A 52,556-nucleotide genomic window follows, 5' to 3' on the forward strand; every position below is an offset into this window, starting at 1 on the left:
TTCGCCAAAGAGCGCAATGACCTGGCCGCAACCGTCGGCCGCATGGAAGGGAAGATCGAAGCCCTGACCAGTCAGGTCGCCAGCCTCACAGAGCGGGTGACGCTGCAAAGCGACGAGATCGCCCGCCTGCGCATCAAGCTCGGAGGGACTACCTGATGGACAAGTGCGCAATCCAATTCATGGCTCGCCATTGGTGGCGTCGGGTGGAGGTGTGGTTCATCGCGATGCTGCTGGTCACCGGCGGGGTGTTCTTCGGCTTCCAGCTCGGGCAGTGGGCGCTGGCAGATTCCTACCGCCAGCAGGTCGCCGAGATCCGTGCCGCCTACGACGAGGCCACACTGCAGCGTGACCATCGCCTGGATGAGCTGACCCGGAAGACCAGCACGGCAGCCGAGAAGGCCACCAAGGCGGCGACTACCGCGACCAAGGCAGCCGACAAGGCTGATGAGGCCCTCAATCGGGTATCGCCGTAACCTTGCCGTTCTGACCATTCCTGCGAGCGCGGCACTCGGTCACGGCGAGCATGATCGCTGCAGTCAATCCCGGCATGAGGAAGGTGAATAGGATCGTGAGATCCCAGCTCATTGCCGCGCTGCATGGGAAGGCCCAGAAAGTGGCGACAATGACTGACGCGATAACTCGCCAGTCACGTGGGTGCCTGGGCTTGCTCGCCATTGCGGCTGCATAGGATTTCCAGCACCCCCATAGGCTCGGTACAGAGATGGCGATTATCGTCACTGGCAAGGCAATCTTATCCGTATAGACGATGGCTATGACCAAATAGATTAGTCCCCATATGAAGATCAGTGTCACAGGAGCGATTCCTACGATCGCACCGAGCGTGAGGGCAATACGAATCTTGGTTAGCTTGGTCATCCCGATCCCTGTGGGGTAATTCATTCGCGGATAGGATAAGTCCACCGCACCACGAAATCGACATGCGCCGTTTTGTGGCGCGGGAGTGAACATGGGTGAAGTAGTAGACATCGAGAGCAAGCAGCCGCATTTGGTTGTGCATGCCAGTGACGCCGCTCACGTCATTCCCCTATCCCTGCTGGATGATGTCGCGAAGGGCGCCAAGCCATCCGCCATCCTGACCGAGCCAGTGGTGCGGCGGATCATTGAAGAGTGGCTACAGCAGGTGACTGCATGAGCATGAAGATTGTTGAGCTCAAGCGCGAGGGGTGGCGCGACACCGCCAAGACACTGCGCAAGATTGCTGATGACCTGGACGCTGGCGAGCATCCCGAATGCACCGTAGGCGCCTTGACGCTGATCGGAGCGAAGGGAGAGGTGACCGTGTTCGGTCTTGGCCCGAAATGCGATGACCTGCAGTGCTTGGGCGCAATGCGCCTGGGCGAGCAGAAGCTGATTGATGTGTTGCTGGACGGCGGGGAAGGGTAGGTGTGCCGCAGGTTAGCGCGGCACTGGCGGGTCACTTCAATTTCAGGGCTTCTTGGATCATGTCTGCATAGTCAGAGAGCTTGCTCATCTGGTCTCTCATGCTGAATTTAGGATTCCCGCTGCTTGCATATAGCGCAATGACCTCAAGTGCCGCCGCTACAGCGTAAGCCCTAGCGGTTTTGGGTGTTTTATCGGTGTCATTTTTGCTTGCGCCGATTACTGATTCGGTAACGCTACTCATGGGTGTTCCCTCACTTTTTGGGATTTTACAAATACCGGCAATCAGCCATCAATGCAATGAGAGAAAGCTGAATGACAACCAAGCAACCCGACTGGGAGGCGATCGAAAGCGCCAACCAATCAGGTTCGACTGTTTGCCTATTGGACGATCTGCTGGAATAGGCATGGCCCTACAGGCTGTCCGTAGGCCGCGCACCCTGCGTAGATGTCTGCTAACCCTTGAACAAAGCTACCAGCAATAAGACCCAGCACTGCGGCAATGACGACATATGCCCAAACGCGGTCAGAAGGCATTGGCTGACGCTTCATCCACAAGTCCATGCATCGCGCCCCGTAGAAGAGGAAGTAGAGAGCGATCATTGCAGCTACGCCGGCAGCGGAGTAGGCGCCAAAAGTAAAAATACTCAGGGGTTTCAAAAATTCCATGCACATCTCCTTTTGTTAAGTGCCTGTCGATTGAATCACCACGCGCACGCAGGCGCTATTCAACATGGTGCAGTTACTACTTGCACCGGTGGAGACCAGCAGGATGAACAGGCCATTACCGACGATAGATTTGCTCGACTCAGTGTGGCTCACGCTCCAGCCAGCATCTGATGTATGGGGGTGGATACAGCGCGAGATCCTGGCCGAGACCGGCAGCATCCACAACGAAGACCACGCTCACCTGATCGACGCCAACATCGGCGTGCTTTGGGCATCCTCTGGATTCACCAAGAAGGGAAGGGTGGTGCTAGGCCAGGCCGAGCAGGTCATGTTCCGCGCCGGTGGCTGGCAGAAGGCTCGCCAAGAGCAGCAGATTCGGGACTGGTTCGGCGATGTGCCGGAATACCTGATCACCCTTGCCGCTGACTACTGCGCACAATGCACCGACGCGGAGTTCTGCGCCCTGGTCGAGCACGAGCTTTACCACATAGCCCAGGCGACCGATCAGTACGGCGCGCCCAAGTTCACCCAAGAAGGTCTCCCTAAGTTACAGATGCGCGGGCACGACGTTGAAGAGTTCGTCGGTGTGGTTCGCCGCTATGGAGCAGGGGAAGACGTTCAGCAGCTGATTGAAGCTGCAAGCCGGCCGCCTGAGGTGGCCAAGATCAACATTTCGAGGGCCTGCGGAACCTGTCTGCTCAAGTCTGCCTGACCTTTGACAGACCTAAGACGGAATTGAACCTATGGCGGCCCTGAGCAACGAGGTGAAAGCCTTTATCGTTCAGGCCCTGGCCTGTTTCGATACCCCAGCACAGGTGGCGACCTCTGTCCGAGAAGAATTCGGCATAGAGGTGAGCCGCCAGCAGTGCGAGTCCCATGACCCGACCAAGAGTGCAGGTCGAGACTTGGCCAAGCGCTGGCGGATCCTGTTCGAAGACACGCGCAAGCGGTTCCGTGAAGAGACATCTGAGATCCCGATTGCCAACCGGGCATTCCGGCTCCGAGCGCTGGGAAGGATGGCCGAGAAGGCTGAGTCCATGAAGAATATGGCCCTGACTGCCCAATTGCTGGAGCAGGCGGCCAAAGAGGTCGGCGATGTTTACGTGAATCGCCAGACCAAGAACGAAAACCCCCACGACAACGTGCCGCCCACTCGGGTGCAGGTAGACGTGGTGGATGCGAGGAAGCCTGATGCCGTCACTTAACGTGCCCCAGGCTAACTTCCTCCGGATGGAGAACAAGTTCCGTGGCTTCGTGGCTGGGTTTGGCTCGGGCAAGACCTGGGTAGGCTGCGCCGCGCTGTGCAAGCACGTGTGGGAGTGGCCTCGGATCGACTCCGGCTACTTCGCCCCTACCTACCCGCAGATCCGCGACATCTTCTTCCCGACGATCGAGGAGGTCGCCTTCGACTGGGGCCTGAAGGTCAAGACGAAGGAGAGCGACAAAGAGGTCGAGTTCTACAGCGGCGGTCAGTACCGCAGCACGACCATCTGCCGCTCGATGGAGAAGCCGCAAACCATCGTGGGTTTCAAGATCGGGCACGCTCTGGTCGACGAGCTCGATGTTCTGCCAGCGCTGAAGGCCGAGCACGCCTGGCGCAAGATCATTGCCCGGATGCGCTACAACGTGCCCGGGCTGAAGAACGGCGTTGATGTGACCACCACCCCCGAGGGATTCAAGTTCGTCTATCAGCAGTTCGTGAAGCAGCTGCGCGAGAAGCCAGCCCTACAGGGCATGTACGGCTTGGTACAGGCCAGCACGTTCGACAACGAGCTGAACCTGCCCCCGGACTACATCCCGTCGCTGATGGAGTCATACCCGGCCCAGCTGATCCTGGCGTACCTGAATGGCCAGTTCGTCAACCTGAACGCGGGCTCGATCTACCACGCCTACGACCGGAAGCTGAATTCCTGTTTCGACACGGTCGAGCCGGGCGAGCCCTTGTTCATCGGCATGGACTTCAACGTCGGCAAGATGGCTGCGATCACGCACGTGAAGCGCGCAGACGGCAAACCCAGGGCGGTTGATGAGTTGATCGATGGCTTTGATACCCCTGACATGATCCGGCGCATCAAGGAGCGCTACTGGCGGCACAACGGCAAGGACTTCGAGAAAACCTGCGAAATCAGGATCTACCCGGATGCCTCGGGCGGCTCCCGTAAGTCGGTCAATGCCAGCGAGACCGATATCGCAATCCTTCGCCAGGCCGGCTTCGGCGTGATCGCTCCCGACGCCAACCCGCCAGTGAAAGACCGCATCAACGCCATGAACGCGATGTTCTGCAACGCGAATGGCGAGCGCCGCTACCTGATCAATCCGCTGCGCTGCCCGACCTATGCGGATGGCTTGGAGCAGCAGGTGTGGGCAGCCAACGGCGAGCCCGACAAGAAATCCGGCGTGGACCACGCGAACGACGCTGGCGGCTACTTCATCCACCACGACTACCCGATCAGCAGGCCGGTCACTCACGTGCCGATCTCGTTCACTTTCTGAGGCCATCCATGCCTAATTTCCTCCCCCGGGCAGAGTACTCGGAGGCCTTGCCCGGCTGGCAGCTGGTCAAGCGCTGCGTGGCTGGCGCCCGAGAGGTGCGCAAGCACGATATCTATCTGCCGATGCCGGACCCGGAGAACAAATCACCGGAGAACCATGCGCGGTACAAGCAGTACAAGAAGCGGGCGATGTTCCTGAACATTACCGGGCGCACGCGCACCGGCCTGCTGGGTGCGGTGTTCCGCAAGACTGCCGAGCTACAGTTGCCTGCTGGGGTCGAGTACCTCAAGGAAAACGCCAGCGGCGACGGCACGAGCTTGGAACAGCTTTCGAAGGAAGCGGTAGGCGAATGCCTGGATGCCGGCCGTGGTGGGTTCCTGGTGGACTTCCCGGCAGTTGAGGGCGTTTCCTCGATGGCCGACATGAAAGGCCGAAGCGCGCTGATTCACCACTACGGTGCCGAGTCGATCATCGACTGGAACGAGCAGGTGATTGATGGCGTGAAGCGTCTTGTCTATGTCTGCTTGCTGGAGAGCGTGTCCGAGTTCAGTGCAGAGAGCCTGGAGCGGACCATGGGCACCCAGTTCCGAGTGCTGCTGCTGGTTGATGGCCGCTACGTCCAGCGCGTTTATACCGAAGACGGCAATTCCTACACCGAGGTCGCGCCTCTCGACAAGAACGGCCGCCCCTTTGATCACATCCTGTTCAGCTTCTACGGCGCCCAGAACAACGACGCCAGCGTCGACAAGTCGCCCCTGGAAGACCTGGCCGACGTCAACATCCTGCACTACGGTAACAGCGCCACGGTGGAGGAGAGCGGGTTTATCAGCAGCCAGCCTACCCTGTTCATTACGACCGACATCAGCGCAGATGAGTTCGCCAAGCTGAACCCGAACGGCATGCATATCGGCTCGACTCGCGGCTACAACCTCGGGAAGAGCGGTACCGCAAACCTAGTCCAGGCAACCGAGAGCCAGCTGGCTCGGACGCTGCTGAAGGACAAGGAAGAGCAGATGCTGATGATCGGCGCTCGCATCGTCCAGAAGGCGGGCGGCGCTGAGACTGCTGAGGCCGTGCGCATCCGCTACAGCTCCGACAACAGCGTGCTGGGAACTATCGCCGGCAACGTTTCTGAGGCCCTGAAGCGGGCCATCCTTGACGCTGAGCGCTTCATGATTGGCGATCCGGACGAGGCCGGGACGGTCTTCTGGCTCAACCAATCGTTCTTCGACGAGACCATGACCGCCCAGGACATCCTGGCTCAGATCCAGTTGTGGCAGCAGGGCTTCATCGCCAAGAAGGACGTGCGGGTCAACCTGCGCCAAGGCGGTGTGCTCGAGGCAGACCGCAGCGACGAGAAGATCGACGAAGAGATCGCCCAGCAGCCGCCGGTGACCGGCAACGATAACCCTGAGGAGCAGTAGCGATGTACCTGAAGCGCTTCTACCGAAACAGCGACGGATCGAGCGGATGGCGTATCACCGATGTAGGTGCCGAGGTGATCATCAAATCCACTCGATGCGAGGTCCTGAACGAGGAATCGGTCGTCGTGGCGAACGTGCCTTTCGATGACACCGAGATCGTGGTTCTGGCAGATGGCGGGGGTCGAGTAATCCACCACATCAAAGGCCCGCGGCAGTGAGCAGTGACGGCTACTTGTCCGACGCAGCGACTCGCCACCAGGTGCACGTGCAGCGCTACGCCGGCGGCAGCCTCAAGCGCCTGGCCAAGTTCATCACCAAGGCCATTGGCACCGCCAAATCGCGCGTATCGGAAGGGTTGAGCCGATACGGAACCCAACGGTACGAGAAGCAGATCCAAGAGCTGCAGGGCGATCTGTCGGGCGTCTACGGCGAGATGAAACAGCAGGCTGTGCTCGACCTTGCCGAATTTGGAGGCTATGAGGCCGAATTCAACATGACCCTGCTGGGCAAGGTCGTGAAGGCGGTCGTGCAACTGAACAGACCGAGCATCGTGCAGGTTGCCGCGGCGGCGCTGGCTGACCCTTTCGACTTGGAGGTCGGCAAGAGCCGGCAGCGCATCAGCATCAATGGTGCGCTCGACCAGTACGGCACCAAGAAGAGCGCTGAGATCATCAGCGAGATCCGAATGGGTTCCGCGCTGGGTGAGACGTCCGACCAGATCGCACGCCGCCTGACCTCTTTGGGGATCCAGCAGCGCGATCAGGCTCAGGCCCTGGTCAACACCATGACCAACCACATCGCTACCACTGCGCGCGTCGAAGTGCTCAAGGAAAACGACGACATCCTCAAGGGGATGCGCCGGATCGCCACCCTGGACAGTCGGACCACGCTGTTCTGCATGAGCATCGACCAGACAGTTATCCCACTGGACGGGCCGAAGCCGCCGTATCACTGGCGGTGCCGGACCACGCTCATCCCGGTGCTGAAAGACGAGTTCGCCCGTGAGATTCCCGGATCAACCCGGCCTTCTATCGGTCCCGATGGTGTCGAGCAGGTGAGCAGCAAGACCAGCTACAGCGAGTGGCTGGCCAGGCAGCCGGCGGCGTTCCAGTCGGATGTGCTCGGCCCCGAGCGCTACAAGCTGTTCAGCAAGGGCGAGCTGTCCATCGACCGGTTCGTGGACGACGACGGCAAGACCCTGACTCTCAAGCAGCTGCGCGAACGTGAGCCGATGGCTTTCGAGAGGGCCGGAATGTGACGCCACCAATGTTCATCCTACCGTTATCACTGCTTTGGCCTGAGAGGACCAGCATGGAAGAGAAACCCGAATTGGCGCGCCTTCAGCCGCTTCCAGCATTCACTGTTGACCCATTGGAGTCAGCCATTCGGGAGACGGTCGGCCTTCTGAGTGACCATGCCTTGTTCCTCGCGGAGAACAATTTCAGTGATGTGCAGCGCGCCCAACTGAAGTTCCTCGCGGAAAAATTGAATAGCCACCTCAACCACCTATTGAGCCTTCAGCTTTCCAGGCTGTCGGCCGGGAGCAATCCATGAATCAGCGCTACATCGGTACCAAGATCATCCTGGCATTGGCAATGACCCGCCTGGCATACAACGAATACCGTGGCTGGGATTTGCCAGCAGACGAGAACGGCGCCGATGAAGGCTACCTGGTCGAGTACACCGATGGCGGTGCGCCCAACCATCCGTCCCATGATGGCTACATCAGCTGGTCGCCTAAGGCTCAGTTTGATGCTGCGTACCTACCGATCGGTGATGTCGAGGGTTACCAGCCCCATCAGGTGCGCGTGGTTGCCGAGAAGGCGCAGCTCGACGACAAGATCGCCAAGCTCGACGCATTCACCAAAACGCAAGCCTTCAAGAGCCTTACCGCGCTGGATGACGAGCTTCTCACCGCGCAGCTGTCGTGCATGCGCGAGTACTCCTCGATTCTGGCGCGGCGAATTCACGGGTTCTGATTCGCTCCACAAATCAGGTAACCGCCATTTTGTGGCGCGCAATTCCAAGCCCTGGCTGAGCCGGGGCTTTTTTGTATCCGCAGGCTGGGCCTGCACCAAGTCTCTGGGAGACAGCAATGACCTTGAAATTCCAACTGGACAGCCTCGAAGGCGTAGATGAATCGGTAGCAGCCCTGTACGTCGAGAAGGACGGCAAGTTCGTCCTCGGCATCGACGGGCTCCCGCAGCAGGAAGACGTCAGCGGCCTGAAGGCCAAGGTTGACGAACTGCTCGGTGAGAAGAAGGCGGCCGAGAAGGCGCGCAAGGAGGCCGAGGAAACCGCTCGCCTTGAGCGCGAAGAGGCGGCCCGCAAGTCGGGCAACGTCGAGGAGCTAGAAAAGTCCTGGTCCGAGAAGTACGCACGCCGCGAGGCTGAACTGACCGGCCAGCTCGAAAGCACCAACAGCACCCTGCAAGGCCAGATCCGGGATCTGACCGTGGGCCGCACCGCCACCGAGATCGCGACCACCCTGGCTGTCCCAGGCAGCGCCAAGGCATTGCTTCCCCACATCGAACGCCGGCTGAGCGTCGAGCAGCGCGACGGTAAACCCACCGTCGTCGTGCTCGACGCCGCCGGCAAGCTCTCGGCGGCAACGCTGGACGAGCTGAAAGCAGAATTCACCAACGATCCGGCCTTTGGCCCGCTGATCGCTGGCAGCAAGGCATCTGGCGGCGGGGCCGGGGGTGCTGGAAAAGGCGGCGGGGCCGCAAGAGGCAACATTGGCGGCACCAAAGAGGAACGCACGGCGGCACTGGCCAGCCGGTTCCCAGACCTTCCATTGAAATAAGGAAATACACTCATGTCCCTGTCGCAAATGCAGGTTTTCAACGAATACATCATGCCGGCGACCATCGAGACGCTGGATCAGATGCTCGTTGCGTTCAACGCCGCCAGCCGCGGCGCCATCGTGCTGTCCCCGGACGGCTTCACCGGCGACTTCCTCCAGGAGTCGTTCTTCCAGACCCTGGCCGCCGCCCAGCGCCGCGTGGACCGCTACGCAGCCAACGGCACCGCGCCGATCACCGACCTGACCGAGCTGAAAAATACCTCGGTGAAGGTTGCTGGTGGCTTCGGCCCGATCCGCTACGAACCGTCGCAGATGACCTGGCTGGAGCGCCCGACCGCCCAAGGCATCGAGGTCGCATCCCGCGCGTTCGCCGAGATCCTGCTGAAGGACCAGTTGAACACCGCAATCGCCGCCTTGGTCGCCGCGATCACTGCCCAGGCCGCCGCCGTCAACGACGTGTCGGCCACCGCCGGCATCACCTACGCCGGCCTGAACAACGCTCACGCGAAGTTCGGCGATGCGAGCCAGAACCTGGTCACCCAGGTGATGCAGGGCACCACGTACCACAAGCTGGTCGGTCAGAACCTGGCCAACCAGCAGCAGCTGTTCCAGGCCGGCAACGTCCGCGTGATCGACATTTTGGGCAAGGTCTCGGTTGTGACCGATGCCCCGGCGCTGATGCAGGACGGCACCCCGGACAAGGAAATCATCCTGTCCCTGGTCCAGGGTGCGGCTCTGGTGCACGACGGTCGCGACATCATCAGCAACGTCCAGACCACCAACGGCAAAGAGCGGATCGAGACCACGCTGCAGACCGACTACACCTTCGGCCTGGGCCTCAAGGGCTACACCTGGGATGTGACCGCCGGCGGCAAGTCCCCGACCGATGCCGAACTGGCTACCGGTACCAACTGGGACAAGACCGCTACCAGCATCAAGCACACCGCTGGTGTGGCTCTGATCGGTGACGCTTCCAAGTAACCCTGATGGTGGGCTGGGCCTACGGCCTGGCCCGCTGAGGACGTGAGCATGAGCAAGAACAACATCTGGTACCTGGCCGGCCCGTTCCACCAGTACCAGGAGGATGTGAAGGCCCTGGCCAAAGAGCATGGCCTGGTCATCGTCGACGCAAACGCCGCTGCCAGCCGCCATGGTGAGGCCAAGGACGTGCCGCAGGTGACCATTCGGCCCGAGCTGAAAGCCGTGGCCGTGGTTGTCGAGGCTGGCGGACTGAGCCAGGACGTGGTCGATCAACTGACGGCTGAGCTGGCCGCCATTGGCGTGATCGTCGAATCGTTTGCCGAGCAGAGCCTGGATCGTCCAGAGGGCGAGCTGGGCGAAACCGCAGGCCGCCTGCTTCAGGTGCTGGAAGCGGTCAATGCCGGCATCGCCAGCCTGCAGCGCGAGCGCGACGGCGAAGTCCAGAAGGTAATCGACCTGGAGCAAGAGAAGGCCGACTTGCTGAAGCAGATCGAGACCCTCAAAGCTGCTGCCGCCGACCCTGAGGTCGAGGCGCTGAAGGCTGCCCTGGACAAGGCCGGCGTGACTTACCGCGCCAACGCCTCGAAAGAGTCGCTGCAGAAGCTGGTCGACGACCTGCCCAAGTAATACCGGGGCTTCGGCCCCACTCATTCAAGCGGAGGCCTGATGGCTACCTACATCACTGTGGCCGACGTGGATAGCATCCTCGGGGCTGGCTGGGCGGCTGACGAGCACAAGGAAGAGGCGGCGTTCGAGGCGAATGCCTACCTGACTGCACTCAACCTGGTCGGCATAGACATGGATGACATACCTGACGATGTGAAGCAGTCCGGCGCCCGACTGGCTAAGTGCGCGTCCCAGGGCAAGCTGTACCAGCAGCAGACCGAGGGATCGCTCGAATCGAAGAGCGTTAAGGCTGGTTCGGTATCTACCAGCAAGACCTTCGGAACGATCGACAAGACCACCGCGGCCGCGCAGCCTGCCTGCGTGCAGCTGGCTCTGGCCCTGCTCACGCCTTGGCGCAGCAACCCGTTCGCCTTCGCTGTGAAGAGGGGGTAGAGATGGGTCTTCGCGACGATATCCAGGCCGACCTGGCCGAAGCCTTCGATGATGATCTGGCTGATGCTGTGGTTCCATTCACCGGCTCCTACCTGGTGCCTGGCGTGCGGGATCCGATCAGCGAAACGACTACTGCCCAGCCGGTCACATACACCGGGCGCGGCGTGCTCGACAGCTACGACAGCCGACGCATCGATGGCGTGAACATCCTGGTGGGCGATGTGCTGCTGATCTGCCTGGCCAACGAGGTCACGGATAAGCCGGCGGTTGGACACCAAGTCACGGTCGAAGACCTGCTCACCGGCCGCCAGGCCAAGTACCGAATCATCAGCCCCGGCATTGACCCGGCAAAGGCCCATTACGAGATCCAGCTGAGGAAGTGACAATGGCCAAGGGGAGAGGGTGGAGTACGCCGCCAAGTGCTTTTGCCGATGTGGTGGAGAGCGCGCTTACCCAGCGCTCCAGGGCGATCGCCATGGCCATGCTTGGAGAGATCGTCTACAAGTCACCGGTCGGCAACCCGAAGCTCTGGAAGAAGCCGCCGCCACCTGGGTACACAGGTGGCCGCTTTCGTGGAAGCCACATCGTCAGTGTCGGTGCTCCCGTCTACACGCAGACGACCAAGATCGACAAGAACGGCGCAGAAACGATAGCAGAGGGCAATCGCCAGCTATCAGGCCTCGAGCCTTTCACCGTAATTTACATCCAAACGAACCTACCCTACGCCGAAAAAATAGAGGAAGGCCACTCGACCCAGGCGCCGGGTGGCGTCTACGAAGTGGCATTTCACGGCGTCTCGCAGGCTTACTCATGACCTTCGAACAGATCCGCGCCATCGTCATCGGGCGAATGCAGCAGTGGGCTGGAATCCCGCCTGAGGATGTTGACCTTGAGCCAAATGGCGATGCGCCTTTCGATCCTGCCGGAAGGGACATCTGGGCCCGCCTGGCGGACGTACCCGGCCTGAGCAGCACGTCAGAGGTCGGTATCGGCCCCTGCGTGCGCCGGACCGGCATCATCATCATTCAACTGTTCGTGCCCAGCTACAAGGGTACCCTGGCCATCACCAAGGCCGCCGACACGCTGGTGCAGCACTTCGAGTTCTACAGCGACCCGACCGGGCCATTCGACTGCTACGCGGCCTCGGCCAGTACTGTGGGCGATGACGGCCACGGCTGGTATCAGGTGAACATCAGCGTGCCGTACCGTGCCTACTGAGCCCAGACCATCCACCGCCACATGGCGGTTTTTTTACGCCTATCGATAGGAGAAACACCCCATGTCCAGTGGTGCCAAGGTTGCAACAGCGTACATCCGAGAGGTCACGCCTGGCGTGACGCCGCCGGGCCCCTGGAGCGTGCTGACGCGGACCAGCTTCGGGGTTGGGCCCACCTACAACACCGCCGAGAACAACGAGATCGGCGAAGACCGCATGTCGCAGGGCACGGCACAGACCACCGTGGAGGTGGCCGGCGACGTCGGTACAAAGATGCGCTTCGGCGCGCTGGACGAGTTCATGGCATCCTGCTTCGGCAAGGATTGGGACAGCAACGTCCTGACCATGGGCAACGATCGCATCAGCTTCAGCCTGGGCTACTACGCCGCGGATGTCGGCATCGCCGGCAAGGCCACCGGCGCCCAGGTCGCCACCATGAACATCCAGGTGCCGAACGACGGCGAGATCGAGGTGACCACCACCTTCGCCGCGACCGGCTGGCAGGACAAGGACGACGACACCAACTTCGTCCTCACGCCAGTGGCTGAGGCGTTCCAGCGCCGATACGGCTTCAAAGACGTCTCAGGCCTCAAGCTCAACGGTGTCCAGGTCGGCGACAACAACGTCTGCGTCGACACCTTCAACCTGCAATTCGACAACGCCGTCCAGACCCAGCGCTGCATCGGCAACGGCAACCCATTCGCCGGCAACATCATCCCAACCATCTTCACCCCGTCGGGCAGCATCACCCTGAGCTGGTCGAAGACGGCCTACGAGCTGTGGAAGAAGCAGCAGACTGGTGACGCGATCAGCTTCGAGTTCACGCTGGGCAATGCCGATGGCGCCTATGACTTCCTGATCCCTGAGATGGAGATCAGCGGGTCCTGGCCGGATGGCGGCGCCACCGACATCATCCAAGTTGAGCTGACCTACACCGCCCGCCGCGTGTCGCCGACCATCACCCGCCGCCCGGCACCACCTGCGCCAAGCGGAGTGACCGTGGCCCCGGCGACTGCCAGCGTGGCAGAAGGCTCGACCACCAATCTGGCCGCTACCGTGGCTCCGGCCGGCGCGACCCAGACTGTCACCTGGTCCAGCTCTGATACGGGCAAGGCCACCGTTAGCGCCTCCGGCGTCGTGACTGGTGTGGCCGCCGGCGCCGCGACCATCACGGCCACCAGCACCGTGGATGGCACCAAGAAAGGCACCGCGGCGATCACCGTCACGGCGTAACCCTTCGCTCGGCGCACCCTGCGGGGTGTGTCGGGCCTTTTACCGCAGAGGAAGAACATGGGATTCACCATTGCTCGCAAGCCCGAGCTGGACCTCCACGGCCAGCGCTGGGTCGAGTTCGCCCCGGGCGCCAAGATCCTGGTTGGCTCCGTCGCCGACCCCGTATACCGATCCCACCGCGCACTGATCAACCGACACCTGGCGGCAGTCGACTCCCAGGCCGGCGTCGGCACCAAGCAGTTCAACGTCGCACAGATCCCCCAGGCCGAGATCGAGGTAGACGACGAGCTCTACATGGACCTGGTGGCACACCACTTGATCAAGGGCTGGGAGGGCGTCGACGTGGACGAGCGCCCGGGCGAGCCGGTGCCGTACACCCCGGAACTGGGCAAGGCCCTGATCGAGCAGATGCCAAGTGTCTACTTCCTGGCCCTGCGCACCGGCGTCGACATCGCCAACCGCGTCGAGGAGCGCATCAAGGAGTCGGTGGGAAAGCTCTCGCCGTCTACCGATGGGGCCGCGACTGGGCGGGCGAAGAGAACGAGAAAAAGCGCTGGAAACGCGAGCGCCTGAGCGGTGTAGGCGCGGTTCCGCCGGCCCCGGAGATTGATCCGGTCACAGACCAACTGCTCTACGCCTACAACGTGATCAGCAGGTCACGGCAGTACGTCGGCATGATGGCCGCGCCCGCGCCGATCACGGGGGGCATGGTCAGCGAGTACCTATCCAGAAACCCGACCGTCATCGATCACGACGAGCTCGAGGCCGTGGTGTTCGCCCTGGACGAAGAATTCCGCGCCAACTGGGCGGAGCAGAACAGCAACGACTGACGCGGCCAGGCCGCAGGAGATACGCATGGGTGAGAATGTTGATCTACAAGAGAAAGCCGACCTGTTTGAGCGCCGGCTGTTTAATCTTGAGTCCGCAGTTGAAGGATTTCATCGCGCCGACGAAGAGATCGCGGCTCAGGCAGACAAGCTGCAAAAGCTCATCGGCGAACTTTCGGTTGCTCAGTGAGAATCAGGCATGACGACTTTGCCGTTTCGATGACTTGGTTGTAGGTTTTGTTTTTTCCGCTTTCGTCCTCCTGACGGCCTTCGCGTAACTTTTCCAGCAGTTCGTTGAACAACGTTAAGTCGAGTGCGTCCTTTTTTCGAACTGCTGCGATCAATGACGCAATGATGTCGTCATGTGCTATTACCATCTCTCTAAGCGCATCGTTTGACACATTGACCTCCAGGTCATAAGCGCCGACATTGGCGCAGCCCCGGCCCATGGGCTTTCCGGCAACGGACCGGGGCGGTTCATTGGGAGGCACAACGCTACTACGCCCCGGCCCAGCCCGCGTACTGGCTTTCCGTCCAGGGTGGATGGGTGGACAGGGGTAGAGTGAGCGCCGGCGGCTGCCAGGCTGTGGTAGATTGACCTCATCAACAAGGAGGGCTCATGGAACTGTTTATCATCTGGCTGGCATTGGCTGGCGTGACTGCCTATTTCGCGAAGCAGAAAGGCAGAGATCCTGTTGGCTGGTTCATCCTTGGGTTTATCTTCCCAGCAATTGGACTTATCGCTGTATGGCTGGTAAATCCGCTGGGAGTGGACAAACAGAAGAGCATTGAGATCGCCAGGAAGTTTGGGGTCTCTTCGCTTTACCGGAAGTGCCCATTCTGCGCAGAGGTGGTGCAAAAGGAAGCCGTCAAGTGCAAGCACTGCCAATCAGACCTCGAGCCGGTCAAAGAGTGACCTGAGACCCAATGAAAATGAACCCGCAAAGCGCGGGTTTTTTTATGCCTGGAGATATTGCATGGACCAAGAATCGCGGCTAGCCGTAACGATTGACTCGCGCGGCGCGCAGCGTGACGCAGCGTCCATGAGAAGAGAGCTCGAGGCTCTTGAGTCATCTGGTAATAGTGTAGCGCCGGCAATGGACAAGGCTGGCGCATCTATCGAAGGGGCCGGGCGACGTTCTGATGCCAGTTCAAGAAAGGTCGGCGGCCTGGCTGCCGAGACTGATAAGTTACTCGGCGTCGTGGGAGGACTGGCTGCACCCTTTGCGGCCGCGTTCAGCGTTACGAAAATTGCTCAGTATTCAGAGCAGTACACCAACCTCACAAACCGCCTGAGGCTCGTGACCGAAGGAGCTGAGCAACTGGCATATGCTCAGCAATCAGTGTACGAGGTCGCCCAGAACGCCAGGCAGCCACTTGAGGCAATCGCTCAGGTTTATCAGCGCATTGCTCAGAACGGGCGCCAGCTTGGGCTTAGCTTTGCCGACGTTGCAAGTGTTACCGAGACCGTAGCCAAAACCGTTGCCCTGAGCGGGGCCAGCACGCAGGCAGCAGATGCCGCCATGGTTCAGTTCGGCCAAGCCCTAGCGTCTGGGACACTGCGGGGGGATGAGCTGAACTCCATCCTTGAGCAAACCCCTGCACTCGCACAGGCCATCGCGCGCGGCCTTGGCGTGACTATTGGTCAGCTCCGAGCCCTTGGATCAGAAGGAAAATTGACATCCGAGGCCATCGTAAAGGCCCTGCAGGACCAGAAAGAACAGGTTGATCAGCTCAGTTCCAGCTTGAACATTACAGTTAGCCAGGCGATCACTGCCTTCAACAATTCGCTCGTCGCCACCGTGGGACGCCTGGATGAAGCCGCTGGCGCAAGTAGCCGACTAGCAACTGGTATCGCGTCCCTGGCAAGAGCCATGGATGGATTCAACTCCGGCGAGTTCCTCGACTTCTTCCGGGCTGACAAACAGACCGTCGCGGGCCTCAACAACGAGTTGAGCGTCACGTTGTCCGGTATTCGAGATCTGCACGACGTTCGGTCCCGACTGGCAAAGGACGATCCGAGCGATACTGTTTTCTTCAAGTTCAAGTTCTACGACCGCAAGGAAATCGATGCGCAGATCGCCGAACTGGAGGGTAAGGCCGGAACCATTCGGACGATAGTGTCCAAAATGGAGAAGGCAGCGGCCGGTACCGGGTCGCAAAAGCCGCAGGGCGAGAACCCGGTGTCGCCAGTCAACGCGGAGTACGAAAAGCTCCTCGCCAACCTCAAGAAACAGGCCGCCTTACAGGGGGAAAATAGCGAGGCTGCCAAGGTTCGCTATGCCATTGAGACGGGCGAAATAGGGAAGTTGCTTCCGGAACAGGAAAAGCTGCTCCTCAAGTACGCCGAGGAAAAAGACGCAAAGGTTGCAGCTGATAAGGCCTCGAAAGCGGCAGCCGCGGCAGCCGCCAAAGCCAATTCCGCTGCCTTGAAGGGCGTACCGGAGGCTATGAACACCTTCGCCAAGCTCTACGCTCAGTACGATCCAGCGGCAGAGGCGGCGCGGGCACTGTCCAAGGAGCAAACCCAGCTTCAGCTTGCCCTCGACAGGGGCAAGATCAGCCAGGAGGAATACGGCAAGGCGCTGGCCCAGGCCTCGATCAACTACGCGGCCGCGATCAAAGGCGCACAAGGCCTGACCCAGGCGGAGCAGTACCGGGCGCAGATGGAGCGCAGGCTGGCTACTGAACGGATGGAGTATGCCGCCAAGGCTGACGCCGTAGGCATGGGGCAGAAGGATGCTGCGCGGATGCAAGAGCGCCTGCACCTTGAGCAGGAGACCAACAACCGCATCCTCCAGTTGCAGACTGAGCTGGCGAACGCCAAGGGCGAGAAGCAGCGTCAGGACCTGCAGGCTCAGATTGACCTCGAGCGTGACTACTTGGGCAAGCGCGTGGCGGTGCAGCGAGAAGGGTGGGCACAGCTTGACCAGGCCCAATCGAGCTGGAGCGCCGGCGCGCGCGGTGCATTCCAGGACTACCTGGACAGTGCCAGAGACGTTGCTGGCCAGTCGCGCGCGTTCTTCACCAACGCCTTCAGTTCCATGGAGGACGCGGTGGCGAACTTCGCCATCTCGGGCAAGCTCTCGTTCTCGGACTTCACAAAGTCGATTCTTGCTGATATGGCCAGGATCGCCACGCGGCAGGCGGCTACTGGCATTTTTGCCAGTATCGCAGGGAGTGCGATCGGGGGATGGTTCAGTGGCGGGGCAAACGGGCTTGCATCCGGGAGCGCGGGTGAAGTTTCGTCCAAGCTAGGAGCGTCTGCCGCAGGGTACTCTACCAAGTTCGGCTTCTCGGCTGGCGGCTACACCGGCGACGGCGGCAAGTTTGAGCCGAAGGGCGTTGTCCATGGCGGCGAGTTCGTCGTGCGCAAGGAAGTCGTCAGCCAGCCCGGCATGCGCGACCACCTGGATCGGCTGAACAGGAAGGGCTATGCGTCTGGCGGCTATGTGTCTGATGCGCCATCGGTCAGCACAGGCTCAAGCGGAGCGCCCGTAGTGGTGAACATCAACATCAGTAAAGACGGGGATACGGCTGTCGAATCGAAGGCGCCGATGATGGATCAATTTGGTAAGGAAATTGGGGCATTCGTAGAGGCGAAGTACCGAAAACTGTTGAGCATGGACCTGCGTCCTGACGGCGCCATTGGCAGGACCATGCAGAGGCGATAGAGCTACTTCAGCTCATTCCGGACTCGCTCAAGCAAAAGGCGCTCAAGCTCATTGAACGTGAGTTCGCGAGCGCCTTCGCACTCGAAGGAGATGCTGACAATCGAGCCGCCTTGTCCGTCTGGCATTTCAAAGACCATGTCAATGTCCCCGGCAATACTGGTCTTGCCCATATCCGGGACATTATCAAGCACCGTCACGCTTTTTACTGTCAGCTTCATTTCCATCTCATCCATTGATGTAAATCCTAAGTTTATCGGTAACTCCATGGCCATTGAAACCTTCACCTGGTGCGTGCATGCGCAGTCAGCCGGGGCGACGAGCTATGCCACCAGGTCGAGCAGGTTCGGCGATGGCTACGAGCAAATCACCGCTGACGGCCTGAACAACGTGTCCGAGGAATGGAGCATTTCCATCAGTGGACGTGGCGCCATCATCAAGCAGATCAAAGCGTTCCTCGATCTGCACGCTGGCGCCAAATCCTTCCTCTGGACGCCGCCCCTTGGCGAGCTGGGCCTGTACTTGGGCGGCGCGCCAAATGTCAGTGGCGGCGAGGGTGACTACTACACCCTGACCTCTACCTTCAGACAATCCTTCCATCCATGAGGCCCGCATGAGCCTGATCAAAGACATCCAGCTGCTCCAGCCGGGTAGCGAGGTGCTGCTGTTCGAGCTTGACGGCTCGGACTGGGGCGCCGACATCCTACGTTTCCACGGGCATGCGATACCGCACTCGCCAGCGGAACTGGCGGCGGCCGGCGTCAACGCAGACCAACTGCCGGCCAAGTCGATCTGGTGGCAGGGCAATGAGTACGGTGCGTGGCCCATTCAGGTCGAGGGCATCGAAGCGAACTCGGACGGGACCGCAGTGCGCCCGACGATCTCGGTCGGCAACGTCAACGGGCGGATCACAGCCTTGTGCCTGGCCTTCGACAACCTGCTGGAGTTCAAGCTGACGATTCGGCAGACGATGAAGCGGTACCTGGACCCGATCAACTTCCCGGGAGGCAACCCAGAGGCAGACCCGACGGAGGAGAGTACCGAGGTCTGGTACATCGATCAGAAGGTATCCGAGAACGGCACCACCGTGTCGTGGGAGCTGGCCAGCCCCGGCGATGTCGGCGGCGAGAGCATTGGCCGCCAGATGACGCAGCTTTGCCACTGGGCCATGACGAACGGCTACCGGGGGCCGAACTGCGGATACACCGGGCCGTACTTCGACTTCGACGGCAACCGCACGGATGACCCGGCCAAGGATCAGTGCAACGGTTGTCTCGACACTGGCTGCGTGGTGCGCTTCGGCCAAGGCAACCAACTGCCCTTCGGCGGCTTCCCTGCCGTCTCCCTGATCGCCAGGAGCTGATCATGCTGAAACACATCCTTGCTGCCGTGCAGAAGCACGCTGCGGCGGAGTACCCGCGCGAGTGTTGCGGGCTAATCTTGGCCGTGGGCCGGAGGCAGGTGTACTTCCCCTGCGCGAACGTGGCAACCGAGCCGACCGAGGAGTTCCGCATTGCGCCGGAGCAGTACGCCGGCGCGGAGGACCAGGGGCAGGTGATCGGCGTCGTTCACTCTCACCCGGACGCCACCAGCAGGCCTTCGCCGCGTGACCTGGCCATGTGCGAGGCCACGGGACTGCCCTGGCACATCCTGTCCTGGCCGGAAGGTGACCTGCGGACGATCACACCCACCGGCGAAACCCCGTTGCTGGGCCGGCCATTTGTGCATGGCGCCTGGGATTGCTGGCAAGTGTGCGCCGACTGGTACCAGCGGGAATGGGGCGTGGAGTTTCCGGCCTACGCCCGAGAGGACGGATGGTGGGAGAAGGCCGGCGGGCCAAGCCTGTATGAGCAGACCTATGAGGCCGCAGGATTCTACCGGGTGGACCAACCAGAGCGCGGCGACATGATCGTCATGTCCGTAGGGCGCACGGTGCACCCGAACCATGCCGGTATCTACCTCGCTGGCGACCCGAAATTGCCGGGTGAGCAGGCCGAACTGTACGGCCCCGGGCCATTTCTGCTGCACCACCTGTACGGCCGGCCATCCGAGATCATCATCTACGGCGGCCCCTGGCATGACCGCGCCCGCCTGATTCTGCGGCACAAGGAGGCCCGATGAGCACCATCGTCTATGCACCCATGACCATCATCAAGCTATCCGGATCGCTGGCCCAGAAGTTCGGGCGCACCCACCGCCGACAGATCGATAGCGGCGAGGTGTGGGAGGTATTCAAGGCCCTGAAGGCAACGCTGGAGGGGTTTGAGGCCGAGATCCAGCGCCTGGATGGAATGGGTTTGCGGTTCGCCGTGTTCCGCAACCGCAAGAACGTGGGCGCCGAAGACTTCGGCCGTGGCGGCACGCGCGAGGTGCGCATCGTTCCGGTGATCGGCGGCAGCAAGCGCGGCGGCCTTCTCCAGACTATCGTCGGCGTGGCCATGGTGGTAGCTGGCGCTGTTACAGGGCAGGCATGGGCTATGCAAATCGGCGCGGCCATGGCGCTCGGCGGTGTAATCCAAATGCTGAGTCCGCAGGCGAAGGGACTGTCTCAGAGCGCAGCGCCCGAGAACAGACCTTCATACGCCTTCGGCAGTGCGAACAACACCACCGCCAGCGGAAACCCCGTGCCAATCTGCATCGGCGAACGCCGGTGGGGTGGGGCGATCATTTCCGCGTCCATCTACGCCGAAGACAAGGCGTAGCCTTAGAACAGACGACAAGCCGCCCTCGGGCGGTTTTTTATTGCCCGGAGGAAAGCATGGGCGCAGCACTCCCACCTGACGTCACTGGCGCCAAAGGCGGCAGCAAGAAGCCCAAGGCTCCCTACGAGGCGCCCGACAGCCTGCGGTCAACCAACATCGCCAAGATACTTCTGGCGGTGGGCGAGGGCGAATTCGACGGAACGCCGACAGCGCGCGATATCTACCTCGACAACACACCAATCCAAGATGCCAGCGGCAATATGAACTTCCCGGGCGTGAAATGGGAGTTCCGTCGCGGCACTGTGGAGCAAAGCTACATCAAGGGTATTCCTACGATCGAGAGCGAGACCTCGGTTGGCGTTGAACTGCGCAGCGAACAGCCATGGACGCGTGCGCTGAGCAACACTCAGTTGTCGGCAATACGCCTGCGTTTCAATTGGCCACGCCTGCTCAGCCAAGACACCAGCTCTGGCGACACCAACGGCTACACCATCGAGTATGCGATCGACATCGCCACCGATGGTGGCGCATTCGTTCAAGCACACCGCAACTCGGTAAGCGGCAAGACCAGCAATGGCTACCAACGGTCAGTGCGCGTGGATTTGCCGGCCGCGACCACAGGATGGGTTGTTCGCGTTCGCCGCCTCACACCCAATCGGAACGCTGGCAACATCGCCGACACCATGATGATTGCGGCTTACACCGAGATCATCGACCAGAAGCTGCGCTATCCGAACACTGCGCTGCTCTACATCGAGTTCGACGCTGAGCAGTTCCAGAACATCCCGTCTGTGACGGTGAAGTGCAAGGCGCGCCGCTGGCCTGTGCCGACCAACTACGACCCGATTGCCCGCACCTATACCGGTACATGGGACGGTACCTTCAAGCAGGCCTGGACCAACAACCCTGCGTTCGTCACCTATGGCCTGTGCGTGGAAGGCCGGTTCGGCCTGGGCAAGCGGATCAAGTCGTGGATGGTCGACAAGTGGGAGATGTACCGCATTGCCCAGTACTGCGACCAGCGGGTGCCAAACGGCGTCGGAGGGCAGGAACCGCGCTTCCTGTGCGACCTGAACCTGCAAGGCAAGGCCGAGGCCTGGACGCTGCTGCGTGATCTCTCTGCCATCTACCGAGGCATGGTGTACTGGGCGCAGGGCGCGCTGTTCATGCAGGCCGACATGCCACGCGCACAGGACTTCGACTATGTGTTCACTCGAGCGAACGTCATCGATGGCGAGTTCACCTACGGCGGCGCCGAGCGCAGCACGCACTACAGCCGGGCCCTAGTCAGCTACGACAACCCCGGCAACAACTACGACACGGACGTGATCCCGGTCACCGACCTGACGCTGCAGCGCCGCTTCCAGGATCGCCCAATCGAGATCTCGGCTATTGGCTGCACCAGGGCCAGCGAGGCCCAGCGCCGCGGCAAGTGGGCGCTGCTGAGCAACAACCAGGATCGGACTGTCACCTTCAAGACTGGCATCGAGGGTCGCATCCCGCTGCCTGGCCACGTCATCCCGGTAGCCGATGAGCTGCTGTCTGGACGGCCCAATGGCGGCCGGATCGCTGCGGCGGTCGGCAAGGTCGTGACCCTGGACCGTGACACTCAGATCAAGGCCGGTGACCGCCTGATCATCAACCTGCCCAACGGCAGCGCGCAGGGCCGTACCGTGCAGTCTGTGGCCGGTCGTGCTGTGACCGTGACCACGGCCTATTCGGTCCAGCCGGAGCCGGAACTACAGTGGGCCATCGACGCCGACGACCTGGCCATCCAGCTGTTTCGCGTCCTGAAGACTGCGCGCACTGAAGAGGGCGAGTACGAGATCACCGGGTTGGAGTTCAATCCGAGCAAATTTCCCGCGATCGACACCGGCGCCAAGCTGGAAGAGCGCCCGATCAGCGTCATCCCGGTGACCACTGTTCCGCCGCCGGCGAGCGTCACCCTGACCTCGGACTACGCGATCAGCCAGGGCCTGGCTGTCAGCACGATGACCATTTCCTGGCCTGCGGTGGAAGGGGCCGTGGGATACGACGTCGAGTGGCGCAAGGACAATGGCAACTGGATCAGGCTTCAACGCACCGGCACCGCGTCAGTCGATGTGGTTGGCATCTACGCCGGTCAGTACCTCGCCCGGGTTCGCGCAGTCAGCGCGTTCGATATCTCGTCGATCTGGCGAGACTCGATACTCACCGACCTCAAGGGCAAGGAAGGCCTGCCGCCGGCGGTGTCGTATCTGAACGCATCGAGCGAGCTGTTCGCGATCGGGCTGAAGTGGGGCTTCCCACCCGGCGCCGAGGACACACAGCGTACCGAGATCTGGTACAGCCCAAGCAACGACCTGTCGGTGGCAACCAAACTCACCGACCTGGCCTACCCGCAGCGTGACTTCATGCTGCAGGGGCTGGCTGCGGGCGTGTCGTTCTTCTTCTGGGCACGCCTCGTCGACCGCACTGGCAACCTCGGGCCGTGGTATCCCGTGGACAACGGCGTACTGGGGCAGAGCGGCATGGATGCTTCGCCGATCCTCGACCTCATTGCAGGGCAAATTGGCGAGACTGAGCTGGGCAAGGAGCTAATCGACAAGATCGATGGCCTGCAAGACCAGATCGATGCGCTGGACGGGCTCAAGGCATACGAGCCGGGTGAGACATACGTGAAAGACCAGATGGTCGTGGTCGATGGTCGGATCTACCAGGCAAAAGGCCCTGTTCCTGCCGATGCCTCGGGTGCAAATTCTCCGCCGAACGCGAACCTCTGGATCGATGTTGGTCAGTCTGTGCAAGCGGCCAACGGCCTTGCACAGCAGGTCACCACCAACACGACGAAGATCGCCGAGGTTGACGGAAAGACCACGGCGACAGCCGAGAGCCTGCAGGCTCTGCGGGCGTCTGCTCGTGACGACGATGCCGAAGGCGATCTGGCCGGCGCGCTCCACCAGTGGGACGCGACAGCGGCATTTGCAGAGGAAGTGAAGGTCAGCGCCTCTCGCGATGAAGTCATCGTGCGAAAGACCGAGACGCTCGAAGCAACGATGAATGACACGACGGCGGCTGTGCAGACGATCAGTCAGGCCCAGGTCAATGCCGATGAAAAGGCCTCGACGATGTGGGCTGTGAAGATGCAGCTCAACTCGCAAGGCAAGTACGTTGTCGCCGGTATCGGCCTGGGCATCGAGAACGGACCAGCGGGCCTGCAGAGCCAGTTCATCATCAATGCCGACAGGTTCGCCGTGGTCAACGACATCAACGGCACTCCCGCATCGTTTTTCGCGATCCAGGATGGGCAGACGTTTATCCAGGCAGCCTTCATCGCTGACGGCACGATCACGAACGCCAAGATCGGGAGCTTCATCAGTTCGACGAACTACGTGCCGGGCGTCCAAGGCTGGCGACTGAACAAGGACGGAACACTCGAGATCAACGGCGCTATTGCGGGGCAGGGACGGCTCACGATCACGCACCGTGCCGTGAAGGTTTTCGACAGCAATGACCGGCTGCGCGTGCAACTTGGAGATCTAACGGCATGAGCTACGGTCTAAGGACATTCAGTGAAGACGGTGTTGTAGAGCTTGATACCGACAGCTTCACCTATCAAGTTCTTCACAGCCAAACCTACACGCTGACGGGAAATGGGGCAGTCATTTCTGTCCCCATTTCAGGGTTCAACCCGGCAACATGCACAGCCGTGATCCTTCCAACAACTGCGCGCAAAAACGAGTTCAACGAAAGCGCAATGCCCTATATGAGGGTGGCGGTAGGCAATGTGACCGTGCGATCAAAGCACCCGAACCAGCCCGGCACTGAGGATTACGGCTCACACATTCAGTTCCGTCTTCTTGTAATGAGGTTCAAGAATTGAGCTTTGGACTTTACGTTAGAAATGACGATGACTACGTGCAGATCGACTCCGACAACCCCAGGCTGTGTGCGCTGTACAGCGGGAATTACTCCGCGACAAGTTCAAGCACTGTAGTCGTCTCGTTCCCGGCCCCGATAAGAACGACCGAGCCGCCCTGCATCTTCATTCGCAACTCGCCGAGCCAGCCGGACATTCTCTATCGGGAAATGACAATTACCGGCTCCCCAGGCAACTGGACAGGCTTCAGACTCGAGAGCGGCAATGTGACCTGGCGGCCCACCGGGAAGTGGTTTGCAGCTGTATTTGCCAGCCGCTCAGCAGCGAGCTGGGGACTGAGGATGTGGGATGAGGCCGGAGTCATCATCTACGACTCCGGGTCAACTCCGATCATATTCACCAAGGCCACAAACTCATGGAGCTATCAGGGCATGGTCCAGCTGGCACTGGGGAATGCCTATTACTACTTGTGCGCTGCTGTGGGGGCGCTGGCTTCGGACGAGTACTTCATGATCAACCCGTTTTCTCGCGGGCTCATGGCACCCAACCAGGCCCTCACAAATTGGTGTGGTGCAAGATTCAACTACTCAATCAACCGGCTGCAAATCTATTCAGTCGGGACCACAGGCTGGAGTGATCTGGGTCAGCCCGGAGCTGTTTTTGCCCGCTTGCCAGGGACATAACAGTCGCATTCGAAAATCAACATTACCCGCCGCGGCGGGTTTTTTATTGCCTGGAGAATTTATGCCCTGGTACAGAGAAGGCAAGGTCGCAATCGCGGCCGGACAAACCACCGTAACCGGTACCGGTACAAACTTCGCAGCGAACTCTCGCGTCGGCGATGCTTTTCAGGGGCCTGATGGCCGTTGGTATGAAGTAACGAACATCGCAAGCGGTACAGTGCTTTCAATTTATCCTGCCTATCAAGGTGCCACCATCTCGTCGGGTACCTACGGCCTGGCGCCCATGCAGGGATATGTCAAAGAATCAGCCGACCGCCTTCGGCAGATCGTCGAGCAGTTCGGCTCGACTCTGGCGGTGCTCGGCGTCGCCACGACTGCACCGAAGCTTCGGGAGAACATCGGCGCCGCGGCGCGCGGGGCGAATAGCGACATCACGTCACTGACCGGCATGACAACCGCGCTGAGCGTCGCTCAGGGCGGTACAGGCGGCAGCACACAAGCGACCGCCAGGGCAGGCCTGGGCCTAAAGGCTGCCGCAACGGCTGATATCGTCGGCACAGTGAGTCAATCGGGCGGCGTACCAACGGGTGCGATATTTGAGAAGGGCAGCAATGCAAATGGCAGGTACGTCAAATACGCGGACGGCACCGCCACCGCCGAGATGACAGTAACCACCACGTCTTTTTCTCCTGTCGCGGGCCTGCACGTCTCCAACGATATCGGCGCCCCGACCCCAGTAACGTTCATTGCTGGCAGCGCTGTCCTCTCCGGCAATGACGCGTTAAACAACTCATTTCTGGTCGCGGGCCGGGTAGAACCCAACAACATCAGTGTGAAGGCCTACTTCACTTCATCCCCTGGCGTACCGGTGAGAACCATAAACATTGTTGTGCAAGGGAGGTGGTACTGATGCGCATTAAATTGTCACCGTTCAGTGCAGACGAAACACTCGTGCTCAGCAGGAGCGGCGAATCGATCACGATCAACGGCATGAAGCTCGATTTCGAAGGCGTGCATGACGGCGCGATGCTGCCTGCAACTGCGACGAACTGCTCGTGGCTGTATGGGCCAATCGAGCGGGTCGCCGGAGAGCTTACGTTGACCGTCAGGCTTCCTCATGGCCCGATGGCAAGCGCGCAGTCGCGGTTCCCGGTGGATATCGTCAATCCACCAGATGGCCGCGTGCAGCTCCCCACAGACTTCGACCCCCGGCCTGAGCAGTCTGAGGTTTCCTGGCCAGATACCATCGGCTCGATCGACTGGAGCCAGATGGTCACGGCAGAGATGAAGCAGGATGCGGCTGCAGCGCAGCATCTGGCCGGCGTGCAAGCAGAAATCGCCGGTCGACGAGGCGTTGCCGACTCGGCAATCGCACCGCTGCAAGATGCGGTCGACCTCGACGACGCAACCGAGGCTGAAGCCACTGCGCTGAAGGCCTGGAAGAAATACCGGGTCGCGCTGAACCGCCTGCCTGAGCAGGCAGGTTACCCGACCGATATCGACTGGCCCGCGCCGCCGGCCTGATCTCAACCGAACACAGATACCCGCCGTGAGCGGGTTTTTTATTGCCTGGAGAAACACATGGCTCGAATTTCCGACTCACTGGCGGGCAGCAAGAACGCTCTCGCTTTCCTCGACATGCTGGCATGGTCCGAAGGCACGTCGATCAGCAAGCACACCCGCGACGACGGCTATGACGTGGTGGTTGGCGGCATCGACAGTCCGAACACCTTCAAGAGCTACAGCACCCATCCTGGCGTGCTGGTGACCGTGAACAACAAGGGCCTGAAGTCCACGGCCGCAGGCCGGTACCAGCAACTCCAGCGCTACTGGCCGCACTATCGCGACCTGCTCAAGCTGCCTGACTTCGGGCCCGCCAGCCAAGACAAGCTTGCCCTGCATCTGGTCAAGGAGCGCGGCGCCTTGGCGGACGTGCACGCCGGCCGCATCCAGGCCGCAATCACGAAGTGTCGGAACATCTGGGCCAGCCTGCCGGGTGCTGGGTACGGGCAGCATGAGCGCAAGCTGGATGACCTGCTGGCGCACTACATCGCCGCCGGCGGGAGGCTGGCGTGAACGGCTGGGGCTGGCGTGCTGCGGCCTTGCTGATGGTGGTGGCGTCCTACTGGGGCGCCTACCAGCATGGGCGGTGGACAATGGATGCCCAGTGGCAGGGCAGGTGGGCTGGGCGCGATGCCGGGGACAAACAGGCTTGGGCCCTGGCCGAGGCTGCAGAGCGGACCAAGGAGCAGGCCCACCAACAACAAATGAACAAGGTGATTCTGGATGGACAGAAAATCATTGACCGTGCGGTGGCTGATGCTGCCGCTGCTCGCGCTGATCTCAGCCTGCGGGATGAAGTCGATCGAGCGGCCAGCCGTGCCGCAAGTCCGGCCGGCGGCTATTCCTGCACTGCCGCCGCAAGCGCGGCAGCTTCCCGCGTCGCCCTGGTGCTTGCCGACGTGCTCAAGCGCGCTGATGAAAGAGCGGGAGACCTGGCGGCAGATGCTGATCAAAGCCGGGGAAGGGGGGTGACCTGCGAGCAGGCCTATGATGGTGTTTCGGGAGATTAGATTTTAGTCGGCAGGACGCCGGAGGAGGTGTTTCGGATGGGCAGCTCAACTGCCCCCGGATTCAACTTACGAAGTGCCTTGTGGCTTTTGCATCGCTACCGCCGTACTTACGGTAGCGCTTTCAAACAGCTTGGCATAACCATTCTGGCGGCAGTCATAGTGGTACATGGTCCGCAGCAGCCAAATTTTTCGCCACAGCTCGTCATTCGGCTGGTGTTCTATCACCCTCAGGCCCAATGCAACGGCTTCTCGCATGTCAATCACAGAGCCGTGAGAGTGATAGTGATCCCGAGTAGCTAGCTTGCCTATGGTCTCTTCAATTTCGGCTGGCTGTCGATCGCTCATCATTCCAGTCGAGAGCATGTCGCGGGCAAGCTTGCGGGTCTGATTGCGCGCAGCATCGGCATATGCAACATCTAGTGGTCCAAATGCGGCTGCTTGATTGAGCACAAATTCAACAGGAATTCCGTTGATTGAGGGGTCAATTGGGCCAAGCTCTGACTCGAAGCCCATCAAAATTGCGTTTCCGCAGAGCGCGAAAACCGTGCCATTACTTTTCGCGCGACGAGGAACTATTACTCGCAGATCTGGAGCTGCATGTCGAAGTAGGGCGCATATTTTTTCAGCAGCATCGGTCATGCCGCCATTGGTTTCGAGCAGCAAGTCCACTGGCTTTCCAGCGCAGGCGGTGAGTAGCTCAGAGAAATAAACATCGTCGCCGGTATCGATTTGTGCACCGGACGTTTCGCATTCGGTGAAGTAGACGATGAGCGCCCGGCCAGTCTCCTCCTGAATATCTTTCAGTAGGAGCTGGCGCAGGTAACGATCTTTGTGGGTGACCCAGAAAAGCGGGGATTGAGCAGGTAACTCTTTAGCTCTGGGAAAAAATTCCGGCACGATCACGACTTCCTTTGTCTCGATTCATCTGGTGGTCTTCGAAAAAAACGCTTTTACCATCGTGCATACGCTGGCTGGCTTCTGTCAGCAGGCGGTACGGGTCTAGCGATTCCTCAAACACTACTTCGTCCTTCACCAAAACCTGATCCTGGCGACCGCGCAGACTCGAGTGATTGCCCGAAGGCATGCTTGGTGCGGCTCTTAAAAATAGTGAGTAGTTCATAGAAGGCTCCTGGCTGAAAGCTCCATCCGTGAGCGGTGGGCGATTTATCTTCGCCATACCGTAGTTATCCACAGCTTGCTCACAACATTGGCCCGCGATTATCGCTACGTCAAGCAACAAGTCAAACCAAATCTTCTCGGGACGCCGGGGCGGCCAGCAAAAGCGTTGCTCTCATGGTGATATCAGTCGACGAGCGGTGTTTTGCTAGTGAGCAGAATCGCTTGCTTGATGCTGTGGATGGTGGTTAAGGCTGTCTAATATTGCCGGTGCAAACGACCTATTTGCTGGCCGGAAACCATCAAAAATGGCAAAAACATATTAGACACTTGCAATGCATACGCCACGTATTTCAAGGCCTGGAGCCGATCCTTACCCATACTGCTGCATCATCGGGGTGTGTGCGGAAAGATCGCTCATTACAGAAACTTGGCTCGCAGTGTCGTTTAGACCAAAGGCAGCGGGCAATGGTACAGGGATTTTTTCCCCGTTGCCGGGCCTAACGCTGCGCAGCGACCTTTTGCCCCTGGCATTGTGTTAATGCATATTTGAATTTGCATTTGCGCACGAGATGAGTACTATGCACGTTATGCAAAAACGCAACGTAGCTACCGTCTTGAGAGCATTGCTCGACCGCCACGGGATCTCCCCCACGGAGCTTCACCGTCGCACCGGCGTGCCCCAATCCACCCTGTCGCGGATTCTCAGCGAGAAGATCGTCGATCCTTCCGACAAGCATGTGTCGAAGATCGCCGAGTACTTCGGCGTGAGCACCGATCAGTTGCGCGGCCGTGCCGACCTGGGCGATACCCGCCCGGCGAACGCGCCGCGCGCCGACGTGCAGCTGCAGGACATCAGCCTGTGGGATGACGACACCCCCGTCGAGGACGACGAGGTGTCCATTCCGTTTCTTCGTGAGGTCGAGTTGGCAGCAGGATCAGGACGATTCGTCATCGAGGAAAGCGAGAAGGCCAGCCTGCGCTTCGGCAAGCGCAGCCTGCGTCACAACGGCGTGCAGTTCGACCAGGCCAAGTGCGTGACGGTGCGCGGCAACAGCATGCTGCCGGTGCTGCGTGATGGCGCCACGGTGGGGGTGAATGCGGGCAAGAGCGGCATCGGCGACATTGTCGACGGCGACCTGTATGCCATCAACCACAATGGCCAGTTGCGCGTGAAACAGCTGTATCGCCTGCCCACGGGTATCCGCCTGCGCAGCTTCAACCGCGACGAGCACCCGGACGAGGACTACACCTTCCAGCAGATGCAGGAGGAGCAGATCAGCATCCTCGGGCATGTGTTCTGGTGGGGCATGTACGCCCGCTAGGTTCTGTCGCTATATCAAACCCGTCTCGGCGGGTTTTTTTGTGCCTGCAAATGCCTGCAGGGGACGGCCTTGCCGGCGAATGATCGCACCAAATATTTGCGGCAATCCCACTGAATCCTTCACCGGCAAGGCCGGTTCCTGCAAAAAATCTACCCCTCAAGACAGCACTGCAGCGCAAGCAGGGCAAGGCTTTCATGCGTTAGCGCAAAACCGCGTGCATAAATATTTCCAAAAATGCATTGACTGCATATGCATTGATGCATAACCTTTGTCTCAAGCCGGTCAGACACCGGCAGTGGCAAAGGCAGCGATGAACAGGCCTGAACTGTTCAGAGGGTTGGCAACTGACCCGGGTGTGCAGCGTAAAGCACCGTAAGCAGTTATCCGGCGGGCAGGCGGCCGCGGTCGGAGGAAAAATTTGAGGCGGGATCGCACGGCGCACCAGCAGTGGCCGGCGGTCCGACAACGCATTACTGAAAAGCCTGGGCGACCGGGCTTTTTGGAATGCCGAGTGATCGGCTGTTCAACAAGGGAGCACGAGCATGACAAACGAGCAACAGACGTTGCTGGAAATGCCGATCTGGCTGGTGATCGTCCTGGCATTGCTGGGCGGTCTGTCTGGTGAGATGTGGCGCGCAGACAAGGAGGGCGCCCGCGGCTGGGGCCTGTTCAGGCGACTGCTGCTGCGCTCCGGGGCCTGCATGGTCTGCGGCGTATCGACCGTGATGCTGCTGTATGCCAGCGGGCTGTCGATCTGGAGCGCCGCAGCCTTTGGTTGCCTGACCGCCATGGCGGGCGCCGACGTGGCCATCGGGCTTTACGAGCGCTGGGCTGCGAAGCGGCTGGGTGTGGCACAGGGCGTGCCGCCCCTGGCATCGGATGCGCCACTGCAGCGCGACCTGCGTGAGCGCGACCAGGAGCAATGATCATCGCAACACTATCGAAAGCCGCTTGCAGCGGCTTTTTCATGTCCGGAGAAACCTATGTCTGATAACACCCGCTTGTACGAGAATGCCGGCAACGTCGGCCTAACCCTGGCCCAGGGGCCGCGCGACGCGGTGATCTACGGCTCTGCCACGTCGGTCAGGCTGAGCAGGAGTTTTGTTGCGATGGGCGGTTTTCGCTTTCGCGGCCAATACACACGGGGCATGGTTCCGACCTTCGCGATGGCTGACAAGGTCGCCAGCGTGGCGCCAGCCGGTCTCGGTGCCGAACGCAGCAACTGCAAAGAGAGCTGGTACGCCGCCTTTGCCTGTGCCAATGAAGGTGACGCCAGTGCCGTGGTGAAAACCATGCCGTTCCTGCGCGTGGGCAGTATCAGCGGCAACGTGATCACGCTGAACAAGGCCGGCGAGGGTACCCACGATATCGCTGAAAAAAGCTACGACTGGATGGCCGACAACAATCTTGCCGGTGTGCAGTGCCTGGTCATCAGTGAGGGCGGGCAGTGGTCCGGCCGGGTAGCGACCGTCGTCGCTAACACTGCAACCACCCTTACGCTCGACAACATAGGGGCGCTGTCCTTCGGCGCATTTTTGTTGCCCGCGCCCCCCGGGTTCGCACATTTCTGCTACCTGGCGTCGTTCTATCTGGACACCCATGAGGTGCGCAACATCTACGACACCGGCACCGAGGTGGTGTCCAGAGGCATTTACCTGCTACGACCCGAAACGCCCGGTGCAAGTCCAGGCCCTGTCGGCACCTTGATGGACTGCTCCGGGTATATCGCACCCTTGGCTACCGGCGTTCGAATGGACTCCAGGTGCGTCATGAGCACCTCTGCCACCGGTGACTACGCCGAGTACTTCTCGCCCGACAGCGGAAACCACGATGTACGTACCAACTACGACCTGAAGGACAACAGCGGCTCGCGCAGCTTCGTGTTCGGTGGCGTATCGCTGGCGTTCCTGTACCCGCAGACCTTCAACTTCAAGAATGCCGGCACGCTGGCAGCCAAGCGCTCCGAGGGCCGGATTGCGCCGACCGGCTGGTTCGAGCCGTAGTCGCCGCAGTGAACGCAACGCCTGCTGCAACCGCAGTGGGCGGCTTGCCGAAGAAGACACGAAAGGAGGGCTTGTGAACGAACTCAAGCTATTGAGCCAGGCCATTACCGCAACATTCCAGGCGGGTGTACCTGATTTCGCGACGGTTGAAGCGTTCAGCGCAGTCAACGAGCACACTCCGCAACCGGCACTGTGTCACACCATCACCGCTATGGAGGCAAGCGTTGACCCCGGCGATGGACGCTTGTGCATCCTGGCGCGTTTCGAGGCACGCATCCTGGTGGATGCACAGCAGCAACACGCCGCCCTGCAAGCCGCCACATTGGCGGCGAAATCAACGCTTGTGCTGCACAAGCAGTTCTGGGGCGTGGATTTCGTCGCGGCGACCCTCAATGTGAAGGCGCAGACGGCCATACCTGCCGAAGTACCCGGCACCCTGGAATGGCGGGTGCAATGGCAGCAGCCCGTTTACCTTGGCGACCTGCAGTGGCCCTGGCCAGACCAGCCACCCGGTTCGCTGCTGTTCGCCTTCAGCCCCGACACAGGGCCCGCGCACAAGGACAGCTACCAGGCACCGGAGGACATGGCATGAGTTACGCCAGCTCCATGCATGACCGCATGCTGGCGGCGCTGGTCATTCCATGTCGGGTGGTCGGCATCGACCTGGCAGCAGCGCGGGTACGGGTCTCCGATGGCGCCGGCTGGACCAGCGCCTGGGTGCGCTGGCACAGCCACGCGGCAGGCAAGGCCCGCCACTGGCGTGCGCCGAGCCTGAACGAGCAGGGCGCACTGCTCAGCCCAAGCGGTGAGCCGGCGCAGGGTACCTTCGTACCGGGCCTGTACGGCAATGCCGGCGCGCCACCCGACAACCGCGAGCACGTCGAGGTATGGCGCTTCGATGACGGTGGTTCGCTGGTCTACGACTGGCAGGCCCGCAGCTACAGCATCGAGCTGCCCGGTGGCACCGTCAGCCTAAAGGTGGCCGGCAGCTCGCTGCTGGTCACCGACAACGCAATCACCCTGAACGCCGCCAACATTGCCCTGACCGGTGAGGTGAGCATCAACGGTGGCCTGCGTGTGACCGGTGACATCCTGGGGGCCGGCAAGATCATCGACACCGGCGGCAACACCGCCAATCACAAGCACTGAACCCCGCCCGCCGACGCGGGCTTTTTTATGCCTGGAGACAACATGGCTAGTGAATGCATTCAGGCCAGGGAGGTACCGCGATGATCGGCATGAGCCGCCACGGCGGGCAGACGCTGTCCGGCATCGGGCACCTGCGCCAGTCCATCGAAGACATCCTCACCACCCCGCTGGGCAGCCGGCGCATGCGCCCCGACTACGGCAGCAAGCTGCGCCGTTTCGTCGACCTGCCAGTCAACGAGGGCTGGAAGAGTGCGGTGCAGGCCGAGGTCGCCCGCGCCCTGACCCGCTGGGAACCACGCCTGAAATTGCAGCGGGTGCGCGTGGTGGCGGTAGTGGGCGGGCAGATCAGCCTGCAGCTGAGCGGGCAGTACCTGGGCGACAGCCAACTGCTGGAGATAACGGCATGAGCAACGTGGAACTGTCGGCGCTGCCCGCGCCGCAGGTGCTGGAAGATCTCGACTTCGAGGACATCTTCCAGGATGACCTGGCGGCCTTTCGGTCGCACATGGGCGAGAACTGGGACGCGCTGCTGGAAAGCGACCCGGTAACCAAACTGCTGGAGGTGGGCGCGTACCGCAAGCTGCTCAATCGGGCGCGGGTCAACGATGCCGCCAAGGCGCTGCTGCTGGCCTATGCCCAGGGCAGCGACCTGGACCAGCTGGCAGCCAACGTGCAGCTCAAGCGGCTGGTGGTACAGGCCGAAGACGCGAACAGTGTGCCACCGACCCTCGAAGTGCTTGAGGAAGACGATGCACTGCGCGAGCGGGTGCAACTGGTGTACGAGGGCCTGACCACCGCCGGCCCGCGCAACAGCTATATCCTGCATGCACGCAATGCCTCGGGGCAGGTGGCCGATGCCTCTGCAGAAAGCCCGTCACCGGCAGTGGTGGAGGTGACGGTGCTGAGCCTGGAGGAGCACGGCATCGCCAGTGCGCAGTTGCTGGCCGAAGTGGCCGCCTACCTCAACGACGACGATGTACGCCCGGTGGCGGACCGCCTGGAAGTGCGCAGCGCCGAGGTGATTCCTTATCGCATCGATGCCGTGCTCTACATGGCCGGGACGGGGCCGGAGAACGAAGCGACCCTGGCCGAGTGCCAGCGGCGCCTGCAGGCCTGGGTCAACCCTCGGCGACGCCTGGGCGTGGAGGTCTCGCGCTCGGCCATCGATGCGCAACTGCACATCGCCGGTGTGAGCCGGGTGGAGCTGCGCAACTGGACCGACATCCGCCCGAGCAAGGCGCAGGCGGCCTGGTGCACCGGGTTCGAACTGACGCGGGGGGGCTGACATGCACAGCCTCCTGCCGCTCAACAGCACGCCGCTGGAGCGGGCCGTCGAGGCGGCCTCCAGCGAAGACCTCAAGGTCACCCTGCGCACCCTGTACAACCCCGATACCTGCCCGGCGAACCTGTTGTACCAGCTGGCCTGGGCCTGGTCGGTGGACCGTTGGGACGACACCTGGCCCGAGGCGATCAAGCGCTCGGTGATTCGCTCCTCGTTCTACGTGCATGCCCACAAGGGCACGATCGGCGCATTGCGCCGCGTGGTGGAGCCGTTTGGCTATTTGATCGAAGTGATCGAGTGGTTCAAGGCCACGCCCCCGGCGGTGCCCGGCACTTTCGCGCTGAAGATCGGCGTGTCCGAGGCGGGGATCAGCGAACAGACGTACCAGGAACTGACCTGGCTGATCGACGACGCCAGGCCCGTCAGCCGACACCTGAGCGGCCTGGTCATCAGCCTGGAAACCGCCGGCTCGCTTTACCTCGGCGCCGCGCTGCAAGACGGCGACGAACTTGACATCTACCCGCCTGCGCCGGCCGACCTCACGGTCATGGGGGCCATCGGGCGTGGTGGGCGAGAACACACCATTGACTATCTGGACATTTACTAATGGTTGATCAGAACTCCCAGTTCTACGCGATCCTGACCAAGGTGGGGGCCGCGAAACAGGCCAATGCGGATGCCCTGGGCATTCCTTGGAAAATCACACACATGGCCGTCGGTGACGCCAGTCCGGCAGGGCTGGACAACCCGCCGCTGCCAATGCCCGACGCGAGCTGGACCAGCCTGCTCAACGAGTGGCGGCGGGCGCCGCTGAACCAGCTCAAGGTCGACGAAAAGGACAGTGCGGTCATCGTCGCCGAGCAGGTCATTCCGGCCGAGATCGGCGGTCGCTGGATTCGCGAAGTTGGGCTCTACGACGCCGACGGCGACCTGGTAGCGGTAGCCAACTGTGCGCCTACCTACAAGCCGCTGCTCAACCAGGGCTCGGGCCGCACCCAGGTGGTGCACATGAACCTGGTGGTCAGCAGCGCCAGCAATGTGCAACTCAAGATCGATCCGGGTGTAGTGCTGGCGACCCGCGAGTTCGTGACCGAGGAACTGGCCAAGCGCGACTTCAAGCACTCGGTGCTGGCTGCGACCACGGCCGCGATCACCTTGAGCGGGTTGCAGACGATGGATGGTGTTGCGCTACAGGCGGGCGCGCGCGTGCTGGTGAAGAACCAGGCCGCTGCCAAGGACAACGGCCTGTATCTGGTTGCCAGTGGAGCGTGGACACGTTGCCCGGATGCGGACAGCAGCGCCAAGGTCACGCCCGGCCTGCTGGTGCTGGTGGAGCGGGGTACGGCCAACGGTGACAGCGCCTGGCAACTGACCACGGATGCACCCATTACTCTGGGCGTAACGGCGCTGGCGTTTGAAATGGCGTTCGGGCGCAGCGGGGTTGCCGCTGGCACCTATCGCAGCGTCAAGGTGGATGCCTACGGCCGTGTCATTGCCGCGACGAATCCAACCACATTGGCCGGCTACGACATCACCGATGCGTACACGATGGCGCAGATCGATGCTCTTCTGGAGCAGAAGGCCGGGTCTGCTGGTGTGTACAGCTTCAGCATCGACAAGACCTTGACCAGCTCGCACCGGGGGCTGGTGCTGCTCGATGCCAGTGCTGGCACGCGCACGATTACTTTGCCGGCGGTTACCCCCGCCCTGGGTGTGATGGACGTGATCCTGCGCCGTGTCGACCTGACGACCAACGCCCTGGTAATTGCGGCCAGTGGCACGGACAAGATTTTGCTCGATACCACGGGATCGACCTCCGGCCAGGCCTCCACCGAGCTGCTGTTTGCCGGGGATTACCTCTGCCTGCGTAACGATTCGGTAGGCCGATGGTGGTGTGTTGGGCAGGCCCAGTTGCCGCCAAGTATCGAAACGGTGATCACGAAGTACTCGACCCCTGGAATTTTTACTTACACGGTGCCGCCACTGTTTCGTTCGGGGCGTCGCCGGGCTCGGGTGAAGGTGACCGCCGGCGGTGGTGGCGGCGGGCACGTAGAAGGTAATGGCGTAGCCGGTGGTGGTGGCGGCGGGGGTGGCATGGGCTCATCGGTGCTGGATCTGAGCGGCGTCGTATCGGTAACCGTTACCGTCGGGGCCGGCGGTGCTGCCCGTCCTGCCGGCGCCTCGCTTGCCGGTGGGGCTGGCGGGGCTTCGTCGTTCGGTGAGCTGATCAGCTCGACCGGCGGCAGCGGTGGTTCATCGCCCAGTGGCGGGATTACCGGCAGCACAACAGGTCAAATCGTGTACCCGGTATCAGCGTCTGGTTGTGGCACGGCGTCCTCTCTTGGACACGGTGGCGGCCATGGCGGGTGCAGTAAGGCTTTCAATTGGCAAGTCGGTGATCCCGGCGTCGGCCCTGGTGGTGGTGGTGTAGGTGGTGCAGGAACGTCAGGCGCACGGGGCTCTGGCGCGGGTGCACCGGGTGAAGTGCTGATCGAGGTGGCGTGATATGTGGGCATTGGTTGTAGGCGACAAGGTTATCGAGGTGACCCCAATTGACCCGGTTGGCCGGTTCCATCCCGCACTTAATTGGCTGCCGTGCGCGGCCGATGTTGTTCCGGGTTTCCGGCTGGGAGACAAGGGCTTTGAGCCTGCGCCCGAGGGCGACCGGATCGCCGCTGAGCGTGAATGGCGGGATGCCCAGGTTAGCGGTACTGAATGGCTGGTAAATCGACACCGCGACGAACAAGACATGCAGTTGACCACGACGCTGCAGGCGGGGCAGTTCGCCGATCTGCTGCAGTACCGCCAGGCCCTGCGCGACTGGCCCCAGTCGGAGCTGTTCCCAGTTTCTGAGCACCGGCCGGTACCGCCGCCCTGGTTGGAAAGCATGACCCCCTGAAGCCCCGCACTGTCGGGGCTTTTTCATTCTTCAAGACCCTTCAGCAGAAAATCACAAGGCTTTGCAGATGTTGAAAGATTGCAGATGCGGCAGATGCAAACGACTGCTTGCCCGTATGGGCGAGTTCACAGAACTCCAGATCAAATGTTCCCGCTGCGGAACGTTGAATCATGTGAAGGCCACGAGCCTCGAACCATCGCCTGTGAGCGACATGAACGCGGAATGTTCCGCTACCCAGCATTCGACTCGATAGGTGAAAAATCATGGAACCAGTAAAAGTAGGCAAGCATTTCTTCAACGCTCACCCGACCACGGTGACTCAAGTCTTCAGCCCGGAAGAAAACAAGGAAGGCGTCTATCTGCGCACCGCCACCATTTGCACCGGCGGCGGCATCATCAACCTGTACAGCGGTCCCAAGGCACCTGCTCGTCTGGGTGACATGACGGTGCACGCCATCATGGGCGGAGTAGCCAGTAGCAACAACTGGCAGTACACCCAACCCTACCCACTGCTTATCCCTGCTGGCTACGGGCTGTGGACCGTCTCGAACAACTCTGTCGCCGCGATCTCGCTGACCTGGGACTTCCTCGCCTGATTTTGGCCACCGCATCTGTACCTGCAACGGCCGGTTCACCCCGATAGTTGCCGATCCAACCTTACAAGGCCCTGCACCGCAGGGCCTTTTTCATACCCGGAGTTTACCCATGAGTGGTTTCTTTCACGGCGTCACCGTCACCAACGTCGACACCGGCGCCCGCACCATCGCGTTGCCGTCGTCCTCGATCATCGGCCTGGTGGACACCTTCACCGAAGGCCCGACCGCCAGCGCCAAGTTCAACGACCTGGTGCTGATCACCAGCGAGCGTGAAGCTATCGCCGCCTTCGGCGCCGACGCGGCCATCACCCGTGCCTGCCAGGCCATCTACCAGCGCGCCAAGGCGGTCATCGTCGCCTGCGGCGTGGCCAAGGTTGCCGATGCGGCCGAGCAGACCTCCGCCATCATCGGCAGCGTGCTGGCCGACGGCAAGCGTACCGGCCTGCAAGCGCTGCTCGACGGCAAGAGCCGTTTCAACGCCCAACCGCGCCTGCTGATCACTCCAAAGCACAGCGCAACTCAAGCCGTCGCCACCGCCCTGGTGGCCCTGGCCGACAAGCTGCGCGGCCTGGCCATCATCGACGGCCCGGCCACCACCGACGAGGCCGCCCTGGCCTACGCCGAAAACTTCGGTGCCAAGCGCGCCTTCCTGGTCGACCCGGGCGTGCAGTACTGGGACACCACCAACAGCGCCACCGTCGATGCAGCGGCCTCGGCCTGGGTCGCCGGCCTGTTCGCCTGGACCGACAACGAGTACGGCTTCTGGGCCTCGCCCTCGAACAAGGAGTTCGTCGGCATTACCGGCACCACCCGCCCCATCGAGTTCCTCGATGGCGACGAGACCTGCCGCGCCAACCTGCTCAACAACGCCAACATCACCACCATCATCCGCGATGACGGCTATCGCCTGTGGGGCAACCGCACCCTGAGCAGCGACCCGAAGTGGGCCTTCGTCACCCGCGTGCGCACCATGGACATCGTGATGGACGCGATTCTCTACGGGCACAAATGGGCAGTCGACCGTTCGATCACCGCCACCTACGTCAAGGACGTGACCGAAGGCCTGCAGGCGTTCATGCGCGACCTCAAGGCCCAGGGCGCGATCATCAACTTCGAAGTGTTCGCCGACCCGGAACTCAACAGTGCCAGCCAGCTGGAGCAGGGCAAGGTGTACTGGAACATCCGCTTCACCGACGTACCACCGGCCGAAAACCCCAACTTCCGCGTCGAGGTCACCAACCAGTGGCTGACCGAAGTTCTCGATAACGCAGCTTAAGGAGCACTAGCAATGGCAATGATTCCCGAAACCCTGGCGAACCTGAACCTGTTCGTCGATGGCACCAGCTTCCAGGGCGATGTCACCAGCCTGACCCTGCCCAAGCTCACCCTGAAAATGGAAGAGCACCGGGTGGGCGGCATGGACATGCCCATCGAGATGGACATGGGCATGGAGAAGCAGGAAGCCGGCTTCACCACTACCGGCGTGCGCCGTGAGTCGCTGAAGTTCTTCGGCCTGGCCGATGGTTCTGCGTTCAACGGCACCTTCCGCGGTGCCTTCAAGGGCCTCAAGGGCACTGTCACCCCGGTGATCGTGACCCTGCGCGGCGCGCTCAAGGAAGTCGACATGGGCGATTGGAAGGCCGGTGACAAGGCCGAGGTCAAGCACACCGTCGCCGTCACCTACTACAAGCTGGAAGTCGGCGGACGCCTGATCTACGAGATCGACCCCATCGGCATGAAGCGCGTGATCGACGGCGTCGACCAGCTCGCGGCACAACGTTCGGCCCTGGGCCTGTAAGGACTTCTCATGACCCAAGCAAAGATCCCCAGCTGGATGAAGCTGAGCGCCGACGGCGTGGTGGTGGCGCTGACCCGGCCGAGCGAAGCCAATGGCATCAAGGTCGACAGCCTGTCGTTGCGCTCGCCTACGGTACGCGACATTCGTGCGGCTCAGTCGGCCGGCAGCAGCGACGACGAGCAGCGTGAGCTGAACCTGTTCGCCTCCCTCGCCGAGGTGGGCATCAAGGACCTGGAGGGCCTCGCGCTCAAGGACTATGGCCGCCTGCAGGCGGGCTATTTTCGCCTGGTGCAAGACGACGAGCTTTGACCCCTCCCTTCAGAAGGTGGCCGCCAGGCGGCTTGCCCGTGAGCTGAATTTTTCTGCCACCGAGATCATGACCATGTCGTTCAACGACATGGTCTGGTGGCTCACGGAGTGAGCCGGTTTTGCACGCACAGGGGGACCGTATGGCAAACGCGTTAGCGTTGAAACTGGTTATCGGCGCCTCGGTCAGTTCGACGATCGGCGCATCATTCAAGCTGCTTGAGGCGCGGATCCGGCAACTCAGGCAATTGAGCAGCGAAGGCAAGGGCGACCTGTACCCGCTCGGGCACGAGACGCTGGGCAACGGGATGCTCGACAGCGCTCCTGGTGACCCGCCAGGCGCGAGAACTCAAGCAAAGACCGGGGGCGCCGTACAGGCTGCTGAAACACAGGGCTCCCGGCACAGGCTGACATTGTTGAAGAGCATCGACGGGCACTTGCAGGTGATCAGTTTCCAGGTCGCCGATGTTGCGCGCCGGCTTTCGCAATCGAAGCCCGCCAGGGTATCCGTAAACATCAGATCGCAAGCGGCACCGCAGGCACCCGCAGGGGCAGCTGCGGCTGCTTCACTGGAGACTGCAGCGCCTGCATCTCTGCCAACCGATGGGACACCTGCGGCGGGTCGGGTATCCGACCCGCTCAGCAGGAGGATGGCGGGGAGCGATGATACCGGGCCCCCGGCAAAGGGGCCGCAGCCCATCGGTATCATCGCTGTTGCCAGTGATTTCAGGGCAGGGCCACGGAAGGCTGGCGTGCTGGGTGGCGACGCTCCCAAAGGCGCAAGGGCGCCGCAACGCGTGTTTGTCGTCAATGCCCAGGACTTTTGCTGCGGCGCGATAACTTCGAGAAGGGGTAGAGGGGGAAGAAAGAACAGCCCCTCCAGGCGCCGACCTTCATCTACTCCGGTTGGGCGCTGGGAAAGCATCAAAGGTTACCTCGGCAAGGCTGTTCCGGCGATCAAGGCCGCTCGAGCGCCCGCAGCCGTCGAGGCCATCTACAAGTTCGGCAAGACCTTCCTCACTGCAGAAACCACCGAGCAGAAGGCCGAGGGATATGGTGGGGCAGTGGGCGGTCTTGGTGGCGCACTGGCCGGGGCTGCGCTGGGCGCTTTCGTTCCTGTCATCGGTCCTGCGATCGGTTCGGTGATCGGGGGTATTGTGTTCAGCGAGTGGGGCTCCTCGTTAGCCAAGAAGTGGTTTGCAGACGACGATGCTGCCAAGCCTCCTGCTGGCGAACCCACTCACTTGTCCAAGTCGCTGGGCGATGTCGCTCGTTCGATGAATCCCGGCGCTGGCGAGCCGATGACAATTCTGTCGTTGCCGCCTGCGCCACCTTCGATCAGCCCTGCGCCGCAGCCGATTGCCCAACAGATCACCTTCGCCCCGAACATGCCCATCACCGTGCAGGGCAGTGTCACCGACCCGGCCCAGTTGGCGATGAACATCGAGCCGATCATTCGACGTCAGTTCCTCGAACTGACCCGTCAGGCTTCGATGCGGCAACTGGCCGACCCCACATTTGTATAAGGAGCTGCCATGACCTACATGGACCAGTTGCACTCGGCCCTGCGGGCGCTGATCGCAGCGGGGGAGGCGGGCCGGCGCAGTGCCGACGAGATGCTGGAGCCCATGACCGGCGCCATCAGCGATATCGCCGAAGCCGCTGCCGCGCTCGAGGACATCCCCTACGTCGGGCCGCTGGTCGGCGCCAGGCTGCAACGCACGATGCGCGCCATCAACCGGGCGCAGCAGGGCGTCGACAAGGTGCTGGGCCGTTACAGCCGCGCCGTGGCCAAGGTTGCGCTGGTGCAGGAGCGCATCGTCATCTTCGAGCAGAAGGCGGCCAAGGCTGCCGCAGCCATCAACAAGGTGGCGGGTCGCATCAGCCCGTCGCTGGGCACGTTGCTGCCCACCGGCAGTTTCGCGCCGTCGGTCACGCCGGCAGCCGAGGTGGTCAAGCCGTTCCCGCACCTGCTCATTCTGCAGTCGTTGCAGGCGCAGGCGCAGCCTTACTACTTCAACCTCGACACCGCGACCTTCGATGAACTGCGTCGCCAGAGCGGCTTTCGCTGGGTGGGCCAGGAGCGCCTGAGCCGCTACCCGGCGCAGCAGGCGGTGGGGCTGGGCGAAGAGCGCATCACCCTCAAGGGCACGATCTTTCCCGGTGCCAAAAGCGGGCTCGGCCAGTTGCAGGCGCTGCGCAGCATCGGTCGGCAATTGCAGCCACTGAGCCTGACCACCGGCTACGGCGAGGTACTGGGCAACTGGTGCCTGACCAGCATCGAGGAGGACCAGAGCAGCCTGGTGGCTGGCGGCATTCCTCGCAAACAAGGCTTTTCATTGGAGTTCGTGAGCTATGGCGATGATCTGCAGAACCTCTGACGGCGATCTGCTCGACAGCCTCTGCCAGCACTACTACGGGCACCTCAACGGCAGCGTCGAAGCGGTACTCGATGCCAACCAGGGCCTGGCCGACCAGGCGCAGCCGTTTGGTGCTGGGGTGCTCATCAGGCTGCCCGCATTGACGCCCGCCCGCCAGGCCCTGGTGCAGTTGTGGGACTGAGCTGGCGCGCCCCCCCTGCCTGCCAGCGCTGCGTGCGCGGGCAGGCCCTTCTGGAGCAGCAACCATGCAACCTGTGTTTCGCATCGTGGCCGATGGCAAGGACATCACCGCGCTGATCAATGATCGCCTGCTGTCGCTGCGTACCACCGACAAGCCGGGCATGGACTCGGACGAGTTCGAACTGCGTATCGACGATCGCGACGGCGAGGTGGCATTGCCGGCACGCGGTGCCTTCATCGAGGTGCATCTGGGCTACGCCGGCCAGGCATTGACCCGCCTGGGGCGCTACGCCGTGGATGAGGTGGAGCTGTCCGGGCCGCCCGACAGCATCGTGATCCGAGGCAAGGCCAGCGACATGCGCGGCAGCGGCAAGACCACCCGCAGCGGGAGCTGGGAGAACGTCACCCTGCAGCAGATCGTGCGCGACATCGCCGCGCGCAATGGCTGGCAGCCAGCGTGCCCGGTGACGCTGCGCATACCGCGCATCGACCAGTTCAACGAGTCGGACTTCAACTTCATCACCCGTCTGGGGCGCCTGTTCGACTGCACCGCCAAGGTAGCGAACGGCGCGCTGCTGGTGATGCCGCGCCAGGCCGGCAAGAGCGCCAGCGGCAAGGCCCTTGGCAACGTCAGGATCAGCCGTGGCGATGTGCGCAGCTGGCAGTTTCGCATGACCGACAAAGGCACCCACAAGGCCGTGCAAACCCGTCATCTGGACAGCAAGAGCGGCCAGCAGAGCGTGGTCGACCTGCCCAACGACGACGCGCCCGACGGCCTGTCGCCTGTGCACACCGACCGCCACCTGTACCCCAACCGTAGCGCTGCCGAGCAGGCCGCCAAGGCCCGCCTGGCGGCGCTCAACCGCAGCACCGCCAGCCTGCGCCTGGAAATGCCGGGCCGCACCGACCTGTTCGTCGAACGCACCCTCGACGCCCAGGGCTTCAAGCCTGGCCTCGATGGCGAGTACCTGATCGAGTCGATCGAGCAGGTGTTCAGCGCGTCCGGGTGGAGCACCACGGTCGAGTGCAATGGCGGCAAGCAAGGCAAGGCGAGGGCCAAGGGCGGGCAGGGTAATGCCGGTCGTTCGCTCAAGGCCGGACAGGCCTGAACCCCTATGCATTTTGGAGAATGATGATGGTCATCACTCAGCAGAACTTGATGCAGATTCTTCCCAGTGCCGGCGCCAATGCCGGCATTTTTGTACCCGCCCTGAACACTGCCATGGCCCGTTGGGAAATCGACAACCCCCGACGCATTGCCGCCTTCCTCGCGCAGATCGGCCACGAGTCGGGCCACCTGCGTTACGTGAAGGAGCTGGGCAGCGATCGCTACCTGTCCCGTTACGACACTGGCGCCCTGGCCCTGCGCCTGGGCAACACGCCGGAGGCGGACGGCGACGGTCAGCGGTACTGCGGCAGGGGGCTGATCCAGGTTACAGGGCGCAACAATTACCGCGCCTGCAGCATGGCGCTGTTTGGCGACGAGCGTCTGCTGGAGTTGCCGCAGTTGCTCGAGCAACCGCGTTGGGCCGCCGAGTCGGCTGCCTGGTTCTGGCACTCGCGCGGGCTTAACGCGCTGGCCGACCGCGGTGAGTTCAACCGCATCACGCGGCATATCAACGGTGGCCTCAATGGCCTGGAGGATCGCCTCAAACTCTGGGCCCGCGCCCGCGAGGTGCTGTGTTGAACCGCTTGCACGCTGGCGTGCTGCTGAGCTTGGTGCTGCTGGCCTGCGCATTGACCTGGCAGCTCCAGGGCTGGCGCCTGGGCCGCCAGCTGGCGCAGCAGCAACAGGCCTGGGCATTCGAACGCCAGCAACTGGCCGAGCGTGCTGCCGCCGAGCTGCAGGGCGAACGCCAGCAACGCCATGTGCTGGAGCGCCAGCTGGACTTGAACGACAACACCCATTATCAGGAGCTTCTCGATGCACAACAGGCTCAGGCACGCTTGCGTGATCGGCTGGCTACTGCTGATCTGCGGTTGTCGGTCCTTCTCGACCGCGACGCCACCCCCGACCTGCCTGCCGCCCCCGGCGCCGGCAGCCTGGATCATGGCGCCCCACGCGCCCGACTTGACCCGGCGCATGCTCGACGAATTATCGCCATCACCGATGCCGGTGACGCCGGACTGATCGCCCTGCGCGCCTGCCAGGGTTACATACGCGCGCTCACACCTTGAGTGTTCAGCCACGCCGCTAGCTGGTGTAGGGTAGGCGCCAGACCTTCAAGGAGCCCGCCATGGACCCGATCACCGCACTTTCTGCCCGGCTGGGGGAACACCTGCGCCGTTACAATGCCCAAGTCACCACGGCCGAGTCCTGCACCGGCGGTGGTATTGCCGAGGCCATCACGCGTATTCCAGGCAGTTCGGCCTGGTTCGAAGCGGGCTACGTGACCTACTCCAACGCCCAGAAGACTCGCCAGCTGGGGGTAGACCAGGCACTGTTCCCGCAGGTCGGGGCGGTCAGCCAGGAAGTGGTCGAGGCCATGGTGCGCGGCGCCCAGGCTGCCAGTGGGGCGCGCTTTGCCGTGGCGGTCAGCGGTGTGGCAGGGCCCGATGGCGGCTCGCCGGCCAAACCGGTGGGCACTGTATGGCTGGCCTGGGGCGACGGTGCGCATGTGGCCAGCGAGCGCCGGCACTTCGATGGCGACCGCGATGCGGTGCGCCGACAAACGGTAATCGCCGCCCTAGAGGGCTTGTTACAGCTTGGCGCAGAGTAAATCGCAAATCGGGGGTAGGCGGAAAGAAAACCCTGTGGAATAATACTGGCTACTTATACAGGTGTTGTGGCCGTCAGGCCCTATCGATGATTACGTGAGGACTTCAATGGACGACAACAAGAAGCGTGCCTTGGCTGCGGCCCTGGGTCAGATCGAACGTCAATTCGGTAAAGGCGCGGTCATGCGCATGGGCGATCACGATCGCCAGGCGATTCCGGCAATCTCGACCGGCTCGCTGGGTCTGGACATTGCTCTGGGCATCGGCGGCCTGCCAAAGGGCCGTATCGTCGAAATCTACGGTCCTGAGTCGTCGGGTAAGACCACGCTGACCCTGTCGGTGATCGCCCAGGCACAAAAAGCCGGTGCCACCTGCGCATTCGTCGACGCCGAACACGCCCTCGACCCCGAGTACGCCGGTAAGCTGGGCGTCAATGTCGACGACCTGCTGGTCTCGCAGCCGGACACCGGTGAGCAGGCCCTGGAAATCACCGACATGCTGGTGCGCTCCAACGCTGTCGACGTGATCATCGTCGACTCCGTGGCGGCCCTGGTACCCAAGGCCGAGATCGAAGGCGAAATGGGCGACATGCACGTGGGCCTGCAGGCTCGCCTGATGTCCCAGGCACTGCGCAAGATCACCGGCAACATCAAGAATGCCAACTGCCTGGTGATCTTCATCAACCAGATCCGCATGAAAATCGGCGTGATGTTCGGCAGCCCGGAAACCACCACAGGTGGTAACGCGCTGAAGTTCTACGCTTCGGTGCGTCTGGACATCCGCCGTACCGGCGCGGTGAAGGAAGGCGACGAAGTGGTCGGCAGCGAAACCCGCGTCAAAATCGTCAAGAACAAGGTGGCGCCGCCGTTCCGCCAGGCCGAGTTCCAGATTCTGTATGGCAAGGGCATCTACCGCAACGGCGAGATCATCGACCTGGGCGTGCTGCACGGTTTCCTCGAAAAAGCCGGTGCCTGGTACAGCTACCAAGGCAGCAAGATCGGTCAGGGTAAAGCCAACTCCGCCAAGTTCCTGGCAGAGAACCCGGAAATCGCCGCGACCCTCGAGAAGCAGATCCGTGACAAGCTGCTGACCGGTGGTGTTGAAGCTGCAGCTGCTGCGGCTGCTGGTAAAACGGCTGCTGCAGAACCTGAAGATGATCTGGTCGACGCTGACGCCGACGCCAACTTCTGATTTGCAGATAGACCATGTCCGTCGTACTCGATACCCCCGTCGCCGTAAGGCGGACAGCTATGGACCTGCTCGCGCGACGCGAGCATGGTCGTGTCGAGCTGACGCGCAAGTTGCGTCAGCGCGGCGCTGAGCTCGAATTGATCGACCAGGAACTCGACCGTCTGACGGAAGAGGGCCTGCTCAGCGAAGCGCGCTATCTCGAAAGTTTCATCAGTTACCGCTCCCGTTCGGGCTATGGCCCTGCGCGTATCCGTGAAGAGCTCAGTCAGCGCGGTTTGCAGCGTAGTGATATCGAACAGGCCTTGCGTGAGTGCGGCATCGACTGGCAAAGCCTGCTGATCGATGTATGGCAACGCAAGTTTTCCGGGCAACTGCCCTCCGATCCGCGCAGTCGCGCACAGCAAACCCGTTTTCTGGTCTACCGTGGTTTTTCCATGGAGATGGTCGGTCGTGTGCTGAGTGGTCGCAGCCTGGACGATTGAGCGATGGCCGACCCGAAAGGGGGTAGGCCAGGCATGTTCACGGTGTGGCTTTTCAGGTGACCTTGAGGGGTTCACGTGCCCGTTGCTGGGCTTCATTGTGCTGAGGCTTTGCCCAGTTTTCCGAGCGGTTGATGAAGTCCACCAGCTCGCGCAGGCGGCCCTGATCGCGTCCATTGAAGGCAAAAGCCAGGCGTGACAAGTGGCTGAACTGTGCCTCGTCATGCTCCTCGCCTGCATAGGCGTGCTGATGGAAGTCGCCACTCAGGCGCAGGTCGGCGAAGGACTGCTGGATGTCGAGCAGGGCCGCTTCGCTGAGCGGGTGGTGTGTGCGAATCACGAACTGGTTCTTCAGCCAGCGGCTGGAGTGGTAGTTGCTGTAGAACTGGTTGATTTCCGCTACCGCATCGTCGGCGTTGTTCACCAGGCGCACCAGCTTCAGATCGTTCGGCAGGATGTAGCGATTGCCTTCCAGCTGGCGGGTAATGAAGTCCAGTGCATCCTGCCAGAAGGTCCCCCCCGGTGAGTCGAGCAGTACCACCGGCACCAGCGGACTCTTGCCGGTCTGGATCAGGGTCAGCACTTCCAGGGCCTCGTCCAGGGTGCCGAAACCGCCCGGGCACAGTACCAGCGCGTCAGCTTCCTTGACGAAGAACAGCTTGCGAATGAAAAAGAAGTGGAACGGCAGCAACTTGTCCGTTCCATCCACCGTGGCATTGGCGTGCTGCTCGAAGGGCAGGGTGATGTTGAAGCCCAGGCAGTTGTCGACGCCTGCGCCTTCGTGAGCCGCAGCCATGATGCCGCCCCCGGCCCCGGTGATCACCATCAGGTCCGAGCGCGCCAGGGTCGCACCCAGCTCGCGGGCCAGGGCATACATGGGGTGTTCGACCGGGGTGCGTGCCGAGCCGAACACGGTGACCTTGCGTCGCCCCTTGTACTGGTGCAGCACACGGAAGGCGTGGTCGAGTTCACGCAGTGCCTGCAGGGTGATCTTGGCGCTCCAGCGGTCGCTGTCATCGTGCGCCATGCGCAACACGGTCAGCATCATGTCCCGGTACAGTGGCAGGTTGGGGCTGTTGGGGGCGACCAGGTTGAGCTGTTGTTCGAGGTGGGTCAGGTCGATTGCATTGTTCTTGAAATGGTTGGCTAGCAATTCGTTGGTCTGGTACGGCATTCAACTTCTCCTTTTGCAGCAAAACCTTCGGCCTGGCCGCACATCGGTCAGGCCCCTCTGCTTGTCCGCAAAGTGAAAGGTCCTGGCTATAAATCTAGACCTTGTCGCAGGGTTATGCCGGTGTCGATCGTGGGCTCGCGAGGACGCGGCAGGCAATGGGCTGTACATGATGTTCAGGTGGGAGCCGGGCGGACAAGCCGGGCCCGAACTGCGCAGTACAGGCCAACAACCGGGGCCTGAAGTGACAAGGCCTGTAGTGACCGTGCGTAGAGTACGCGTCACATTCAGGCCTTGATCGCTGAGCTGCGCGCCGATGGCGAGCAGCGGCGCAACAGAGAACGCTGGTTACTTCTTCTGCCCGGAAACGCAACTGGCCTTGTTGAACGACTGGTCGATCACCGGGCGGTTGGTCTTGTACTCGGTGAAACGGTAGGTCAGCACGGCACCGCGGTCCATCAACTGGCGAAAGCCGGTGTTACGGCACACGCTGTCTCCCAGTTGGCCGCGCATGACTTCCGGGTTTTGCTGCATTTTTTGTGCATGGCCGGCGCGAACGCTGAGGTGGTTGATCAACTGGTTGCCTTCGACAGTGTAGCCCTGATCGAGGATGTCTTCGTTGATTGCCCGAGGGGTACCCACGCTGCTTTCCTTGGCGACTTCTTGAAGCTTCTGGTTCAGGGCGTACTCTTGCTTGGAGACGGCATGCGCGCCCAGCGGCAGGGCAAGCAACAGGCTCAAGGATGGGGCAATGAAACGCAGCATGAATCTCTCCTGGTTCGATAACTGGCGATTTGACCGGTCATTGCGCGCAGTGTTCCGTCACAGGCGCGATGGCAGTACTGGCAGGTCTGTACAGGCTGGAGATTATAAGGGAGTAGCGCGCAACGCTGCACGGCAAATACGGCCAGTGGAGGCGGGCTCTGGTAAACTGCCGGGGTTTTAGTCTCGCTGAGCCTGCGTCGTGCCCTGCCTTTATTGCCATCCCCATTGCCACCGTTGCGCCCTGTCATGAGCCATGCCGTCTCGCGCCTGCGCGCCGAGCGCCTGGCGCGCAGTGTCAAACCCTTCGTCGCGCGCGGCTCGCGTGCGCCACGCTGTCCCGGTTGCCGGGTAATCCCCGAGTACTGTCTATGTGCCTGGCGCCCGCGGATGCAGGCGCACTCGGGCATTTGCCTGCTCATGCATGACACCGAACCACTCAAGCCTACGAACACGGGCTGGCTGATTGCCGACGTGATCGGTGACACCACGGCGTTTGCCTGGGAACGCAAGGCGGTGGATGCACAGTTGCAAGCGTTGCTTGATGATCCACAGTGGCAGCCCTACATCGTTTTCCCGGGTGAATTCGTGGCGCCGGAGCGAGTGGTCAGCAGCGTCGCCCCAGCGTCGGGCAAGCGTCCGCTGTTCATTCTGCTGGATGCCACGTGGCCCGAAGCCCGCAAGATGTTTCGCAAAAGCCCGTACCTGGAACGGTTCCCGGTGCTCAATCTGCAGCCTGAACAGATCTCGCGCTACACATTGCGCCGCTCGCGGCGCGACGACCATTTCTGTACCGCTGAAGTGGCAGCCATGTGTCTGGAACTGGCCGATGACCAGCAGGCCTCGCAGGCACTGGATGCCTATCTGGACGTATTCAGCACCCATTATCTGGGCGCCAAGAACAGGCTTGTGCTGGATGAAGACGATGCCGTGCACCAAAAACTGCGGCCCTTCCTATAGTTCAAGGGGCAAGTACGTCACTTTGCTTCATAATGTGTGCACTGGCGCCATGGGCTACGAGACAACCACCGGGCTTTGAACTTGACCACCCGGTCCGGGCTCGGCATCCTTGGCGCCGATTCGGGCACGACGAAGGCTTGAATGCTGTTTTCCTGGCCCCGACGTGCCTTTTTGGCTTCCGGCACTGCCGCCCGATGCCCTTGAGCTGCCCCGCCAGGCGCCCCCACGCTGGCTGCGCCTGCACAGAACAGGATCATTAGATCGATGGCCACATACGAAATCCTGATTGCCGATGACCACCCGCTGTTTCGCAGTGCGCTGCGCCAGGCCGTTACCCTGGGCCTTGGTCCGGACGTTCGACTGGTTGAGGTGGCAAGCATCGCCGAACTGGAAACCCGCCTGGCCGAGAAAAACGACTGGGACCTGGTGCTGCTGGACCTGAACATGCCCGGTGCCTATGGTTTCTCGGGGCTGGTGCTGCTGCGCGGTCAGTATCCGCAAATCCCGGTGGTGATGGTCTCGGCCCAGGAAGAGGCGGCCGTGGTGGTAAAGTCCCGAGAATTCGGTGCCAGTGGCTTTATCCCAAAATCCAGCCCGCTGGAGCAGATTCAGGATGCGGTCAAGAAAGTGCTCGATGGCGATGTCTGGTGGCCGCCGCAAGCCTTCGAGAAGATCGATGTGTCCGCTGAAGCCAAGGCCGCCAGCGAGGGCCTGGCCAGCCTTACCCCACAGCAATTCCGCGTGTTGACCATGGTGTGCGAAGGCCTGCTGAACAAGCAGATTGCCTATGAACTGAGCGTGTCGGAGGCCACCATCAAGGCCCACGTCACCGCGATCTTCCGCAAGCTGGGCGTGCGTACGCGCACCCAGGCCGCGTTGTTGCTGCAACAATTGGAATCGGTTTCAACGAGTTAAGGCCACTGGCCTTCACGCTTTTTTGACTCGGCGTGCACTAGCCTGCATCGCTCCTCATTGGGTTCAAGTGGCTTTCTATGTCGCCTTTCAAGGGCCAGACCGGCCTTAAACGAGTGTTCAACGCCGCCGGCTATTCGTTCGACGGCCTGCGCGCCGCCTTTACCGGCGAAGCGGCGTTTCGTCAGTTGGTGCTGCTCAACGTGGTGCTGATCCCGGTCGCCTTCTGGCTGGATGTAAGCCGTGCCGAGCGCGCGATCCTGATCGCGGTGTGCCTGCTGGGGCTGATCGTCGAGCTGCTCAACTCTGCCGTGGAAGCCGCGATCGATCGTATTTCCCTGGACCGCCACCCGTTGTCCAAGAACGCCAAGGACATGGGCAGTGCTGCCCAGTTCGTGGCGTTGAGCATCGTGGCGGTGGTGTGGGCGGTGATTCTGCTCTAGGCAATGTGCGGCAGCACGATTTCGTCGCTGCGTCGTACCCCGGCAGTAAAGTTGCGGCACAACTCCAGAAACTCGCGCATCGCCGAGGTCTGGTACTTCTGCTTGTGCCAGATGAAGTAGAACTGCCGCGCCAGGTCCAGGTCGGGGGTTTCCACCGCCACCAGGCTGCCGCGACGAAACGCATCGCGCAGCGCCAGACGTGAAATGCAGCCGATCCCGAGCCCTGATTCCACCGCGCGCTTGATCGCTTCGGTATGTTCCAGCTCCAGGCGGATGTTGAGTGTCGAGCGATGGTGGCGCATCGCCTGGTCAAAGGTCAGGCGCGTGCCTGAACCCTGCTCGCGCAGAATCCAGGCTTCATGGGTCAGTTCCTCAAGGCTGGCACGACCCTTGAGCGCCAAGGGGTGCTGCGGCGCGCAGAACACCACCAGTTCGTCCTCGACCCAGGGCTGAACCTCCAGGTCGGGGTGGTTGCAATCGCCTTCTATAAGACCCAGATCAATTTCATAGTGCGCGACCTGATGCACGATATGGGCGGTGTTCTGTACATGCAGTTTGACCTGGCTCTCCGGGTGAACCTGCATGAAGCTGCCGATCAGCAAGGTGGCCAGGTAGTTGCCAATGGTCAGTGTGGCGCCCACTGCCAGAGAGCCGAAGCCGGACTTGCCGTTGAGCAGGTCCTCGATTTCCTTGGCCTGGTCGAGCAGGGCCACGGCCTGGGGCAGCAACTGGTGCCCCAGTGCATTGAGGCTCAGGCGCTTGCCGGCACGATCGAACAGCTGACAGCTGGATTGCCGTTCAAGCTCGGTGATGGAGGTGCTCGCAGCCGACTGCGACAGCGCCAGTATCCCGGCCGCACGGGAGACGCTCTGGTGTTGCGCGACGGCCACGAAGACCTGAAGTTGACGCAGTGTAAATCGCATATCTATATAACCGATAAGACATATCTTGATAATTCATTTAACAGATATTGTCGCTCGCACTAAACTATCGCGCAATCGCGCTCACGGTCAGCGCTGCGTTATTTTTCAGGAGCCCCCGTACATGAGCAACATGAACCACGAACGTGTCCTCAGTGTTCATCACTGGAACGACACCCTGTTCAGCTTCAAGTGCACCCGCGACCCGGGCCTGCGCTTCGAGAACGGTCAGTTCGTGATGATCGGCCTGCAACAGCCTAACGGCCGCCCGCTCATGCGCGCCTATTCGATCGCCAGCCCTAACTGGGAAGAGCATCTGGAGTTCTTCAGCATCAAGGTGCCGGACGGCCCGCTGACCTCGCAGTTGC

At 61.6% G+C, this 52,556-nt stretch carries 74 protein-coding genes (2 of these 74 cut by a window edge); 64 read left to right on the forward strand and 10 right to left on the reverse strand.

Annotated elements, in window-relative coordinates; genetic code table 11:
- Both KH389_RS06265 and KH389_RS06270 read left to right on the forward strand, forming a co-directional pair.
- Nucleotides 1-156, forward strand: the 3' end of a protein-coding gene (locus KH389_RS06265; protein ID WP_095064330.1) for a chemotaxis protein. It extends 216 nt beyond the left edge of the window; 156 of the gene's 372 nt are visible here — the last part of the coding sequence; its start codon lies off the left edge, out of view; it ends in the stop codon at nt 154-156.
- Nucleotides 156-473, forward strand: coding sequence for a hypothetical protein (locus KH389_RS06270; RefSeq protein WP_054915222.1), 318 nt, complete (start codon nt 156-158; stop codon nt 471-473). The genes KH389_RS06265 and KH389_RS06270 overlap by 1 nt, the downstream gene beginning before the upstream one ends.
- Here the strand turns inward: KH389_RS06270 and KH389_RS06275 are convergent.
- Nucleotides 454-876: a hypothetical protein gene (locus KH389_RS06275; protein WP_088514742.1), complete on the reverse strand. Its 423-nt coding sequence runs from the start codon at nt 874-876 to the stop codon at nt 454-456. The two genes, KH389_RS06270 and KH389_RS06275, sit on opposite strands and share 20 nt — an antisense overlap.
- Nucleotides 877-967: 91 nt before the next feature.
- Here KH389_RS06275 and KH389_RS06280 point away from each other — a divergent pair, with 91 nt between their 5' ends.
- Together KH389_RS06280 and KH389_RS06285 are read left to right on the forward strand one after the other, a co-directional pair.
- Nucleotides 968-1,153, forward strand: coding sequence for a hypothetical protein (locus tag KH389_RS06280; protein WP_210014815.1), 186 nt, complete (start codon nt 968-970; stop codon nt 1,151-1,153).
- Nucleotides 1,150-1,404: a hypothetical protein gene (locus KH389_RS06285; RefSeq protein WP_210014814.1), complete on the forward strand. Its 255-nt coding sequence runs from the start codon at nt 1,150-1,152 to the stop codon at nt 1,402-1,404. The genes KH389_RS06280 and KH389_RS06285 overlap by 4 nt, the downstream gene beginning before the upstream one ends.
- A gap of 31 nt (nt 1,405-1,435) precedes the next feature.
- On the opposite strand, the gene KH389_RS06290 is transcribed toward KH389_RS06285, so the two are convergent.
- Both KH389_RS06290 and KH389_RS06295 read right to left on the reverse strand, forming a co-directional pair.
- On the reverse strand, nt 1,436-1,645 hold the full coding sequence (locus KH389_RS06290) for a hypothetical protein (protein ID WP_213085958.1): 210 nt from the start codon (nt 1,643-1,645) through the stop codon (nt 1,436-1,438).
- Nucleotides 1,646-1,782: 137 nt separating this feature from the next.
- The gene (locus KH389_RS06295; protein ID WP_078479687.1) at nt 1,783-2,070 is read right to left on the reverse strand and encodes a hypothetical protein; all 288 of its coding nucleotides are present in this window, start codon (nt 2,068-2,070) and stop codon (nt 1,783-1,785) included.
- A gap of 103 nt (nt 2,071-2,173) precedes the next feature.
- Here KH389_RS06295 and KH389_RS06300 point away from each other — a divergent pair, with 103 nt between their 5' ends.
- The 19 genes from KH389_RS06300 (at nt 2,174) to KH389_RS06390 (ending at nt 14,299) form a co-directional block, all read left to right on the forward strand.
- Nucleotides 2,174-2,782, forward strand: a complete 609-nt coding sequence (locus tag KH389_RS06300; protein ID WP_078479722.1) for a putative metallopeptidase — start codon at nt 2,174-2,176, stop codon at nt 2,780-2,782.
- A 31-nt stretch (nt 2,783-2,813) separates the two neighbouring features.
- A complete protein-coding gene (locus KH389_RS06305) occupies nt 2,814-3,275 on the forward strand; it encodes a DUF2280 domain-containing protein (protein WP_078479688.1) in 462 nt (153 codons plus the stop codon).
- Nucleotides 3,262-4,563, forward strand: coding sequence for a terminase large subunit domain-containing protein (locus KH389_RS06310; RefSeq protein ID WP_078479689.1), 1,302 nt, complete (start codon nt 3,262-3,264; stop codon nt 4,561-4,563). The genes KH389_RS06305 and KH389_RS06310 overlap by 14 nt, the downstream gene beginning before the upstream one ends.
- Before the next feature lie 8 nt (nt 4,564-4,571).
- Nucleotides 4,572-5,987 carry a DUF4055 domain-containing protein gene (locus KH389_RS06315; protein WP_210014813.1) on the forward strand — a complete coding sequence of 472 codons (1,416 nt, stop codon included), beginning with the start codon at nt 4,572-4,574 and terminating at the stop codon, nt 5,985-5,987.
- A 2-nt stretch (nt 5,988-5,989) separates the two neighbouring features.
- On the forward strand, nt 5,990-6,205 hold the full coding sequence (locus KH389_RS06320) for a hypothetical protein (protein WP_210014812.1): 216 nt from the start codon (nt 5,990-5,992) through the stop codon (nt 6,203-6,205).
- On the forward strand, nt 6,202-7,245 hold the full coding sequence (locus KH389_RS06325) for a structural protein (RefSeq protein WP_210014811.1): 1,044 nt from the start codon (nt 6,202-6,204) through the stop codon (nt 7,243-7,245). Before KH389_RS06320 ends, KH389_RS06325 begins: the two co-directional genes overlap by 4 nt.
- 53 nt (nt 7,246-7,298) lie before the next feature.
- Nucleotides 7,299-7,541 carry a hypothetical protein gene (locus KH389_RS06330; protein ID WP_157811426.1) on the forward strand — a complete coding sequence of 81 codons (243 nt, stop codon included), beginning with the start codon at nt 7,299-7,301 and terminating at the stop codon, nt 7,539-7,541.
- Nucleotides 7,538-7,966 carry a crAss001_48 related protein gene (locus KH389_RS06335; protein WP_213607057.1) on the forward strand — a complete coding sequence of 143 codons (429 nt, stop codon included), beginning with the start codon at nt 7,538-7,540 and terminating at the stop codon, nt 7,964-7,966. The genes KH389_RS06330 and KH389_RS06335 overlap by 4 nt, the downstream gene beginning before the upstream one ends.
- 116 nt (nt 7,967-8,082) lie before the next feature.
- Nucleotides 8,083-8,793 carry a hypothetical protein gene (locus KH389_RS06340; protein ID WP_100633248.1) on the forward strand — a complete coding sequence of 237 codons (711 nt, stop codon included), beginning with the start codon at nt 8,083-8,085 and terminating at the stop codon, nt 8,791-8,793.
- A gap of 12 nt (nt 8,794-8,805) precedes the next feature.
- The gene (locus KH389_RS06345; RefSeq protein WP_100633250.1) at nt 8,806-9,774 is read left to right on the forward strand and encodes a major capsid protein; all 969 of its coding nucleotides are present in this window, start codon (nt 8,806-8,808) and stop codon (nt 9,772-9,774) included.
- A 48-nt stretch (nt 9,775-9,822) separates the two neighbouring features.
- Nucleotides 9,823-10,401 carry a hypothetical protein gene (locus KH389_RS06350; protein WP_213607058.1) on the forward strand — a complete coding sequence of 193 codons (579 nt, stop codon included), beginning with the start codon at nt 9,823-9,825 and terminating at the stop codon, nt 10,399-10,401.
- A 39-nt stretch (nt 10,402-10,440) separates the two neighbouring features.
- Nucleotides 10,441-10,833, forward strand: coding sequence for a protein singed (locus KH389_RS06355; protein ID WP_213607059.1), 393 nt, complete (start codon nt 10,441-10,443; stop codon nt 10,831-10,833).
- Between the two features lie 2 nt (nt 10,834-10,835).
- Entirely contained in the window at nt 10,836-11,216 is a 381-nt protein-coding gene (locus KH389_RS06360; protein WP_213607060.1) for a glutamate 5-kinase, read from the forward strand.
- 2 nt (nt 11,217-11,218) lie between these two features.
- Nucleotides 11,219-11,647 carry an HK97 gp10 family phage protein gene (locus KH389_RS06365; protein WP_213607061.1) on the forward strand — a complete coding sequence of 143 codons (429 nt, stop codon included), beginning with the start codon at nt 11,219-11,221 and terminating at the stop codon, nt 11,645-11,647.
- Nucleotides 11,644-12,051 (forward strand): phage tail terminator-like protein, encoded by a 408-nt coding sequence (locus KH389_RS06370; protein WP_213607062.1) that lies wholly within the window; start codon nt 11,644-11,646, stop codon nt 12,049-12,051. Before KH389_RS06365 ends, KH389_RS06370 begins: the two co-directional genes overlap by 4 nt.
- A gap of 61 nt (nt 12,052-12,112) precedes the next feature.
- Entirely contained in the window at nt 12,113-13,282 is a 1,170-nt protein-coding gene (locus KH389_RS06375; RefSeq protein ID WP_213607063.1) for a phage tail tube protein, read from the forward strand.
- A gap of 57 nt (nt 13,283-13,339) precedes the next feature.
- Complete coding sequence (locus KH389_RS06380) at nt 13,340-13,855, forward strand: hypothetical protein (protein ID WP_244988687.1); 516 nt, start codon at nt 13,340-13,342, stop codon at nt 13,853-13,855.
- Nucleotides 13,856-13,926: 71 nt separating this feature from the next.
- Nucleotides 13,927-14,112: a hypothetical protein gene (locus tag KH389_RS06385; protein ID WP_213607566.1), complete on the forward strand. Its 186-nt coding sequence runs from the start codon at nt 13,927-13,929 to the stop codon at nt 14,110-14,112.
- A 25-nt stretch (nt 14,113-14,137) separates the two neighbouring features.
- Nucleotides 14,138-14,299: a hypothetical protein gene (locus tag KH389_RS06390; protein WP_213607064.1), complete on the forward strand. Its 162-nt coding sequence runs from the start codon at nt 14,138-14,140 to the stop codon at nt 14,297-14,299.
- Here the strand turns inward: KH389_RS06390 and KH389_RS06395 are convergent.
- A complete protein-coding gene (locus KH389_RS06395; RefSeq protein ID WP_213607065.1) occupies nt 14,271-14,558 on the reverse strand; it encodes a hypothetical protein in 288 nt (95 codons plus the stop codon). The two genes, KH389_RS06390 and KH389_RS06395, sit on opposite strands and share 29 nt — an antisense overlap.
- Nucleotides 14,559-14,728: 170 nt before the next feature.
- Here KH389_RS06395 and KH389_RS06400 point away from each other — a divergent pair, with 170 nt between their 5' ends.
- Nucleotides 14,729-15,025, forward strand: a complete 297-nt coding sequence (locus KH389_RS06400; RefSeq protein ID WP_078479706.1) for a zinc ribbon domain-containing protein — start codon at nt 14,729-14,731, stop codon at nt 15,023-15,025.
- 61 nt (nt 15,026-15,086) lie between these two features.
- Nucleotides 15,087-17,783, forward strand: a complete 2,697-nt coding sequence (locus KH389_RS06405; protein WP_213607066.1) for a phage tail tape measure protein — start codon at nt 15,087-15,089, stop codon at nt 17,781-17,783.
- Nucleotides 17,784-17,785: 2 nt separating this feature from the next.
- On the opposite strand, the gene KH389_RS06410 is transcribed toward KH389_RS06405, so the two are convergent.
- A complete protein-coding gene (locus KH389_RS06410) occupies nt 17,786-18,016 on the reverse strand; it encodes a hypothetical protein (protein WP_213607067.1) in 231 nt (76 codons plus the stop codon).
- 31 nt (nt 18,017-18,047) lie between these two features.
- On the opposite strand from KH389_RS06410, the gene KH389_RS06415 reads away from it, so the two are divergent.
- Genes KH389_RS06415 through KH389_RS06465 form a run of 11 tightly spaced genes read left to right on the forward strand, consistent with a single transcriptional unit; the run spans nt 18,048 to nt 27,597 of the window.
- Nucleotides 18,048-18,386, forward strand: coding sequence for a phage tail protein (locus tag KH389_RS06415; RefSeq protein WP_213607068.1), 339 nt, complete (start codon nt 18,048-18,050; stop codon nt 18,384-18,386).
- Between the two features lie 7 nt (nt 18,387-18,393).
- Nucleotides 18,394-19,143, forward strand: coding sequence for a phage minor tail protein L (locus KH389_RS06420; protein WP_213607069.1), 750 nt, complete (start codon nt 18,394-18,396; stop codon nt 19,141-19,143).
- A 2-nt stretch (nt 19,144-19,145) separates the two neighbouring features.
- Entirely contained in the window at nt 19,146-19,901 is a 756-nt protein-coding gene (locus KH389_RS06425; protein ID WP_213607070.1) for a C40 family peptidase, read from the forward strand.
- On the forward strand, nt 19,898-20,482 hold the full coding sequence (locus KH389_RS06430) for a tail assembly protein (RefSeq protein WP_213607071.1): 585 nt from the start codon (nt 19,898-19,900) through the stop codon (nt 20,480-20,482). Before KH389_RS06425 ends, KH389_RS06430 begins: the two co-directional genes overlap by 4 nt.
- Before the next feature lie 56 nt (nt 20,483-20,538).
- The gene (locus KH389_RS06435; protein WP_213607072.1) at nt 20,539-24,012 is read left to right on the forward strand and encodes a TipJ family phage tail tip protein; all 3,474 of its coding nucleotides are present in this window, start codon (nt 20,539-20,541) and stop codon (nt 24,010-24,012) included.
- Complete coding sequence (locus KH389_RS06440; RefSeq protein ID WP_213607073.1) at nt 24,009-24,344, forward strand: hypothetical protein; 336 nt, start codon at nt 24,009-24,011, stop codon at nt 24,342-24,344. Before KH389_RS06435 ends, KH389_RS06440 begins: the two co-directional genes overlap by 4 nt.
- 35 nt (nt 24,345-24,379) lie before the next feature.
- On the forward strand, nt 24,380-25,024 hold the full coding sequence (locus KH389_RS06445) for a hypothetical protein (protein ID WP_213607074.1): 645 nt from the start codon (nt 24,380-24,382) through the stop codon (nt 25,022-25,024).
- Entirely contained in the window at nt 24,975-25,934 is a 960-nt protein-coding gene (locus KH389_RS06450; protein WP_213607075.1) for a hypothetical protein, read from the forward strand. Before KH389_RS06445 ends, KH389_RS06450 begins: the two co-directional genes overlap by 50 nt.
- On the forward strand, nt 25,934-26,548 hold the full coding sequence (locus KH389_RS27480; protein WP_274611462.1) for a tail fiber assembly protein: 615 nt from the start codon (nt 25,934-25,936) through the stop codon (nt 26,546-26,548). Before KH389_RS06450 ends, KH389_RS27480 begins: the two co-directional genes overlap by 1 nt.
- A gap of 57 nt (nt 26,549-26,605) precedes the next feature.
- Entirely contained in the window at nt 26,606-27,100 is a 495-nt protein-coding gene (locus KH389_RS06460) for a glycoside hydrolase family 24 protein (RefSeq protein ID WP_213607076.1), read from the forward strand.
- Complete coding sequence (locus tag KH389_RS06465) at nt 27,097-27,597, forward strand: DUF2514 family protein (protein WP_338053205.1); 501 nt, start codon at nt 27,097-27,099, stop codon at nt 27,595-27,597. Before KH389_RS06460 ends, KH389_RS06465 begins: the two co-directional genes overlap by 4 nt.
- 66 nt (nt 27,598-27,663) lie before the next feature.
- On the opposite strand, the gene KH389_RS06470 is transcribed toward KH389_RS06465, so the two are convergent.
- A complete protein-coding gene (locus KH389_RS06470; protein ID WP_244988688.1) occupies nt 27,664-28,500 on the reverse strand; it encodes an SDH family Clp fold serine proteinase in 837 nt (278 codons plus the stop codon).
- Nucleotides 28,469-28,717 carry a hypothetical protein gene (locus tag KH389_RS06475; RefSeq protein ID WP_213607077.1) on the reverse strand — a complete coding sequence of 83 codons (249 nt, stop codon included), beginning with the start codon at nt 28,715-28,717 and terminating at the stop codon, nt 28,469-28,471. Before KH389_RS06475 ends, KH389_RS06470 begins: the two co-directional genes overlap by 32 nt.
- Before the next feature lie 586 nt (nt 28,718-29,303).
- On the opposite strand from KH389_RS06475, the gene KH389_RS06480 reads away from it, so the two are divergent.
- From KH389_RS06480 to recX, 24 genes are all read left to right on the forward strand, one after another.
- On the forward strand, nt 29,304-30,038 hold the full coding sequence (locus tag KH389_RS06480; protein ID WP_078480062.1) for a LexA family transcriptional regulator: 735 nt from the start codon (nt 29,304-29,306) through the stop codon (nt 30,036-30,038).
- A 542-nt stretch (nt 30,039-30,580) separates the two neighbouring features.
- Nucleotides 30,581-30,964, forward strand: a complete 384-nt coding sequence (locus KH389_RS06485) for a phage holin family protein (protein ID WP_100633082.1) — start codon at nt 30,581-30,583, stop codon at nt 30,962-30,964.
- Between the two features lie 57 nt (nt 30,965-31,021).
- Nucleotides 31,022-32,041 carry a hypothetical protein gene (locus KH389_RS06490; RefSeq protein ID WP_148071543.1) on the forward strand — a complete coding sequence of 340 codons (1,020 nt, stop codon included), beginning with the start codon at nt 31,022-31,024 and terminating at the stop codon, nt 32,039-32,041.
- 73 nt (nt 32,042-32,114) lie between these two features.
- Nucleotides 32,115-32,633 carry a hypothetical protein gene (locus KH389_RS06495; protein ID WP_100633084.1) on the forward strand — a complete coding sequence of 173 codons (519 nt, stop codon included), beginning with the start codon at nt 32,115-32,117 and terminating at the stop codon, nt 32,631-32,633.
- Nucleotides 32,630-33,190: a phage baseplate assembly protein V gene (locus KH389_RS06500; protein ID WP_043864286.1), complete on the forward strand. Its 561-nt coding sequence runs from the start codon at nt 32,630-32,632 to the stop codon at nt 33,188-33,190. Before KH389_RS06495 ends, KH389_RS06500 begins: the two co-directional genes overlap by 4 nt.
- A gap of 80 nt (nt 33,191-33,270) precedes the next feature.
- Nucleotides 33,271-33,597, forward strand: a complete 327-nt coding sequence (locus tag KH389_RS06505; protein WP_043864285.1) for a GPW/gp25 family protein — start codon at nt 33,271-33,273, stop codon at nt 33,595-33,597.
- Nucleotides 33,594-34,475: a baseplate assembly protein gene (locus tag KH389_RS06510; protein ID WP_088514467.1), complete on the forward strand. Its 882-nt coding sequence runs from the start codon at nt 33,594-33,596 to the stop codon at nt 34,473-34,475. The genes KH389_RS06505 and KH389_RS06510 overlap by 4 nt, the downstream gene beginning before the upstream one ends.
- A gap of 1 nt (nt 34,476) precedes the next feature.
- Nucleotides 34,477-35,079, forward strand: a complete 603-nt coding sequence (locus tag KH389_RS06515; RefSeq protein ID WP_054914988.1) for a phage tail protein I — start codon at nt 34,477-34,479, stop codon at nt 35,077-35,079.
- Nucleotides 35,079-36,977 carry a phage tail protein gene (locus KH389_RS27260; protein ID WP_244988689.1) on the forward strand — a complete coding sequence of 633 codons (1,899 nt, stop codon included), beginning with the start codon at nt 35,079-35,081 and terminating at the stop codon, nt 36,975-36,977. Before KH389_RS06515 ends, KH389_RS27260 begins: the two co-directional genes overlap by 1 nt.
- Before the next feature lies 1 nt (nt 36,978).
- On the forward strand, nt 36,979-37,371 hold the full coding sequence (locus KH389_RS06525; RefSeq protein ID WP_213607078.1) for a phage tail assembly chaperone: 393 nt from the start codon (nt 36,979-36,981) through the stop codon (nt 37,369-37,371).
- A 61-nt stretch (nt 37,372-37,432) separates the two neighbouring features.
- Nucleotides 37,433-37,624 (forward strand): Com family DNA-binding transcriptional regulator, encoded by a 192-nt coding sequence (locus KH389_RS06530; RefSeq protein ID WP_404940715.1) that lies wholly within the window; start codon nt 37,433-37,435, stop codon nt 37,622-37,624.
- Nucleotides 37,625-37,634: 10 nt separating this feature from the next.
- The gene (locus tag KH389_RS06535) at nt 37,635-37,967 is read left to right on the forward strand and encodes a hypothetical protein (RefSeq protein WP_088514470.1); all 333 of its coding nucleotides are present in this window, start codon (nt 37,635-37,637) and stop codon (nt 37,965-37,967) included.
- 109 nt (nt 37,968-38,076) lie between these two features.
- Nucleotides 38,077-39,243 carry a phage tail sheath subtilisin-like domain-containing protein gene (locus KH389_RS06540; protein ID WP_213607079.1) on the forward strand — a complete coding sequence of 389 codons (1,167 nt, stop codon included), beginning with the start codon at nt 38,077-38,079 and terminating at the stop codon, nt 39,241-39,243.
- A 12-nt stretch (nt 39,244-39,255) separates the two neighbouring features.
- Nucleotides 39,256-39,765 (forward strand): phage major tail tube protein, encoded by a 510-nt coding sequence (locus KH389_RS06545; protein WP_196932112.1) that lies wholly within the window; start codon nt 39,256-39,258, stop codon nt 39,763-39,765.
- Nucleotides 39,766-39,774: 9 nt separating this feature from the next.
- Nucleotides 39,775-40,074 (forward strand): phage tail assembly protein, encoded by a 300-nt coding sequence (locus KH389_RS06550; protein ID WP_213607080.1) that lies wholly within the window; start codon nt 39,775-39,777, stop codon nt 40,072-40,074.
- A gap of 140 nt (nt 40,075-40,214) precedes the next feature.
- On the forward strand, nt 40,215-41,597 hold the full coding sequence (locus KH389_RS06555) for a hypothetical protein (protein WP_213607081.1): 1,383 nt from the start codon (nt 40,215-40,217) through the stop codon (nt 41,595-41,597).
- Nucleotides 41,598-41,606: 9 nt separating this feature from the next.
- Nucleotides 41,607-42,452: a phage tail protein gene (locus KH389_RS06560; RefSeq protein WP_213607082.1), complete on the forward strand. Its 846-nt coding sequence runs from the start codon at nt 41,607-41,609 to the stop codon at nt 42,450-42,452.
- Nucleotides 42,427-42,633: a tail protein X gene (locus KH389_RS06565; protein WP_213607083.1), complete on the forward strand. Its 207-nt coding sequence runs from the start codon at nt 42,427-42,429 to the stop codon at nt 42,631-42,633. The genes KH389_RS06560 and KH389_RS06565 overlap by 26 nt, the downstream gene beginning before the upstream one ends.
- A gap of 64 nt (nt 42,634-42,697) precedes the next feature.
- Nucleotides 42,698-43,741, forward strand: a complete 1,044-nt coding sequence (locus KH389_RS06570; protein WP_213607084.1) for a phage late control D family protein — start codon at nt 42,698-42,700, stop codon at nt 43,739-43,741.
- Between the two features lie 26 nt (nt 43,742-43,767).
- Complete coding sequence (locus tag KH389_RS06575; protein ID WP_043864272.1) at nt 43,768-44,319, forward strand: glycoside hydrolase family 19 protein; 552 nt, start codon at nt 43,768-43,770, stop codon at nt 44,317-44,319.
- Complete coding sequence (locus tag KH389_RS06580) at nt 44,316-44,810, forward strand: lysis system spanin subunit (RefSeq protein WP_058541502.1); 495 nt, start codon at nt 44,316-44,318, stop codon at nt 44,808-44,810. The genes KH389_RS06575 and KH389_RS06580 overlap by 4 nt, the downstream gene beginning before the upstream one ends.
- A 59-nt stretch (nt 44,811-44,869) precedes the next feature.
- Nucleotides 44,870-45,352, forward strand: coding sequence for a CinA family protein (locus KH389_RS06585; protein ID WP_054914980.1), 483 nt, complete (start codon nt 44,870-44,872; stop codon nt 45,350-45,352).
- A gap of 106 nt (nt 45,353-45,458) precedes the next feature.
- On the forward strand, nt 45,459-46,541 hold the full coding sequence (gene recA, locus KH389_RS06590; RefSeq protein ID WP_043864269.1) for a recombinase RecA: 1,083 nt from the start codon (nt 45,459-45,461) through the stop codon (nt 46,539-46,541).
- Between the two features lie 14 nt (nt 46,542-46,555).
- Nucleotides 46,556-47,023 carry a recombination regulator RecX gene (gene recX, locus KH389_RS06595; protein WP_043864268.1) on the forward strand — a complete coding sequence of 156 codons (468 nt, stop codon included), beginning with the start codon at nt 46,556-46,558 and terminating at the stop codon, nt 47,021-47,023.
- A gap of 52 nt (nt 47,024-47,075) precedes the next feature.
- On the opposite strand, the gene KH389_RS06600 is transcribed toward recX, so the two are convergent.
- Together KH389_RS06600 and KH389_RS06605 are read right to left on the reverse strand one after the other, a co-directional pair.
- Complete coding sequence (locus KH389_RS06600) at nt 47,076-48,194, reverse strand: LOG family protein (protein ID WP_210014257.1); 1,119 nt, start codon at nt 48,192-48,194, stop codon at nt 47,076-47,078.
- Between the two features lie 345 nt (nt 48,195-48,539).
- Nucleotides 48,540-48,956 carry a quorum-sensing-regulated virulence factor family protein gene (locus tag KH389_RS06605; RefSeq protein ID WP_213607085.1) on the reverse strand — a complete coding sequence of 139 codons (417 nt, stop codon included), beginning with the start codon at nt 48,954-48,956 and terminating at the stop codon, nt 48,540-48,542.
- Between the two features lie 246 nt (nt 48,957-49,202).
- On the opposite strand from KH389_RS06605, the gene KH389_RS06610 reads away from it, so the two are divergent.
- From KH389_RS06610 to KH389_RS06620, 3 genes are all read left to right on the forward strand, one after another.
- Complete coding sequence (locus KH389_RS06610) at nt 49,203-49,913, forward strand: tRNA-uridine aminocarboxypropyltransferase (protein ID WP_213607086.1); 711 nt, start codon at nt 49,203-49,205, stop codon at nt 49,911-49,913.
- A 264-nt stretch (nt 49,914-50,177) separates the two neighbouring features.
- The gene (erdR, locus tag KH389_RS06615) at nt 50,178-50,828 is read left to right on the forward strand and encodes a response regulator transcription factor ErdR (RefSeq protein WP_043864264.1); all 651 of its coding nucleotides are present in this window, start codon (nt 50,178-50,180) and stop codon (nt 50,826-50,828) included.
- Nucleotides 50,829-50,905: 77 nt separating this feature from the next.
- On the forward strand, nt 50,906-51,268 hold the full coding sequence (locus KH389_RS06620) for a diacylglycerol kinase (RefSeq protein ID WP_054914977.1): 363 nt from the start codon (nt 50,906-50,908) through the stop codon (nt 51,266-51,268).
- Here KH389_RS06620 and KH389_RS06625 read toward each other — a convergent pair.
- On the reverse strand, nt 51,265-52,191 hold the full coding sequence (locus KH389_RS06625) for a LysR family transcriptional regulator (protein ID WP_043864262.1): 927 nt from the start codon (nt 52,189-52,191) through the stop codon (nt 51,265-51,267). The two genes, KH389_RS06620 and KH389_RS06625, sit on opposite strands and share 4 nt — an antisense overlap.
- A 121-nt stretch (nt 52,192-52,312) precedes the next feature.
- Between KH389_RS06625 and fpr the strand changes: the two genes are divergently transcribed.
- Nucleotides 52,313-52,556 carry the 5' portion of a ferredoxin-NADP reductase gene (gene fpr / locus KH389_RS06630; RefSeq protein WP_043864261.1) on the forward strand. 536 nt of this gene lie beyond the right edge of the window, so only the first 244 of its 780 coding nucleotides appear in the window; the start codon lies at nt 52,313-52,315; its stop codon lies off the right edge, out of view.

This window comes from Pseudomonas qingdaonensis (genome assembly GCF_018398475.1).
Taxonomy (GTDB): Bacteria; Pseudomonadota; Gammaproteobacteria; order Pseudomonadales; family Pseudomonadaceae; genus Aquipseudomonas; species Aquipseudomonas palmensis.

Coding starts and splice junctions, on each gene's coding strand:
- KH389_RS06420 (WP_213607069.1), top strand. CDS start 18,394: ATGAGCCTGATCAAAGACATCCAGCTGCTCCAGCCGGGTAGCGAGGTG.
- KH389_RS06320 (WP_210014812.1), top strand. CDS start 5,990: ATGTACCTGAAGCGCTTCTACCGAAACAGCGACGGATCGAGCGGATGG.
- KH389_RS06380 (WP_244988687.1), top strand. CDS start 13,340: ATGGGATTCACCATTGCTCGCAAGCCCGAGCTGGACCTCCACGGCCAG.
- recA (WP_043864269.1), top strand. CDS start 45,459: ATGGACGACAACAAGAAGCGTGCCTTGGCTGCGGCCCTGGGTCAGATC.
- KH389_RS06280 (WP_210014815.1), top strand. CDS start 968: ATGGGTGAAGTAGTAGACATCGAGAGCAAGCAGCCGCATTTGGTTGTG.
- KH389_RS06330 (WP_157811426.1), top strand. CDS start 7,299: ATGGAAGAGAAACCCGAATTGGCGCGCCTTCAGCCGCTTCCAGCATTC.
- KH389_RS06510 (WP_088514467.1), top strand. CDS start 33,594: ATGAGCAACGTGGAACTGTCGGCGCTGCCCGCGCCGCAGGTGCTGGAA.
- KH389_RS06625 (WP_043864262.1), bottom strand. CDS start 52,191: ATGCGATTTACACTGCGTCAACTTCAGGTCTTCGTGGCCGTCGCGCAA.
- KH389_RS06545 (WP_196932112.1), top strand. CDS start 39,256: ATGGCAATGATTCCCGAAACCCTGGCGAACCTGAACCTGTTCGTCGAT.
- KH389_RS06390 (WP_213607064.1), top strand. CDS start 14,138: ATGGGTGAGAATGTTGATCTACAAGAGAAAGCCGACCTGTTTGAGCGC.
- KH389_RS06475 (WP_213607077.1), bottom strand. CDS start 28,717: ATGAACTACTCACTATTTTTAAGAGCCGCACCAAGCATGCCTTCGGGC.
- KH389_RS06355 (WP_213607059.1), top strand. CDS start 10,441: ATGGCTACCTACATCACTGTGGCCGACGTGGATAGCATCCTCGGGGCT.
- KH389_RS06400 (WP_078479706.1), top strand. CDS start 14,729: ATGGAACTGTTTATCATCTGGCTGGCATTGGCTGGCGTGACTGCCTAT.
- KH389_RS06600 (WP_210014257.1), bottom strand. CDS start 48,194: ATGCCGTACCAGACCAACGAATTGCTAGCCAACCATTTCAAGAACAAT.
- KH389_RS06270 (WP_054915222.1), top strand. CDS start 156: ATGGACAAGTGCGCAATCCAATTCATGGCTCGCCATTGGTGGCGTCGG.
- KH389_RS27480 (WP_274611462.1), top strand. CDS start 25,934: ATGCGCATTAAATTGTCACCGTTCAGTGCAGACGAAACACTCGTGCTC.
- KH389_RS06375 (WP_213607063.1), top strand. CDS start 12,113: ATGTCCAGTGGTGCCAAGGTTGCAACAGCGTACATCCGAGAGGTCACG.
- KH389_RS06360 (WP_213607060.1), top strand. CDS start 10,836: ATGGGTCTTCGCGACGATATCCAGGCCGACCTGGCCGAAGCCTTCGAT.
- KH389_RS06410 (WP_213607067.1), bottom strand. CDS start 18,016: ATGGATGAGATGGAAATGAAGCTGACAGTAAAAAGCGTGACGGTGCTT.
- KH389_RS06555 (WP_213607081.1), top strand. CDS start 40,215: ATGGCAAACGCGTTAGCGTTGAAACTGGTTATCGGCGCCTCGGTCAGT.
- KH389_RS06290 (WP_213085958.1), bottom strand. CDS start 1,645: ATGAGTAGCGTTACCGAATCAGTAATCGGCGCAAGCAAAAATGACACC.
- KH389_RS06405 (WP_213607066.1), top strand. CDS start 15,087: ATGGACCAAGAATCGCGGCTAGCCGTAACGATTGACTCGCGCGGCGCG.
- KH389_RS06285 (WP_210014814.1), top strand. CDS start 1,150: ATGAGCATGAAGATTGTTGAGCTCAAGCGCGAGGGGTGGCGCGACACC.
- KH389_RS06315 (WP_210014813.1), top strand. CDS start 4,572: ATGCCTAATTTCCTCCCCCGGGCAGAGTACTCGGAGGCCTTGCCCGGC.
- KH389_RS06605 (WP_213607085.1), bottom strand. CDS start 48,956: ATGCTGCGTTTCATTGCCCCATCCTTGAGCCTGTTGCTTGCCCTGCCG.
- KH389_RS06575 (WP_043864272.1), top strand. CDS start 43,768: ATGGTCATCACTCAGCAGAACTTGATGCAGATTCTTCCCAGTGCCGGC.
- KH389_RS06515 (WP_054914988.1), top strand. CDS start 34,477: ATGCACAGCCTCCTGCCGCTCAACAGCACGCCGCTGGAGCGGGCCGTC.
- KH389_RS06565 (WP_213607083.1), top strand. CDS start 42,427: ATGGCGATGATCTGCAGAACCTCTGACGGCGATCTGCTCGACAGCCTC.
- KH389_RS06430 (WP_213607071.1), top strand. CDS start 19,898: ATGAGCACCATCGTCTATGCACCCATGACCATCATCAAGCTATCCGGA.
- KH389_RS06425 (WP_213607070.1), top strand. CDS start 19,146: ATGCTGAAACACATCCTTGCTGCCGTGCAGAAGCACGCTGCGGCGGAG.
- KH389_RS06350 (WP_213607058.1), top strand. CDS start 9,823: ATGAGCAAGAACAACATCTGGTACCTGGCCGGCCCGTTCCACCAGTAC.
- KH389_RS06275 (WP_088514742.1), bottom strand. CDS start 876: ATGACCAAGCTAACCAAGATTCGTATTGCCCTCACGCTCGGTGCGATC.
- KH389_RS06310 (WP_078479689.1), top strand. CDS start 3,262: ATGCCGTCACTTAACGTGCCCCAGGCTAACTTCCTCCGGATGGAGAAC.
- KH389_RS06505 (WP_043864285.1), top strand. CDS start 33,271: ATGATCGGCATGAGCCGCCACGGCGGGCAGACGCTGTCCGGCATCGGG.
- KH389_RS06305 (WP_078479688.1), top strand. CDS start 2,814: ATGGCGGCCCTGAGCAACGAGGTGAAAGCCTTTATCGTTCAGGCCCTG.
- KH389_RS06440 (WP_213607073.1), top strand. CDS start 24,009: ATGAGCTACGGTCTAAGGACATTCAGTGAAGACGGTGTTGTAGAGCTT.
- KH389_RS06535 (WP_088514470.1), top strand. CDS start 37,635: ATGGAACCAGTAAAAGTAGGCAAGCATTTCTTCAACGCTCACCCGACC.
- KH389_RS06460 (WP_213607076.1), top strand. CDS start 26,606: ATGGCTCGAATTTCCGACTCACTGGCGGGCAGCAAGAACGCTCTCGCT.
- KH389_RS06610 (WP_213607086.1), top strand. CDS start 49,203: ATGAGCCATGCCGTCTCGCGCCTGCGCGCCGAGCGCCTGGCGCGCAGT.
- KH389_RS06620 (WP_054914977.1), top strand. CDS start 50,906: ATGTCGCCTTTCAAGGGCCAGACCGGCCTTAAACGAGTGTTCAACGCC.
- KH389_RS06485 (WP_100633082.1), top strand. CDS start 30,581: ATGACAAACGAGCAACAGACGTTGCTGGAAATGCCGATCTGGCTGGTG.
- KH389_RS06500 (WP_043864286.1), top strand. CDS start 32,630: ATGAGTTACGCCAGCTCCATGCATGACCGCATGCTGGCGGCGCTGGTC.
- KH389_RS06560 (WP_213607082.1), top strand. CDS start 41,607: ATGACCTACATGGACCAGTTGCACTCGGCCCTGCGGGCGCTGATCGCA.
- KH389_RS06490 (WP_148071543.1), top strand. CDS start 31,022: ATGTCTGATAACACCCGCTTGTACGAGAATGCCGGCAACGTCGGCCTA.
- KH389_RS06395 (WP_213607065.1), bottom strand. CDS start 14,558: ATGGGCCGGGGCTGCGCCAATGTCGGCGCTTATGACCTGGAGGTCAAT.
- KH389_RS27260 (WP_244988689.1), top strand. CDS start 35,079: ATGGTTGATCAGAACTCCCAGTTCTACGCGATCCTGACCAAGGTGGGG.
- KH389_RS06300 (WP_078479722.1), top strand. CDS start 2,174: ATGAACAGGCCATTACCGACGATAGATTTGCTCGACTCAGTGTGGCTC.
- KH389_RS06415 (WP_213607068.1), top strand. CDS start 18,048: ATGGCCATTGAAACCTTCACCTGGTGCGTGCATGCGCAGTCAGCCGGG.
- KH389_RS06365 (WP_213607061.1), top strand. CDS start 11,219: ATGGCCAAGGGGAGAGGGTGGAGTACGCCGCCAAGTGCTTTTGCCGAT.
- KH389_RS06435 (WP_213607072.1), top strand. CDS start 20,539: ATGGGCGCAGCACTCCCACCTGACGTCACTGGCGCCAAAGGCGGCAGC.
- KH389_RS06335 (WP_213607057.1), top strand. CDS start 7,538: ATGAATCAGCGCTACATCGGTACCAAGATCATCCTGGCATTGGCAATG.
- KH389_RS06480 (WP_078480062.1), top strand. CDS start 29,304: ATGCAAAAACGCAACGTAGCTACCGTCTTGAGAGCATTGCTCGACCGC.
- recX (WP_043864268.1), top strand. CDS start 46,556: ATGTCCGTCGTACTCGATACCCCCGTCGCCGTAAGGCGGACAGCTATG.
- KH389_RS06295 (WP_078479687.1), bottom strand. CDS start 2,070: ATGGAATTTTTGAAACCCCTGAGTATTTTTACTTTTGGCGCCTACTCC.
- KH389_RS06370 (WP_213607062.1), top strand. CDS start 11,644: ATGACCTTCGAACAGATCCGCGCCATCGTCATCGGGCGAATGCAGCAG.
- KH389_RS06340 (WP_100633248.1), top strand. CDS start 8,083: ATGACCTTGAAATTCCAACTGGACAGCCTCGAAGGCGTAGATGAATCG.
- KH389_RS06540 (WP_213607079.1), top strand. CDS start 38,077: ATGAGTGGTTTCTTTCACGGCGTCACCGTCACCAACGTCGACACCGGC.
- erdR (WP_043864264.1), top strand. CDS start 50,178: ATGGCCACATACGAAATCCTGATTGCCGATGACCACCCGCTGTTTCGC.
- KH389_RS06550 (WP_213607080.1), top strand. CDS start 39,775: ATGACCCAAGCAAAGATCCCCAGCTGGATGAAGCTGAGCGCCGACGGC.
- KH389_RS06345 (WP_100633250.1), top strand. CDS start 8,806: ATGTCCCTGTCGCAAATGCAGGTTTTCAACGAATACATCATGCCGGCG.
- KH389_RS06570 (WP_213607084.1), top strand. CDS start 42,698: ATGCAACCTGTGTTTCGCATCGTGGCCGATGGCAAGGACATCACCGCG.
- KH389_RS06525 (WP_213607078.1), top strand. CDS start 36,979: ATGTGGGCATTGGTTGTAGGCGACAAGGTTATCGAGGTGACCCCAATT.
- KH389_RS06585 (WP_054914980.1), top strand. CDS start 44,870: ATGGACCCGATCACCGCACTTTCTGCCCGGCTGGGGGAACACCTGCGC.